The sequence below is a fragment of the Thermodesulfomicrobium thermophilum DSM 16697 genome (genome assembly GCF_059568695.1).
In genome coordinates this window covers 56,402-97,960 of record NZ_JCANTW010000019.1, presented here as the reverse complement: position 1 = coordinate 97,960, position 41,559 = coordinate 56,402, and the positions used below count along the sequence as shown (strand labels likewise).

Here is a 41,559-nt window from a genome sequence, read left to right as displayed (position 1 = left end):
ACCGGTACTAATGGATCGAGTGACGTATCTCTCTTCTCTCTATTATTCTTATATATTTTCTCCTGGCGGTCATAGCGGAGGTGTCCCACCCGAATCCATTCCGAACTCGGCAGTGAAACCCTCCAGCGCCGATGTTACTGCGGGTTTTTCCGTGGGAAAGTAGGTCGCTGCCAGGAGATTTTTTTTTCCAAACGCCCCTGCCTGGGGCGTTTTTTGCTCGCCCGTATCTTTCCCTCCTCCTTCCCCCGTGCCCGTGACCGCAGCCTTTTCCAACAGAGGATAGACCGCGCTTTAATCCACGCCCCCGCGTGGGGGCGGCGCTCCCAGGAGATGACCCAGCCGGCATCGGGCTTGCGTTGCAACCCACGCCCGGCGTGGAGGCGACACCCGCTCAGCGGGAGCCCGAAGTCTCTGGTCCCACGCAATGCGTCCGCAAGGAGCTCCTCCTGTCACCCTGGGCCGCGCCGCGCACGCCGCGTCAGACATGCGCCTTTCCGGAATTTCCCCACGTGGACGACCTCAACTTTCTCACACATAAAAAAACGCCCGGAAAAACCGGGCGCCCATGCCTTCAAGAAAACTCCCCCTAGCGGCCCGCGGTGGACCGTCCGTAGGACAGGATCTTGGCTTCCTTGCATTATCGCGCAAGAACGTGGTTCCAGTATTCTGCATCGGGGGCGAGGTGAAGAAGTCCGAATTCTTGGCCCAGTTCATAGAGAAGAACCAGGGCGAAGCAGAACAGAATGGCCCAGCCCCCGAGCTTGCGGAGGCCGCAGGAGTGCTTGAGCACGAGGACTCCGGGGAGGATGCCGAAAATCAAGCAAATGCCGACTCCGCCCACGAGGTCGAGGGCGGAGAGAAAGATGGCGGGGTATAGGATGGCAATGGCGAGGGGCGGAAGAAAGGTCAGGGCGAAGACGAGCCCCCGGCGGGTAGAGCCGAGATGACTTGCCGTGAGGTCGCCAATGAAACTGGAAAGGGCCGTTCCATTCGCCATGAAGGCGGCGGTGATAGCCAGGAGGGCGAAGGTCAAGGCACAGGAGGTAAAAAATGGGTTCTGTACGATATCGGCAAGGGGGACGGTGGCAGGGAGGTTGTGGAGGAAGGCGTATTCAATGGTGCCGGCGCCGCTTCCTGCCAGAGGGAGGGCGCCGATCACCACCAAGCTCCAGAGGATGTTCATGACGAGGCCAATGCCTGTGCCGAGCGCCATGGTTTTGGCGATGGCCGGAAAGTCGAAATGCATGGTGCGGCATATGGACGGGATAATGTTGTGGAAGTGGAATGCTGTCACGAGGATGGGCAAGGTGATGGGCAGAAAGCGCCACTTTATCGCGGCCAGCCGTTGCGGATTTACGTGCTGGCCGGTCATGAGGACGAGGGCGAGGAATGTGGCCCACATGAGTATCATGATGATGGTGTTTCCCCGGCGCAAAATATCCATGCCAAAGGCAGAGAGGCCGGCGGCAACCCCGAAGAAGAAAAGCATAGGGATCCATGCGGGCAGAGGGCGCTGCAGAAGGCTTTCCATCACCGCTGCCGCACCGCTGATATAGGCGGTCAGCAGGCCGTAGAGGATGATCAGGTTGGCGACGATGGTGATCCACTTGCCGGTATTGCCGAGCTCGCGTTGGAAAAAGGAGGGAAGGTCGGCATGGGCGCTTTCGGCAAAGCTTTTTTGAGAAGCGTAGATCAGGGCTGTGGCCAGCATGAGCGCCCACATGGCCACAGTGCCAATGATGGCGGGGACAAAGCCCGCAATGCCGGTTTTGACGGGGAGGCCCAAAATGCCTGCTCCGAGCATATTTCCGGTAATCACGAGGGCGATGGAAAAAACGGGTGGCGTGGTGTTGGGCTGCGCAGTGCTCCGTGCCATTGTGCAATCTCCGCGTGTTGTCTGGTAGTGGATGACAGGGCGTGCAGGGACCTTTCCTGCACGAAGGCCCCTTTTGTGGCATGCGAGCCCCTCGTGGCAAGTCCAAAGCCTCCGCAAGGAAGCTCCGTGGCGCTTGCCGGATGTTTCGGAAGGACGCTGCGGAAGCGCGCTGTGGGAGACGCCTTCGTGTGCGTTGGGGCGGGAGCGCAGTATGGAGCGCAGATCTGAGGCTATTCGAGAAATCGGATGTGCTGTGCTTCGATGTGGATTCCGACGGGGCTTCCTGGCGGCAGCGGGTGGATGGTATGCGCCCAGAGGCGAATGTCGCCGACGGAGCAGGAAGCAATGGTGCGTCCTTGGTGATGGAAGAGGGCGAGTATCCTTCCGCGCACATGTACCGGGAGCCTGTCTTCGTCGCCGACGACGGCCGCCCCTTGGGCGGGGAGCACCGCCTGTGCCTTGGGGTGCGGGGCCTTGGGGGCCGGGATGCCGCCATGCTCACCAAGGGGCATCACGGAGCCGAAGGCGCTGGGTTCCCACGGGCCACGCAGGAGGGTGATGTGTCCACGGCCCACGAGCGCTCCGGCCACCACATGTTCTACATGGTCGGTCCACGTGCAGAGCCAATGCAGGTCATGGCTGATGAGCACCGTGGTGGCGCGGCCGCTGCGTTGGCGGATGACTGCTTCCACGGCCGCGATGCCGGCGTCGTCGAGATTGGCCGTGGGTTCATCGAGCACCAAGACCGGCGGGTTGCGGACAAGCCGCGCCGCCAAGGCCACGCGTTTCGCCTCGCCGCCGGAAAGTTCGTACCACGAGCGCTCAGCCATGGACGAGGGGAGGCCGACCTGGGCGAGCGCCTGTTGGACGCGCGCGGGTGAAGCCTGCCGGCCCAGGCCGTAGGCGATATTGGCGGCAACGCTTCGGCGCAGCAAATACGGTTCCTGGTCCAAAAATACACTGTGCCCGCGCAGGGCGTGCGGCGCCACCGGGACGCCATTGACCAGGATGCGCCCTGCACATGGCTCCAAGAGGCCGGTGAGCACCCGGCCGAGAGTACTTTTGCCCGCGCCGTTGGGCCCGGCAATGCCGAGGACGCTTCCTGAGGGGATGTGGAGACGAACGTCGCGAAGCACGAACGCGCCGTGATGGCGGAGGACGATATCCTCCAGAGTAAGCGACCAAGCGGGCGGGGGATCCTGGAAGACCACGGCCGCTGCTGCAGGACATGGTGGTCGGCGTTCCTTCATCCTGTTTCGTCCATACGGCGTCGAATCAGAGTGAGTGTCAGATTGGTGGCCAAGGCGATGCCCAGAAGCACCAGTCCGAGCGCCAATCCCTGGGCGAATTCACCTTTGTTGGTCTCCAGGGCGATGGCCGTGGTCATGGTGCGGGTGACGCCCTTGATATTGCCGCCCACCATCATGGCAATACCCACCTCGGAGACCACACGGCCAAAGGCTGTGGCCAAAGCCAAGAATACGGCGTGCCGGGCTTCGTGCAGCGTGGTCCAACACGCCCTCCAGGGGGATGCGCCCAGTGTCCAGAGGGTGGGCCGAAGCCTTTGATCCAAGGCGGCGACGCCATTGGCCACATGCGCCACCACCAGAGGAAAGGCCAAGAGCGCAAGGCCAATGCTCATGCCCGGCACGGTGAAGAGCAGCCCCCACTGCCCCAGCGGTCCGCGTCGGGTGAGCAGCCCGTAGACCACGAGGCCGATGACCACCGTGGGAATGGACAGGCTCGTATCCACGAGCAGGCGCAGCATGCGTTTGCCGGGAAAATGCGCATATCCCAAGAAAAAACCGCAGGGCGCCCCCAGCAGGAACGCCGCTGCCAGGGCAGCAAAACTGCTGCGCAGCGTCGCGTGGATGGCGGCCATGGTGTCCGGGTCTTGCGCACAGAGGAGGTGGAGCGCTTGGACAAAGATTGTGGCGAGAAAATCCATTGCTTTTCTTTGCGTGAGCAGATCCTGTTATGTCAATATGGGAATAACTGGTTGACGGCCCGAATGAGTTATGCTATTTGGCGCATATTCAATTACACGCAAGGAGGTTGGGTATGCGAAAAACGGATTTTCGGGCGAGGGTGCTCGGCTGGTGGGCCATACTTGTGCTTGCCATTGGCCTTGGGGCGGGTTCGGCGGCGGCGGAACCGTTACGTTTGGCGACCACCACGAGTGCGGACGCCACGGGCCTGCTTGATGCCCTGGCCCCGGTACTGGCCCGGGAAATCGGCGTGGATCTGCAATGGGTGGCCGTGGGCACGGGCAAAGCGCTGCGCATTGCCGGGGATTGTAACGCCGATGTCGTACTGGTGCACGCCCCGGATGCCGAGGCACGGTGGATTGCCGAGGGATTTGGTAAGGATCGGCGTGAGGTCTTTTATAATGACTTCGTGCTCGTCGGTCCCAAGGAAGATCCGCTGGGCTTGCGTGGTGGATCGGACATCGTGGCCGCCTTTTTCAAGCTGGCTGCGGGCCAAGGAGTGTTTGTGAGCCGCGGCGATCAGTCCGGGACGCACATGAAAGAAAACGCACTGTGGCAGAAGGCTGGTGTTCAGGATCCAACCGCCCGGATGCAATACCTTTCTGCAGGGCAGGGCATGATGGGGACTTTGCGGTTGGCTGCAGAGCGTCGGGGATACACCCTGGTGGACCGGGCCACGTGGATCACCTTCATGGCCAAGGACGGAGCGCAGAGCGGCCTTGAGGAAATGGTGGCGGGCGACCCGTTGCTCCGCAATCAATACAGCATCATCTTGGTCAATGCGGATCGTTGTCCCAACGTGCACGAAGCTGCGGCGCGGCGCTTTCAGGATTGGATCGCCTCGGAGCGCGGGCAGCAGTTCGTGGGGGACTTTCGCATCCACGGCAAGAAGCTCTTCGTCCCCAATGCCCATTGATGGGGAGCGCTGAGCGTGGGCGCTTTTCCACGATCAGCGGGTGCGTGAGGTGGTATGGGGGGCGGAACCGGTGCCTTGGCAGCGCGGGCATATCACGGTTCCCCGCCCGGCCACGCGCAGGCGCGTCAGAGGCGTCCCGCATTGCGGACAGGGGAGTCCGGCGCGGCCGTACACGGCGAAGCGTTCTTGGAAGAGGCCCGGCGCGCCCATGGCGTTACGGTAGTCGTTGATGGTGCTGCCGCCTGCGGCGATGGCGGCGTGAAGCACGTCTTGTACGGCGCAGGCCAGGCGTAGGCGCTGCGCTGCCGAGAGCTTGCTTGTCGGGGTTGCGGGGTGGATCTTGGCGGCAAAGAGGGATTCGTCCGCATAGATATTGCCCACGCCGGCGATGACGCGCTGGTCGAGAAGGACGGCCTTGATGGCGCGCCTGCTGGTGGGAAGATCCAGGCGTGCGGCGAGGTCCTGCGGCGTGCTCTCCAGGGGTTCTGGCCCCAGGGTGCGGACAAATTCCCATTGCTCCCAGGCGGCTTCGTCCAAAAGTCCCACAAAGCCGAAACGCCGTGGGTCCACGAAGACGAGCTCTGTGCCTGCGTCCAGGGTTGCGACGAAATGGGTGTGGGCGGGCCGTGCCGTGCCTTCGGCCACCACCCAGAGTCGCCCGCTCATTTTGAGATGGACCACGAGTATGCGCGCATCCCTCAGGTGGATGCGCAGCAGCTTGCCCCGTCGGTCGACGGCGCAGATGGTCTGTCCTGCGGCTTCGTGGGGCGCAGTGAAGCGCACGATCCGGGGGTGCAGGGTCTGGGCCTTTTGGATGGTGCGGCCGACGATGGTGGCACGCAAGCCCTGGGCAATGGTTTCGACTTCCGGCAGTTCGGGCATCAGCGCGGCGGCATGGTCAGGGTGATGGTCTGCCCGCGGCGCTCCACGGTGAAACGCATGGCCTCCCCGCGGCGCGCGGCGGCCGCGGCGGCGGTGTGGAGGTCTTCGGCCGTGCGCACCGGCGTGCCGCCGACGGCAACGATGCGGTCGCCCGCCTGAAGCCCCATGGCCTCGGCCCGCGACCCAGGTTCCACGCGTTGCACGGTGATGGCGTCCTGGAAGTCGAGGAGCATGCCCAGACGGCTTCGCTGGCTGGGCGGGCAGACGAAGAAGGCGGTGCGCAGATGCGGCGTGCAGGAGGACACGGCCTCCTCTTGGCTGGAGGCGTCGCGCCAGGGCAGGATGGCGAGCATTCGGGCATCGGGTTCCAAGGCGGCAATGCGGTAGGGGATCCCAAAGCCGCGCTCCACGTGGCCGGCGCCAGTCAGGATGACCACGGGCCTGTGGTGCTGGCGGCGCCACTGGATGGCGGTTTCGGCCATGACCGAGTCCCACAGAGACTGCACGCGGAGGAAATCGTTCAGCTTGGTGGTCGATTCCGGCCGCATCTTCTGATGCAGGGCAAACTGATCGGCGAGCACGCGCTCCTGTTCCGGGCAGGGGGGGATGAGGGCGCGCGGCAGCGCCGGGTGGTCCGGGGCGAGGCGACCGTCGCGGAAGTCCTGGACAAGCGTCCAGGGCACGTTGAGCCCCACCAGCCGGGCCCCGTGGGCGCGGGCGGCGTCCAGTACGGGCGCGTAAAGGGTGAAGGGATAGCCCCAGGCCGCATCCCAATGCCGGGCGAGGTCCTCGCGGGAGGGGTGCTGGTCGAGAAATGGCTGGCTTTCCCGGGGGAGCATCTCCAGCCCAAGGTCGAAGCGTATCCCCGCCCCAGCCAGGGCGTGAAGGATCTCGGCGGCAGCGGCGTGGTCACACGGATTGGCGTGGGTCTCGCCAATGAGGATATAGTCGGCCTGCGCGGCCATGGCCGTAAGGGCGGAAGCACTCAGGGGCGTCCCTTGGGCGGAGAGAAGGCCGCGTTCGGACGTTTCCTGCAGGGGCTTTGGAGCGTGCGGCGCGCACGCCCCAAGGCCAAAGAGGAGCCCCACGAGGAGCGCCCAGACTAATCCCACGAACGTTTGTCTTCGATGGCGCGGATCTGCGGCGGCAGCGTCCCCGGAGGCACCACCTTGACCACCGGTCGAATCTTGATCTTTTCGCGGAAAAGCAGCTGCAATTCTTCCTCGCGTTTGAACTGGGCGGACTCGATGATGAGCGTCATTTCGTCCACACCACCGGGGTTCGTGACCTCGATCTGCCATCTCTTGATCTCCTCGAAACCGGAGAGCACCTGCTCCACCTGGTGCGGGTAGACAAACATTCCCTTGATGCGCGCCGTGGTGTCCACGCGTCCCACAATGGCCCCCAGCCGCGGGCTGGTGCGGCCGCATGGACACGGCGAGCGGTCGATGTACGACAGATCGCCTGTGGCCAGGCGGATCAATGGGTAAGTCTTGTTGAACACCGTGACCACGATCTCGCCGGTTTCCCCGTCTTTGAGGGGGATGCCGGTGTCGGGGTGGCAGATTTCCACATAGGCGCGGCCGGCGATATGCAGTCCGGTTTTATGGAAGCACTCGTAGCCGATGCACCCGACGTCTGCGGTGCCGTAGCCCTGACGCATGATGAGGTCGAATTTTTTCTCCAGCGTCGAGCGCAGCTTTTCCGAAAAGCGTTCACCGGTGACAAAGGCCACTTCCAAGAAGAGGTCCTTGCGCAGGTTCATGCCTTTCTCTTCCGCCTTTTGGGCGAGATGCATGAGGTAGCTCGGGGTGCCGATATACCCCGTCACCCGCAGCTTGCGCATGATATCGAGCTGGGTCGCCGTGTTGCCGGGGCCTGCGGGAATGACCGCGCATCCCAAGGCGCGCAGCGGTTCTTCGAACATGAGCCCCGCAGGGGCGAGATGGTAGTTGAAGGTGTTTTGCACCACGTCGCCGGAGCGAAATCCGGTGGCGTAGAAGCTCTCGGTCCATCCCCAATAGTCGTCACCGCGGTCTTCGGGATCGAAGATGGGGCCGGGAGAGAGAAAGATGCGGCGCAGGTCTCCCAAATCCTTGGTGAGGAGCCCGCCCAGGCGTGGTCCCATGGACTGGAGGAAGATGAGTTCTTTCTTTTTGAGGATGGGGACGTGCTTGAGGTCAATGAGGTCGCGGAACTTCTCCACCGAGAACTGGGCGCGGTCGAAGCGTTTCTTGACGTCTTCGGAGTAGCGGTAGGCGTAGGTGAGCAGTTCCTTGAGCTGAATCTGGTAGTATTTTTGCCGTTCGGTGGAGTCGAGCACCTCGCGGCGACTGAAGATGCCTTCCGTGCGATCTTTGCGGGTCATGGTGATCCTCCTGCCGGGAAAAAGGATTTCCGCGGCACGCGAAAAGTCCGGCCGCGGAAAATAGCATGCTTATAGGAAGAGAAATGGAAGATGCAAGGTTTTTTTGTAAAAACTGGAAATTCAAAGCAATTCTTGTTCGGCCTCCACGCTGGTCTCCTCCGGAAATTTCCACTGCGGCGGCGTGGTGCGGGCGAAGACTAAGTACCCGGTATGGGCCACCATGCGGTCTTCGGGCCGGAGCCGGTCCGCCACCGGCTTGTAGCGGCGAAGCAGGATCTCGAGTACTTCGATTTCGATGAATGGCCCGGCTTCCAGGGCACGCAGCAGATCGCTCACCTGGTTGGTGGTGGGAAGGAGGAAGCCCACCGGGGCCCCGGGAGTGACCGCCTTGGGGATGAACGGGACGTAGTCCCACGGGGTGCGCACATCCAAGAACAGGGCGTCGGCGTCGGACTGAAGAAACCCCTGAGCGATGTCGTGATGCTGGAACGTGACGCGGTGGGCAAGTCCCATGGATGCAAGGTTGGTCTGGCAGAGGTCGAGGAACTCCTGGCGGCGCTCATAGGTGAAGACCCGGCCGCTTTCTCCCACGAACCAGGCCAGGGCCGTGGTGAGCCCGCCGGAGCCGCAGCCGGCCTCGATGATCCGACAGCCTGGTCCCACGCCCAGTTTTAGGGCGATGTAGCCGATTTCCTTGGGATAGATAATCTGGGTGCGGCGTTTGACGCCGCTTTTGACGAGGTCGTACAGCGTGGGGCGCAGCACCAAGTACGGAACCCCTTTGTGGGAGGTGATGCGGGCCCCCCATCCCGCCTGGCGAGCGTCGTCGAGGTTGATTACCCCGTCGCTGGTATGGAGCACGGCGCCGGGTGTGGCTGCCATGAAATAGCGCTTGTCCTTTGGGCTTTGGAGCAGTACCAATTGGCCTGGCTCGAGCATGAAATTTCCCCCTTGTGGCGTATGGTCTGGGGGCAGTAGTCTTTGCCGTTTTTGCCTGTCAAGGACGGCAAGGCGGCTACGGAGCCCAGTTTTTTCCGCCTGCTCCGGCGTTTTCCCCGTGTGGGGCACAGACGCTGTCGAGCGTGACGGCGGTATTCCTGCTTGTGTGCACGGCAGGAAAGCTGCATGGAACTCTTTTTATTTTTTATTTTTTCGAGGAACGCATGGCAGAAAAGATTCGGAAGATGCTTATCAGTGTCCTTCCTGGTGAGCAGGTGGAAGTCGTCATTACTCAAGACGGCGTGGTGGTGGAGTACTATGTGGAGATGCTTCACCAAAGCAAAACAAAAGGGAATATCTACAAAGGAAAGATTCACAATATCGATCAGGCGTTGCAAGCAGCGTTCATCAATTACGGCGCGGAAAAGAACGGCTTTTTGCAAGTGGATGAAGTGCATCCCGAATACTATCTCATCGATCCGCCTTCCCGTGGGTACCCCCCTCTGCAAAAAGCACTGCGGCCAGGGCAGGAGATGTTGGTGCAGGTGGTCAAAGAGCCCACGGGAAACAAGGGTGCTTTCTTGACCACGTATCTCTCCATTCCGGGCCGGTATTTCGTGCTGACCCCGGGGCGGGAGCAGCTCGGCATTTCCCGGAAGATCGAAGAGGAAAAAGAGCGCGCCCGGCTCAAGGAAATCGTGGAAGAAATGGGCCTCGAGGAAGGCATCGGGGTCATCGTGCGCACGGTCAGCAAGGGCCAAAGCAAGGCGGCCTTGTCTCGGGACCTTCAATTTCTCAAGCGCCTGTGGAAGGACATCCGCAAGCGCGCCAACGAGTCCCCAGCACCGGTTTTAGTGTATGAAGAAAAGGACTTGGCCTTTCGCGCCATCCGCGACTATCTGACGGCGGACATCGTGGAGTGTTGGGTGGACGATGAAGCCACCGCAGACCAGGTCAATGAATTCGCGAGCCTGGTTTTTCCACGGCGCAAGAGCATCGTCAAAGTCCATTCCGATCCTCACCAGACGCTTTTTGAGCGGTTTCGGGTGGAAGAACAACTGGCCACGGTGCTTTCCCGCACCGTGAATCTCCCCAGCGGCGGTCAATTGGTCTTCGATCACACCGAGGCCCTCACCGCCATCGACATCAACTCCGGCAAGATCGGCGGGGAGAAGAACTTCAAGGAGATGGCCTTGCGCACCAATGTGGAGGCCGCGCGCGAGATCGCGCATCAGCTCATGCTGCGGGACATCGGCGGCCAAATCGTGGTGGATTTCATCGAAATGAAAGACCCCGCCCATGTGCGCGAGGTGGAAAAAGAGATGCGCCAGGCCCTCAAGGCGGATCGGGCACGTACCGATGTGGGACGGATCTCCAAGTTCGGGCTCATGGAGATCGTGCGGCAGCGGTTGGGGACCTCGGCCCTTTCGGCGAGCCTGGACATGTGCCCCCATTGCATGGGCACCGGGAGCCGCCGCAATCTCGAATGGCGGGCTATGCGTGCCCTCAAGGACATCTTTCGTGCCCTGCGCAGCGGCGTGGCCTCCGAACCATTGGAGTACGTCACGGACCCTGAGCTGGCGGTGTATCTTCTGAACCGCAAGCGGGAAAAGCTTGTGGAGCTGGAGCAGCGCTGTGGCCGTCGGGTGCTCGTGGTGCCCTCGTCATCGGAGCAATGCTCCTTTTGCTAGGGGGCGAGCATGCGCCTTTTGCTCCATGCCTGCTGCGGCCCCTGCTCCCTGTACCCTGTGCGTGTGCTTCAAGAGCGCGGGGTACAGGTGTCCCTGCTCTTCTTCAACCCCAATATCCATCCGTTGCAGGAATACGCCCGCCGCTGGAAGGCCCTGCAACAGGTCGCCCAGGCTCTGGGTGTGCCGGTCATCTGTCCGGATCGTTACGATCCTGCAGTGTATTTCCGGCATGTGACCTTTCGCGAAGAGCGCCGCTGCAGATTGTGTTACATTTTACGCTTGGAGCGGACCGTACATATCGCTCGGCGCGGTGGCTTCGACGCATTTTCCTCGACACTTCTTTACAGCAAGTTTCAAAAACACGAAGAAATTCGAAGTATTGCTGAAGATATAGGCGGGTCTGTCCCGTTTTACTACGAGGATTTTCGGGAAGGATGGAGTGAAGGAATAGCAAGGTCCAAGGAAATGGGGATCTATCGTCAGCAATATTGCGGATGCCTGTATAGCGAGGCGGAGCGCTTTAGGAGCATGTTGGAGTCGTGATGCAGGTGTACGTCCACCTCCCTTTGTGCCGCCGCAAATGCCGGTACTGTGCGTTTGCCTCTTGGGAGTTCTCTTCGGAGGCGGCGGCGCGGGTGGTGGACTTGATCGTGGCTCATATGAGACGCTGGAGCGCGCAGGGTATCGGTCCGGCGCACACCATATACATCGGCGGCGGCACGCCGTCGTTGTGGGAGGCGCGGCAGCTTGCCCGCATACTTGATGCGGTGGACCAGGCTGTGGGGATCGCTGCCGGGGCGGAGATCACGGTGGAAGCGAACCCGGAATCCGCCCTGCGTCCGGGGTGGATGGCTGCGCTTGGAGACATGGGGGTCACGCGCCTCAGCCTGGGCGTGCAGAGCTTTCGTGATCAGATTCTGGCATTCCTCGGCCGTCCGCACGATAGCGCGCAGGCGGTGGCGGCGGTGCAGGCCGCTGTGGCGACAGGATTGGCGGTGAGTGTGGACCTCTTGTGGAATGTGCCGGGAGTCCCTTTGGCGCAGTGGCAGCAGGACCTCGCTTGGGCCGTGGACCTTGGGGTGGGGCACGTGTCGTGCTATGCCTTGACCGTGGAGCCGGGCACTCCGCTGGCCGCGGATCCGGCACCCTGGCCTTCGGAAGACGAGGCTTCCGCTCAATTTCATTGGACGTGCCAGTTCTTGGAGGAACGCGGGTTCGTGCATTATGAGCTCGCCAACTTTGCGCGTCCGGGGGCGGTGTGCCGCCACAACCTTGGGTATTGGCGGGGCGAGGATTACTTGGGCGTTGGTCCCGCGGCAGTCTCCACCTGGCAGGGGCGTCGGTGGACCAATCCGGTCTCGCTGGAGGACTATGGTCTGATGGTGGAGGGAGCGCTTGCGCCGGAGGCGGAGTCCCTGTCGCCGGAGGTGGTCCTGCGGGAGCGGGTCATGCTGGGGCTGCGCACCCGGGACGGTTTTGACGTTGCTTCGTGGGCGTGTCGCCTGGGGCGGGATGCGGCCGAGTTTGGCGCCGCGCTTGAATCCTTGGCGCAGGCCGGCCTTGTGATATGGGACGGGATATCGGTACGGCTTTCCCGCCAGGGCATGCTACTGGGCAACGCCGTGTGTGCCCATATTTGGGATGTTCTCGATAGATGGATGGAAACGACATAGGAATTATATGCATACGGAACCAATGGAACACGTGGACGCGTCGGCCTCGCACGGTGAGGCCCGCTGGGAAGATTTGGATGCGACCCTGCGTCAGGGGGCAAAGCGCTTGGGTTGGGAGGATCTCATGCCCGTGCAGCGCCGCGTGCTGCCGGTTTTGGCCGCAGGCCGGGACGTCATGGTGCAGTCGAGGACCGGCAGCGGCAAGACCGGGGCCTTTCTTTTGCCTATGGGGGCCATGGTCCACCAAAGCGGTGGGGTGCAGGCCTTGGTGCTCACGCCCACCCGGGAGCTCGCCGTGCAGGTATGCCGGGATGCGGAGATCCTGTTTGCCGATGCAGGGATCACTCCGGTGGCCATTTACGGCGGCGTCGGTTTCCGGCCGCAGATGCAGGCGTTGGAGGCCGGGGCCCAGGTGGTGGTCGGCACTCCAGGGCGGATCCTCGATCATTTGCTGCGCGGTACTCTGCACCTCGACGCCTTGCGGCTGCTTGTCTTTGACGAGGCCGACCGCATGCTGTCCATGGGCTTTTATCCGGACATGAAGCAGCTGCAGCGCTACCTGCCTTCCGGGCTGCAGACGGCCATGTTTTCTGCAACGTATCCGGGATACGTGCAGCGCTTGGCGGCGCAATTTCTCAAGGATCCCATATGTATTTCCTTGAGTCAGGACCAAGTCCACGTCCACGATATCGTCCATGTGCAGTATCGTGTGCCGGCGCTGCAAAAGAGCCGCGCCTTGGTCAAGATCATCGAGATGGAAAATCCATCTTCGGCCATCGTGTTTTGCAACACCAAATCTGATGTGCATTTCGTCTCCGTGGTGCTCCAGCGCTTTGGCTATGAGACCGGCGAGTTGTCCGCCGATATTTCGCAATCAGCGCGGGAGGCCGTGCTCGACGATTTGCGGCGCGGGCGGATCAAATTCTTGGTGGCCACGGACGTGGCGGGCCGCGGCATCGACGTGCCGGACCTCTCCCATGTGTTTCAATACCAGCCGCCGCAAGATCCCGAGGCGTACGTGCACCGCACCGGGCGCACCGGTCGGGCCGGGGCCGCAGGGGTGGCCATTTCTCTGGTTTCTGGGGTGGAGGAGCTGGATTTGGCGGCCATCGGCCGACGCTTTGGCATCACCATCGAAGACCGTACCTTGCCTTCCGATGCCGAGGTCCAGGCCACCGTGGCGCAACGGGCGGTTTCGTTGTTGGAGGCCGCGCTGCGCCGGGCGGACAATATCCAAAAGGAACGCTTGCAGCGCTTTGAACCCTTGGTGGCGGATTTGGCCGAAAGCGAGGACGGCCGCATTCTGTTGGCCATGCTGGTGGATCAGTTCTATCAATCGGTCTTTCACGCCGTGGAGCTCCCTGCGGCGGGGCCGCTGTTGGCTGCAGGCATGTCGTTTGCCGCAGGCCGTGAAAGCGCAGTGAGCGAGGAGGCGTCGCAGGACGCCTCGACGCGGGAGAAGCGTCGGCGTCGGCGTTCGCGCAAGAAGAAAGCGCCTGCTGTTGCGGACGCCGTTGGGCGCGAAGCGCTGACTGCGCCGGGCAATGCGGACCAGGACGCGATCCCGGTGGAGCAGGAGCACGTCCCGGTGGCTGCGACTGTGCACGCCGCACCTGATCAGGCCGCATCCGAGACTACTGCCCCTTCAGTGGACGCTTCCGAGGATGCCGCAGGGCCGGCCGAGGTGTCCGAAGCCAAGCCCAAGAGTCGTCGGCGTCGCCGTCGGCCGCGCAAAAACGGAGCAGCCAAGTCGGTGTCGGCCAATGGACCGGAGGACGCGCGTCAGGACGGGCCTGTTCCCGCCGCGGAGCCGCGCGAGGAACCGGCGCCCACTTCGCGACGCAAGAAGATCTTCTTGGAATAACCCTACGGGAGGTGCGCATGGGGCAGGAACGACGTCGGCGCAGCCGGGTGCATGTGGAAATTCCGGTGTTTGTGGTGCAGGAGGGCCACCGTGTGCAGGGCATGCTGCACGATGTGAGCTTGAAGGGGCTCTCCTGCTCCGTGGACGGCCCATTGCAGGTCGGAGCCGAGTGTGCGGTGACTTTGGCCTTGGCTTCAGGTCTGCGCATCCATGCCGTCGGCCGGGTGGTGCGGGCCGGAGCCACCGAGGCGGCGGTGGACTTTGTGCGCCTGGAGGAGAAGGACTTCGCCCACCTGCGCAATGTGGTGCGCCTCTACGCCGAGGATGCCGACCAGGTGGACGAAGAACTCCGCACTCCGGCCTTTGGGGAGGACTAGATCGCGTCTTCGAGGCGCAGAAGCACGGCCTTGATGGCGAGTCCTGGACCGTATCCGCCCAGTCCTTTTCGCGCGAGCACTCGGTGGCAGGGAAAAAGGAGCGGCCACGGGTTGCGGGCCATGACCTGACCGATGGCGCGCGGACTGGTCCCGAGGCGCTGCGCCAGCTCGCCGTAGGTGGTGGTCGTGCCGGGCGGCACGGTGCGCGCCAGGGAGCGGAGCACCTCCCAGGCGAAGGCGGAGACGCGGTGCCGCGCCAAAGGGAGTTTCGGCCAGGCAAGGGGGTGCGGGCCAAGAGAGCGGATCACGCGTGCAAGCTCCGCCCCCCAAGGGGAGGTCGCCGGCGTGGCTGGCGCTGGGGGGGTGACCTCGATGGAGGCAAGCAGACCGTCCTGCCAATGGAAGTGGGCGGAAAATTGAGGATGGGAGAAGGTCTCGGTGACGGTCATGGGAGCTCCTGGGTATTGGCGGGCAGCCGGCAGCCTTGATGGATGCGCTGCTCGCGGAGGGCGAGGTGGATGGCCGCGTGCAGCCCGCGTTTGTCTGCGGCAAATCCCGGGGCGATGAGTTCTCCGGGGGCTGGATCTGCGGTGAGGCGGTGGATGATGATATCCGGTCGCAGGGCCGCGACCCCCTCCACGATCCACTGGATGGTCTCGGCGCGGGAAAGGAGCGCTACGCTCCCGCGCCGCCACAGTCCTTCCAGGATGGAGCCGCGCACGATCAAAAGATTGTGGAATTTTACCCCGGTGATCGGGAGATCGTTGAGAAAGGCCAGGGTTTTTCGCCACTGCTGCATGGTTTCTCCTGGGAGTCCGGCCATGACGTGGGCGCAGACGGCGAAACCGTGGACGTGGGCCTGGTTGCAGGCGCGGGCGAAGGCTGCGGCGTCATGGCCGCGATGGATGCGGCGCAAGGTGACGTCATGGGCCGATTGGAGTCCCATTTCCAGCCAGAGGACGGGCTCAGGGGCAGCGCGCAGTACGGCCCATTTGTCGGCGTCCAGGGTGTCGGGCCGCGTCCCTACGGTGATGCCCACGAGGCCGGGGAGGTCGCGGAGTTGCGCCAGTTGCGCCGCCAGATGCTGGGCAGGCCCATGGGTGGCGCTGTAGGATTGCAGATAGGCGATGGCGCGGGGCGGAGCATTGCGGCGAGCCAAGCGTTCGTACGCGCGCAGATATTGTTCCCGCAGCCCAAGCCCGCGTGCAGCGAGCCCGGAGCCTGACCCGTGAGGATTGCAGAATGTGCACCCTCCACGACCCAAAGTGCCGTCGCGGTTGGGGCAGGTGCCGCCACTGTCCAAGGGAATGATGCGCACCGTTGTGCCAAAACGTTGGCGCAGCCAGGGTGCGAAACGACGGTAAGGCTCGTGCATACGCTAGTTTAAAAATTTGAATTGTTCCCTGTCAATGCGGCCTCTGTTGCCCCATGCAGGGAATTGTGGTACATTTGAGGAATTATGGAGCAAGCGGCGCCGGATGGGGCGCCACAATCCCGTCATGAGGATGGTATGTCCAGAATTTTCGACGCATTTTTAGGCCTGTTTTCCAATGACTTGGCCATTGACCTCGGGACCGCCAACACCTGCGTGTACGTGCGCGGCAAAGGCATCGTCCTGCGCGAGCCGTCGGTGGTGGCGGTGAAGCGCGACAACCGCGGCATGAGCAAGGTCCTCGCCGTAGGGGCGGAGGCCAAGCGGATGCTCGGGCGCACCCCGGGCAACATCGTGGCGATTCGTCCGATGAAGGACGGGGTTATTGCGGATTTCGAGGTCACTGAGGCCATGCTACGGCATTTCATCTCCAAGGTGCACAACTCGAGGCGTCTGGTGCGGCCGCGCATCGTGATCTGCGTGCCCACCGGCATCACCCAGGTGGAGAAGCGGGCCGTGCGGGAGTCCGCCCAGAGCGCCGGCGCTCGGGAGGTGTATCTCATCGAGGAGCCCATGGCCGCGGCCATCGGCGCGGATCTGCCCATTACCGAGCCTACGGCCAATATGGTGGTGGATATCGGGGGCGGCACCACGGAAGTGGCGGTCATCTCGCTTGCGGGCATCGTCTATTCCAAGTCCGTGCGTGTGGGCGGCGACAAGATGGATGATGCCATCCTTCAGCACGTGAAGCGCAAGTACAATATGCTCATCGGCGAGAGCTCCGCCGAAGAGATCAAGATGTCCATTGGCTCCGCCTACCCCATGGATCCGGAACTCACCATGGAGATCAAAGGTCGGGATCTCGTGTCCGGGATTCCGCAAAACGTCACCATCACCTCTGAAGAAGTGCGCAAGGCCATCGCCGAGCCGGTGGACGCCATTGTCCAGGCGGTGCGTATTGCCTTGGAGCAGACTCCACCGGAACTGGCTGCGGACATCGTGGACCGGGGTATTGTGCTTGCCGGCGGCGGCGCGCTCTTGCGGGGGCTCGACCAGCTCTTGCGTGAGGAAACGTCGCTTCCCATCACGGTGGTGGATGACCCGCTCTCCACAGTGGCCTTGGGATCGGGCAAGGTGCTCGACAACCTCCATGTGCTGCGCGAAGTGACCATCGATTGACGTGCGTCCGCGTTTGATCATCCTGGCGGTGCTCCTGCCTTTGGTGGCATATTTTGGCCTCTACACCTGGAATGCCAAGACCGGGGTCGTGGATCGGCTGACCGCAGTCTTGGGGCTGGACGCGGCCGGGTGGGTGTTCCGTCCGGGCCGGGCCGTGGAACGGGGAGTGCGGGATATCTGGGAGCGGTATATCTATTTGGTGGGGGTGCGTCAGGAAAACGAGGATCTCCGGGCGCAGGTGCACGAGCTTCAGGAGGAGGTGGCACGCCTGCGCGAACAGGCGGCGGAGGCCCGGCGTTTGGCGGAGCTCGTTGCCTTGCCCGAGCTTCAGGGATGGGAGCGTCAGGGGGCGCGGGTGGTGGCCCACCAGCCGGGGCCAGGCATGGTTTTGGATGCATTGGTGCTGGACGTGGGGCTTTCTTCCGGCGTGCGGGACGACGCACCGGTGCGCGCCGCTGCAGGCCTTGTGGGACGGCTGGCCCGCGCGGGCCGGTCGTTTTCCGTGGTGACCCTCATCACCGCCCCGTCGAGTCGAGTGCCTGTAGTCTCTCAGGATGGCCGGGTCCCTGGAGTGGCGTGCGGCCAAGGTCCAGATGTGCCCTTGGAGGTGCGCTATGTGCCGCTGGGGCAGCATATGACCGAGGGAGAGCTTTTGGTTACTTCGGGAATGGGCGGGATGTTTCCCCGAGGCATTCCAGTGGCCCGGGTCACGGCTGTGGCTCCGAGCGAGGATGCCTTGTTCCAGAAGGTTACGGCGCAGCCGGTGGTGGACATGGCCGCGCTGGAAGAGGTCGTGGTGCTGCGGCGGCCTGAGCCTCCTTCTGCAAATGAGACTCAGCCATGAAGACCTGTGTACCCCGGCTCCCAATGCCGCTCTGGTGGCTTTTGGGCGCAAGTTTTGCGCTGTGGGGGCAGGAATTTTTTAATGGATTCGATTTCCTCTCCCCTATGGTGCTTCCGTGGCTCCAGCGCACCCGCCGTGCTCCTGCTCTGGCCGCGTCCCTCGTGGTGATGGTTGTGCAGGAGGGGCTTTCTTCGTTTTCTTTGGGGGCAACTCTGGCCATGGCAGGCTTGTGGGCAAGCTTTCTATTCATCGCCCGTCATCTTGATCCTCATAATCTCCTTTTTATGGCAGGATATTCCGCATTTTTGGCGGTATGGATGCCTGTGGCGTATGGGATGGTCGCGGTTTTGCATGACATACGCGTACCTTTTCCATCTTGGGATCACGTCGTCCTGCAATGGGGCGTTTTTTTTCTGATTTGGTTGATGCTGGATATAATGCTGTTCCAGCGGGAGCGGCATGGAGCGGTTTAAGCCTTCGCAAGACACTCCCCTGTGGGCTGGCCCCAACGTGCTCCTTGTGTTGTGCGTGCTCCTTTTCGCAACACTTGGGGTGCGTTTGTGGTATCTGCAGGTGGTCAAGGCGGATGTCTACCGCGATAAAGCCCAGGAAAACCGCATCCGTCAGCGAGTACTGTATGCTCCTCGCGGAGTGATTCGTGATACCTATGGGACCCTGGTGGCGGAAAACGTTCCTGCGTATGCCGTTGCCGTGGTGCGGGAAGAGTGTCCGGACATCGAGGCCACTTTGGATCAAATCGCCTCGTGGACCGGAGAGGACCGGCAGTGGCTGCAAAAGAGTTTCGAGCAAGGCAAGCGGCGCACCAAGAGTTTTGAAGAGCAGGTGGTGGTGTCCAACATTCCCTTTGATACTGTGGCGCGAATCGAGGCGGAGCGTCATCATTGGCCAGGGGTGAGTGTCGTGGTGCGGCCCAAGCGGTTTTATCCTACAGGCGCGCTGCTCGCTCACGTGCTCGGGTACGTGGCCCGTGCCAACGACAAAGAGCTGGCGCAGGATCCGGAACTGCTCTTGGGCGATAATGTGGGAAAACTTGGCGTGGAGCTGGCTTTGGAGCGGCGTTTGCGTGGGCATAAGGGGCTGGAAGAATTCGAGGTCGACGCCGTGGGGCGGGAGCTCGACTCCCGCCGCCTGCGCGCCCCTGTCCCTGGAGAAGACTTGCGTTTGGCGCTGCAATTGCCGCTGCAGCGGGCAGGAGTGCGGGCCATGGCGGGAAAAGCCGGGGCGGTGGTGGTGCTCGATGCTGACACGGGCCACGTGCTCGCGCTGGTGAGCTCGCCGAGTTATGACCCCAACGATTTTGTGACTGGTATCTCGCACCAGCGCTGGGGGGCCTTGGTGGAGGACCCGCTGCATCCCATGCAGAACCGGCCGATTCAGAGCGCCTACCCGCCAGGATCGGTTTTTAAGCTTGTCATGGCTGGTGCGGGCTTGGAAAGCGGGGCGATCACGGCGTCCACAACGGTTTATTGTAATGGAAAATATGCCATAGGCAACCGCGTCTATCGCTGTTGGCGCCGCGGGGGGCATGGCACGGTGGACTTGCGCAAATCCCTCCGGGAGTCGTGCGATGTCTACTACTATGCTCTAGGGGAGCGGCTGGGAGCGGATGCGATAAGCGACTTCGCCCGGCGCTGTGGTCTTGGAGAAGCGACGGGAGTGGATCTCCCCCACGAGCGTCGTGGTTTGGTCCCCTCGCCGACGTGGAAGCGGGAGCGTTTGGGGCGGAAATGGGTGGGAGGAGACACCATCAACATGTCCATCGGCCAGGGGTATGTGGTGACCACCCCCATGCAGATCGCCCGCTTGGTGGCGGCCCTCGTCAACGGTGGCCGACTGCTGCGGCCGCTCCTTTTGGCTTCGGACACTCCGGAGGAGCAGGGGCGCCTGCCCATGAGCGATGCCACGCGTCGCATGATCGCCGACGCCATGGTGGCGGTGGTGCGCGAAGATGGCGGGACCGCGCGGATGCTCGCTCGCCCCGGCATTCGGGTGGGCGCCAAGACCGGCACGGCCCAGGTGGTGAAGCTCATGGATCGCTACGAGAAGAAGGACACCGAAGATATTCCATACAAGTATCGAGATCATGCGTGGCTTGCCGCTTTTGCGGAAAAAGACGGTCGGCACTACGCGGTGGTGGCCTTCGTGGAACACGGTGGCCATGGCGGCTCCGAGGCCGGACCGGTGGTGGGCGCCATGCTGGACGCGTTTTTTGGCTTGGGAGAAGCGCCATGATGGACCGTCGTCTTTTCAGCCATGTGCCTTGGGGATTGCTTGTGGCGCTGGTGCTGCTCTTTGGGATCGGTGTGGCCAATTTGTATTCCGCGAGCTCCTTGCGTCTCGAAGACGGCTTGGGGGTGGAGTCGTATTTCCGCAAGCAGCTCGTGTGGGGGGCGCTGAGTGCAGGGGTTTTCGTGGTGGGCGTCGCGATTCACTACCGACACCTCAGAGCTTTGGCGTGGCCGGCATACGGAGTGGGCGTTCTGCTGCTTTTGGGGGTTCGTTTTTTAGGTAAGACCGTGTACGGGGCGCAACGCTGGCTCGATTTGGGGCCACTGCATCTGCAGCCAACGGAGTTGGTGAAAGTTGCGGTCATTGTTGTTGTCGCTAAGATTTTATCCCGCATGGAAGGGTATTTGGGCTGGCGGGAGCTTGCCAAGGTCGTTGCTGCTGCCCTGGTTCCGGCGGCGTTGATTTATAAGCAGCCTGACTTGGGGTCGGCGCTCAATATTCTGCTCATCGTGGGGGGAATGATTGTGTTCAAGGGATTGCGCCCTGCGGTTTTCAAGACTCTTGCGGTAGGCCTCCCTGCACTCGCTCCCCTTGGCTGGTTTTTTCTCAAGGAATATCAGAAGCAGCGTATCCTGGTTTTTTTGGATCCCACTGCAGATCCCCGCGGCGCGGGATACCATATCATTCAGTCGCAGATTGCCATTGGTTCGGGCGGATTTTGGGGCAAGGGATTTTTGCGGGGAACGCAGAGCCAATTGCGCTTTTTACCGGAAAAGCACACGGATTTCGTCTTTGCCGTCTTGGGAGAAGAATGGGGATTTGTGGGAAGTATCTTGGTCCTTTTTTTATTCTGTTGTTTTCTCTACCAAATTTATTTGGTCACCGTAGAGGCCAAGGACGAATTTGGCCGCTGTCTTGCGTCTGGGGTTTTTTTCTATTTCTTTTGGCAGATCCTCATCAACATGGGGATGGTCCTCGGCATCATGCCGGTGGTAGGGATCCCGCTGCCATTTTTGAGTTACGGCGGCAGTTCGCTTTTGGTGAACTTCTGTATGGTCGCATTGGTGGTCAACGTGGCTATGCGCCGCTTCATGTTCAAACGCTGATCTTACGTGAAAAACAGGACGATTGATTCCTGCACGCGCAGATGCAACAGGGCGTTGGCGGGGCTGAAGCCTGGTGTTTTCGACAAAAAGCCTTTGACACCACGGGGGGAATCGGCTAGGGCCAACCCCACTTTGAACAAAAATTCACATACTCGTACAAGGGGGCGGCATGATTGATCTCGATTCCACATTTTTTGTGCAGTTGGTGAATTTCCTGATCATCCTGACCGTGCTGAATCTCCTCCTGTTTCGCCCCATTCGGGGGATTCTCAAGAAACGGGAAGAGGTTATGGCAGACCGGCTGAAGACCGTGGAGGATTTCACCTCCCAAGCCGAGGCCAAATTGGCTGGATATCGGCAGGCTTTGGCCGAAGCTCGCAGTGAGGCGCAGGCGGTGCGCTCGGCCCTCAAAGAAGAGGGGACTGCGCTGGAAGCGAGCAAGCTGGCAGCGGCCTCTGAGGCGGCGGCGGCCAAGTTGTCCGCGGCCCGGCAGGAAATCGAAGCCCAGAAAAATGCTGCCCTTGCGGCGCTGCAAGGTCAGGTGGCTGCCTTCGCCAAGCAGGTGGCGGCCAAGGTCTTGGCTCGGGGGTAGGTTCGGCATTTTGTCGTAACTTTGGTGGAGTTAAGGAGGGCTGAAGATTGAAACGATTGAAGACTGTCGGGGTGGTGGCCCTTGCGGCGGTGTTTTTTGCCGCAACGGCCTTCGCGAGCGGCGGCGAGGGGGGCGAGCACAATAAGTGGCTCGACTTGGTGTATCGCTTCGTCAATTTCGGCATTGTGGCTTTTTTGGTGTATAAGTTCGCCGGCAAGCGGGCTGCGGACTTTTTCTCCGGCCGCACCAAGCAGATCGAAGCAGATCTCAACGACCTCGACGAACGCAAAGCCGATGCGGAGCGCCGGCTCTTGGAGGTAGAAGCGAGCATCGCCAATATCGAGGCGGAAAAAGCCCAGATCTTGGCAGACGCTCGGGAGCAGGGCGAGGCGCTCAAAGCGGCGATCGTGGAGAAGGCCGAGAAGCAGGCTGCGCAGATTTTGGCTCAGGCCGAGGCTGCGGCCTCTCAGGAGCTCAAGCTGGCGGTGGACGCCGTGCGGGAACGCATGGCGGAAGAGATCGCCCGGGCTGCTGAGGACATGGTGAAGAAGCAGCTCAAGAAGAAAGAGCATGAGGAATTGGTCAACGAATATCTCAAAAGGGTGGTGCTCAATTGACAGGGAACATCGTTGCAAAACGTTATGCCAAGGCCCTGTTCGCCGTAGCTTCGTCCGAAGGTAAGACTGCGGTGGCCAAGTATGGGGCTGAGTTGGCAGCCTTGGCTGAGGTCCTGAAAGCGGCGCCCGAGATTTTGCGGATCTTTCGGAATCCGATTTTTTCGCTGGACGAAAAGCGGGGGGTGGCCGCGTCCCTTTTGGACAAGGTCTCTGCCAGCCCCATGGTGCGCAACTTCTGTATGCTTTTGGCGGACAAAAACCGTTTGGGCTTTTTGCCGGAAATCAGCGCTGACTACGCCAAGCTTCTGGACGAAGCGCAAGGCGTGGTGCGGGGCAAGGTGGTGACGGCCATTCGTCTCACGGATGCCATGCAAAAGGCGGTGGTGGAAAAGCTGCAGAAGGACTCCGGTCGCAAGATCGTCCTGGATTACGAGGTGGATCAGGACATCATCGGTGGATTGGTGCTGAAGATCGGGGATAAGGTCCTTGACGCCAGCATTCGGGCCCAGCTGCAGATTTTGAAGGAAAATATCAAACGAGGTGAGTAGAGGCTATGCAGATCAAAGCAGAAGAAATCAGCCAGATCATCGAAGGCCAGATCAAAAACTACGAAAAAAAGGTCGAGATGAGCGAAACTGGCGTGGTGCTGTCCGTGGGTGACGGTATCGCTCGTGTGTACGGCTGCGAAAACGCCATGGCCATGGAGCTGTTGGAGTTCCCCGGCGGTCTCATGGGCATGGTGCTCAACCTGGAAGAAGATTCTGTGGGTGTGGCCCTGCTGGGTGAAGGCCATCACATCAAGGAAGGCGACCTGGTGAAGCGTACCGGCCGCATCTTCCAGGTGCCCGTGGGTGACGCCGTGACGGGCCGTGTCATCGACCCCCTGGGCAATCCCATTGACGGCCTTGGACCCATTCAGGCCACGGAGTTCCGCAACGTGGAGATCAAGGCCCCGGGTATTATCGCTCGAAAGTCGGTGCATGAGCCCATGTACACCGGCCTCAAGGCCATCGATGCCATGACCCCCATCGGTCGCGGTCAGCGCGAACTCGTCATCGGCGACCGTCAGGTGGGTAAGACCGCAGTCTGCGTGGACGCCATCCTCGCTCAGAAGAACAGCGACATCCACTGCTTCTACGTGGCCATCGGTCAGAAGAAGTCCACCGTGGCCCAGGTGGTGGAAGCCCTGAAGCGCAACGGCGCCATGGAGTACACCACGGTGATTTCCGCTACGGCCTCGGAGCCGGCGCCCTTGCAGTTCATCGCTGCCTACTGCGGGTGCACCATGGCCGAGTACTACCGCGACAGCGGTCGGCATGCCCTCATCATCTATGATGATCTGTCCAAGCAGGCCGTGGCTTACCGCCAGATGTCTCTGTTGCTGCGCCGTCCCCCGGGACGTGAGGCCTTCCCCGGCGACGTCTTCTACCTCCATTCCCGCCTCTTGGAGCGCGCCTGCAAGCTCAACGACAGCCTGGGCGCTGGTTCGCTGACCGCGCTGCCCATCATCGAAACCCAGGCCGGCGACGTGTCCGCGTACATTCCCACCAACGTGATCTCCATCACCGATGGTCAGGTGTATCTGGAGCCCAACCTGTTCATGGCAGGCATTCGTCCGGCCATCAACGTCGGTCTGTCCGTGTCCCGCGTGGGTGGCGCCGCCCAGATCAAGGCCATGAAGAAAGTGGCCGGCACCCTGCGCTTGGATTTGGCCCAGTACCGCGAGCTGGCGGCTTTTGCCCAGTTCGGCTCCGACCTCGACCAGGCCACCAAGACCAAGCTCATTCGCGGTGAGCGCCTGGTGGAACTGCTCAAACAGCCTCAGTATCAGCCGCTGCCCGTGGAAGAGCAGGTGGCGGTGCTCTACGCCGGTACCCGCGGCTACCTGGATGACGTAGATGTGTCGCTGGCGATCCGCTTCGGCGAAGAGTTGCTGGAGTTCCTCCGCAACCAGAAGGCCGACGTCTTGAATGAAATCGCCACTACCAAGGACCTTGGCGCCGAGACCGAGAAGAAGCTCGCCGCTGCTATCGAGGAGTTCAAGGCCGGATTCAAAGCCTAGTTCGAGAAGGAGTCATTCATGGCATCGCTCAGGGACATCAAAAACAAGATCACGGGCGTGAAGAAGACCAAGCAGATCACCAAGGCGATGAATATGGTCGCCTCGGCGAAGCTGCGTGGCGCCCAGAATCGCATTGAGCGCTTCCGTCCCTATGCCGATAAGTTCTATGACATTCTCGTCGATCTGGCTTCCCGCGTCGAACCCGGCGTGCATCCCTTGCTCGCCAAACGCGAGGTAGTGGAAACCATCGGTATCGTGCTCGTCACTTCCGACAAAGGGTTGTGCGGAAGTTTCAACGCCAACCTCTGCAATGCGGCCCTGCGTTTGGCCAAGCAGAAGGAAGCCGAGGGCAAGACTGTCAAGTTTATCTGCATTGGCAAGAAAGGTCGGGATTTCATCCGCAAGACCTCTTACGAAATCGTGGCCCAGTTTCCGGAGCACATGAACAGCTTCGACTTTCAGCTGGCCAGCGAAGCGGGGAATTTGGTCATCGAGGGGTACCTCTCCGGCCTTTTTGACGAAGTGCACATCGTCTATGGCAAGTTTGTGAGCATTGTGAAGCAGGAGCCCATGGCGGCTCAGATCCTTCCCGCCCAGACCGAGAGCGCGGAAGCGGTCAACGGCCCCAAGAGCGAGTATATCTTCGAGCCGTCGGTGGAAGGCTTGCTTGCAGAACTCCTGCCGCGGTACGTGAAGGTGCAGGTCTATCGCGGCCTGCTCGACACGTCGGCCAGCGAGCATGCCGCCCGCATGACCGCCATGGACAATGCGACCAAGAACTGTGACGAAATGGTGGGCAGCTTGACGCTGGCCTTCAACAAGGCGCGTCAGGCCAGCATCACGACCCAACTTATGGACATCGTCGGCGGCGCCGAAGCGCTGAAAGGATAAGGGGGCATACGCCAATGAGTAAAGTCAATACCGGTAAAATCGTCCAGGTCATCGGGCCTGTTGTGGACTTGGAGTTTCCCGAGGGGAAACTTCCCCACATCATGAACGCCATTCTCATCACCAACCCCACCATCGACGACACCGAGGACAACCTGGTGGTGGAAGTGGCCCAGCACTTGGGGAACAACGTGGTGCGCTGCATCGCCATGGACACCACCGACGGCTTGGTGCGCGGACAGATTGGCAAGGATACGGGCGCCCCCATCCAGGTGCCCGTGGGCAAGGCCTCCTTGGGCCGCATCCTCAACGTGGTGGGCCGTCCCGTGGACGAAAAAGGTCCCATCAATGCGGAGAAGACCTACCCCATCCATCGTCCTGCCCCGGCCTTTACCGAGCAGTCCACCAAGATTGAGGTGCTGGAGACTGGCGTGAAGGTTATCGACCTCTTGGTGCCCTTCCCCAAGGGCGGCAAGATGGGCATGTTCGGCGGCGCTGGCGTGGGCAAGACCGTTATCCTCATGGAGATGATCAACAACATCGCCAAGCAGCACGGCGGTATCTCGGTGTTCGCCGGCGTTGGCGAGCGCACCCGTGAGGGCAACGACCTCTACCACGAAATGATCGACGCGGGCGTTATCGACAAGGCCTGCCTCGTATACGGTCAGATGAACGAGCCCCCGGGGGCCCGTGCCCGCGTGGCCCTCACCGCCTTGGCGGCTGCGGAGTACTTCCGTGACGAGGAAAACCAGGACGTGCTCCTGTTCATTGACAACATCTTCCGGTTCACCCAGGCGGGTTCCGAGGTGTCGGCGCTCCTGGGCCGTATGCCTTCGGCCGTGGGTTACCAGCCCACCCTGGGCACGGACCTCGGTGAGCTGCAGGAACGCATCACCTCCACCAACAAGGGCTCCATCACCTCGGTGCAGGCGGTGTACGTGCCCGCGGACGACTTGACCGACCCCGCGCCGGCCACCACCTTCTCGCACTTGGACGGCACCATCGTGCTTTCCCGTCAGATCGCCGAGCTGGGTATTTACCCGGCGGTGGATCCCCTGGATTCCGCCTCCCGTATCCTGGACCCCAACGTCATCGGTTGGGATCATTACAACACCGCCCGTGCCGTGCAGCGGATCCTGCAGAAGTACAAAGATCTGCAGGACATCATCGCCATTCTCGGCATGGATGAGCTCTCCGACGAGGACAAACTCACCGTGGCCCGTGCCCGTAAGATCCAGCGCTTCCTCTCCCAGCCGTTCTTCGTGGCGGCCCAGTTCACGGGCAAGGAAGGCCGGTACGTGCCCTTGGAGGAGACCATCCGCGGCTTCAAAGAAATCATTGACGGTAAGCACGATTCCATCCCCGAGTCCTGCTTCTACATGGTGGGCGGCATCGACGAGGTGCTCGAGAACGCCAAGAAACTGTAATCCTTACGAAGCAGGGGTATTGATATGGCAAAAACCATCACTCTTGAAGTCGTCACGCCAGACCGCAAGGTGCTCGCCGAAGAAGTGGAATACGTCGGCGCTCCGGGCATCAACGGTGAATTCGGCGTGCTGCCCAATCATATCCCGTTTCTCTCTGCGCTTGGCATCGGCAGCCTGTACTACAAGAAAGATGGCAAGAAGCGGTATGTGTTCGTGGCCGGCGGATTTGCGGAGGTCTCTCCCACCAAGGTAACGGTGCTTGCCGAGGTGGCGGAGCGGGCCGAAGAGATCGACCTGGAGCGCGCGCGCCGCGCCCAGGAGCGGGCGGAACAGCGCATGCGGCAGCAGCAGGAGAAAGTCGACCACGCTCGGGTACAGGCGGCCCTGGCCCGGGCCATGTACCGGATGAAAACCCGGCAACAGGCCGCGAGCGAAGGCGGGATCTAACTCCGTCCTGAAATCCAACGCGTTCCGGGCAGGCCTTCTGGGCCTGCCCGGAATTTTTTGGTGCCATGGTGCGTACGGCGGGAGTGTATGGGAGAAGCTTGGGGCTCGCCTCCCAAGCTTTCGGGATATTCGCCGGGGCCGGGTGCGATGCCGGGGGACGACCGGCACATAGCCCCTTCTCCACTTCAGGGGCCGATGCACCCGGGTTACGCAGTGGCGCGAATCGAAAGGTGCTGGCAGACCTCCTGCATTCGGCCGCGTTGCGGGTGTTCCAGGATGCGGTTTTGGGCCTCCCACCAGGCGCATTGGAGGCCCAGCTCCCGGGCGCGGCCCACCAGATCCACCAGGGCCTGCTCCTGGGCAGGGAGCCCATGGGTGAGGCGCACGGCCTGGGCTTCGGCGCGGCGCTCGATGAGGGCGCGTATTTCCGGATTGGCGGCCAAAAGTTCCCGCAGCGCAAGGACCCGTTCGCCAGTCATGGCGATGGCTTGGGTGATCCAGGCCCAAGCGAGCCCTGGTGCCAGGAAGAGGATGTTTGTTTCAAAGCGGCGCTGCCCCAAGTCGAAGGGGCCGAGCACGGCGCCCAGGCGCATCGCCTGTTGGAGGCTCTCCTGAAAGAGGGACTCTTCGCTTTGGGTCTCCAGGATTCGGGAGAGGGCAAGTCGATGCCGATGCGGCGTTGTGCGGGCAAGGGTCAGTGCCGTGAGGGCCAGGGTGCCGCGCTCCAGAGTGCGGGGCCAAGAGTAGTGGATCTGGACGGTGTCGTGTTCGTGGCCTGCCACGTGCAGTTCCAGCCCCGGCCACGTTGCCCGGGCACCGCTGTGGATGCCGCCGTCCAGGGAGAGGTAGAGGGCGAGTTCTTCCATCTTGGGGCGTCGAGGCGTGACCTCGTGCTCCCAGAGGTCTGCGCCGCTGCCGGCGCCAGGACGGTTGGCGTGGGCGTCGGCGAGGATGCGCACCATGCCGGCCTCCACGTCGGGCCCGCCGGTGGCGGCCAAGAGATCCAGGGCGCGCCGCGCCCAGGTGAGCCCGTTCAAAGGTTCGATGCGCGCTAAGTCGTCGAAGAACCAGGCGCAGCTGGCAAAACTGGCAAGCGAACAGCGTTGCATGGCCAAAAGGCGGGCCGCCTGCACCTGATCCTTGGGGTCGGCGATGCCGTGGCGGCGCAGCAGGCCCTCCAGGTCTTCGGCCCCGCACAGGACGCGTCCATACTCTTTGAGGATGCTTCCCGGATGGGCCCCCAGGCGGGCCATGGCCGAGAAGTAGTGGTCATCGACGTAATACTTGAGGTAGTTGAGGGCGCGGCGCAGGGGCCGGCGCCATTCCTGGTCCCAATCGGGGTGCTCTCCTGTGGTGCAGCCGCAATGGGAGCGCCAGCGCTCCACGCCGTGCACGCAGCTCCAGGAGGAGTTCTCGTGGATGAGGGCCTCGGCCGTGGGCGGATGGGCGGCGAGATAGGCTGCGAAGTTGGTGAGTTCCACCCCGTCACGGCCGTTGCGGGCCTGTTCGATGACGTACGCCAGCGCCATCTCGCCAAAGGGGAAATGGTGGCCGTAGGATTCGCCGTCCGTGGCGATGGCGCGGAGCCCTGCTTCCAGTCCGGCTGTGAGCCGCTGCCAAAAGGCTTCCCCGTTTTGCAGCAGTCGTTCGAAGGCCACGGCCTGCGATACCGGGCCGTGGTAGAAAAATACGGAGATGCTGTGTCCGCCTGGGGTCTGGACCAGGTAGGGTTGGTGCACCGGCAGGCTTCCTTCGTCCACCGGATGGAACTCGGCTTCGCCAGGCAGGCGAACGGCCTTGGCTTGGCGCGGAGCGAGGATGGTGAATTGGATGCCTGCGGCGGCCAGCACGTCCAACGTGTCCAGGTCCACGGCGGTCTCCGCCAGCCACATGCCTTGAGGGGCGCGGCCGAAGCGGTGCTGGAAGTCCTGGATGGCCCAGGCCACTTCCAGCTCTTTGTCCAGGCGTGGGGCAAGAGGCATGATGGCGTGATGGTAAACCTGTGCCAGGGCGTTGCCGTATCCGAGCCGGTGGCGGCTTTCGTTGTCTGCCGCGAGGATGCGCTGGTAGGTGTCCGGGGCGTGGCGCTCCATCCAGGCGAGCAGGGTGGGGCCGAAGTTGAAGCTCACCCAGGCATAGGCATTGAGGGCCTCGATGAGGAGCCCGCTGCCGTCGAGCCGGCGGGCGTGGGCCATGGGCGTGTAGCACTCGCGGCAGATGCGGGCGTTCCAATCGTGGTCCGGGGCGGCGCTGCCTTCGGGCAGGACGTCTTCGAGCCATGGGTCAAAGCGCGGCGGCTGATAGAAATGGCCGTGGATGCAGATGGCACGTGTCATGGAGAGCGCTCCTGAAGATGGACTTGACGCCACCGGCCATGTAGAAAAAGAAGCGCCTTTTCGTCAAACCATGTGCCCTTCACATAAGGAATACGTATGGGATTTCTTGCTGGCTCAATGAGCCTTACCCGATTTCGGCTGGTGGAAGACACCGTGGAGCCGACCGTTTTGGCGGAGGCTGCGGAGCGCCTGCGCCGGTACGCCTTTCGGGACATCGACAATACGGCGGAGGAACGTTCCTTCGGCTGGGTGGCCTTCGGCAATATGCTGGACACCTCGTTTGAGAACGAGCCCGTAGATTTGGGAGACTATCTCGTCTTTGCCCTGCGCCTGGATACGCGGCGGGTGCCTGCCGCGGTCTTCAAGAAACACGTGACCGTGGCCATGGGCCAGGCCCTTGCCGCAGCCAAGGCGGAAGGCAAAAAGTTCCTCTCCAAGGACGAGAAGCTGGAGATCCGCGAGCGGGTGGCCCTGGCGCTGCGGGCGCGGTTCTTGCCGATCCCCGCGATATTTCAGGTGGTTTGGAATGTACGGCGCCATCATGTATATCTGGCCTCGGTGCATCCCAAGGTCATCGATTTGTTCCATGAGATGTTCACCCAGACCTTTGGACTGCACCTGGAGCCCATGGATCCGTATTTCTCTGCCCGAGCCCTCCTCGATGTCGCGGAGCTTTCGCTTTTGGATGACCATGCTCCCACGATCTTCATCCCAGGAGTTGTCTGATGGACTTGGAACGCGCACGCCGTATCGCCACCGATCTGGGTCAGGAATTTTTGACCTGGCTGTGGTTTGTCAGTGAGCGGGAGAACGGCCTTTTTGCTACCCCCGGCGGGGAGGCCTTTCGGCTTTTCGTGGAGCAGCGGGTGCGGGTCACCGGCGGCGAAGGCGAGGGCCGGGAAACGGCGGTCTGCAGCGGCCCCATGGCCAGCCTTACCGAGGCGCGCACCGGTCTTGCTGCCGGGAAAAAGGTGGATAGCGTCCGCTTGCGCTTGGAAAAGGACGAGGCCGAGTGGAGCGTGAGCGTGGATGCGGCGCGGCTGACGCTTTCCAGCCTCAAGACCCCCAAAGTGGATATGCGTCTGGAAGAGGGCGAAGATCCGGATGCTCGCATCCTGGAGAAGCTTTTTCTTCTGGAGCAGGCCATGGACTTTTTGGATGCGGTCTGGGCCCGGTTCGTCATGCTTCGGTTCTCCCCTGCTTGGGAGGCGGAAGTCCAGGAGCTGGGGCGCTGGATCGATCGGCGCGGGCGGTTTTCGGACTGACTTCCTTGGGGGCGGGCTCGCGGGTGTGCCATTGCCTCGGGGCGTGCACTTGGCTATGTGCAATGGCCCTGAGGTAACGTGTTGGAGGCTTCTTTCCCGTATTTTTGACGCAAGGAGTTATGGAATGCGCGCACGATGGATGATGGTGCTGGCCATGCTGCTCTGGACCACCGGGGCGTGGGCCAAGGATTTCCAGGTGGGGTTTGTGTATGTCTCCCCGGTGGGCGATGCGGGGTATTCGTACGCCCATGACCAGGGCCGCAAGGCCGTGGAGGCCATGGAGGGCGTGACCACGTCTTTCGTGGAATCCGTGCCTGAAGGCCAGGATGCCGAGCGCGTGATCACCACCATGGCGCGTAAGGGCTACGACATGATCTTCAGCACGAGCTTCGGGTACATGGACCCGACCTTGAAAGTGGCCAAACAGTTTCCCGACGTCAAATTCCTCCATTGTTCCGGGTACAAGACCGCGCCCAATATGGCCAATTACTTCGGTCGGATGTACCAGGCGCGCTACCTGACGGGCATGGTGGCCGGCGCCATGACCAAGTCCAATCTTCTGGGCTATGTGGCCGCCTTCCCCATCCCGGAGGTGATCCGGGGTATCAATGCCTTTGCCCTGGGCGCCCAGGCGATGAATCCCAAGGCCGAGGTGCGCGTGGTCTGGACCAAGACCTGGTATGATCCGGCGCGGGAAAAGGAAGCCGCCAAGTCGCTCTTGGATGCAGGCTGCGATGTCATCGCCCAGCATCAGGACTCTCCGGCCCCTCAAGAGGACGCGCAGGAACGCGGGGTGTATTCCGTGGGCTACAATTCCGATATGGCCAAGTTTGCCCCCAAGGCGCATTTGACGGCCGCGGTGTGGAACTGGGCTCCTTTCTACACGGAAATGGTGCGCCAGGCCCAGGCAGGCACCTGGAAGGCGGACTCCTATTGGTGGGGTATGGACAAGGGCGTGGTGGACATCGCCCCCTTTGGTCCCATGGTGCCGGAAGAGGTCCGCGCCAAGGTGCAGGCCGCCAAGGAGGCCATTGGCAAGGGAGAAAACCCTGTGTTTGTGGGCCCCATCGCAGACCAAAAGGGTGTGGAGCGGGTGCCCGCAGGCAAGGCGCTCTCGGATGCGGAGCTTTTGTCCATGAACTGGTTTGTCCGCGGCGTGGTTGGGACCTTGGAGTAGCCTGTGGCCTTTGTTGTACGTAAACGGCGGGAGCCCCTCCCTTGGTGGGGCTCCTGTCTCGTTTTTCTCGGGGCGGTGGCCGTAGCTTTGGCGGTCGGCGGCGCCCTCTTGAGCTTCCAGGGCAAACCGGCGTGGCGCGGCATGGGAATCTTGCTCGGCAGCCCCGTGGGTTCGGTGTGGGCCCTGGAGGACTGTGTGCTCAAGGCCATTCCCCTTTTTTTGTGCGCCTTGGGGGTAGGACTTTCCTTTCGCATGGCGGTATGGAACATCGGCGCGGAGGGACAATTCGCCTTGGGTGCGGTGGGGGCCACTGGGGTGGCGCTGACGTGGGGAGCGACGCTTCCCGCCTTTGTACTGCTTCCGCTCATGGCCATTGCGGCAATGGTGGCCGGCGGCCTATGGGCCATGATTGCCGCCGCTTTGCGGGTATGGTGCGGGGCGAACGAGACCATCGTCACGTTGATGCTCAACTACATCGGCATCTTGGTGTTGGAATTTCTGGTCTTTGGCCCGTGGAAGGACCCTGCGAGCTTTGGCTTCCCCATGACCGCGGAGTTTGCGCCCGCTGCCCTGGTGCCGGCCCTGCCGGGCACACGCATCCATTGGGGTGTGGTGCTCTGCCTGGTGGTGGGCGTGCTCCTCTCCTGGGTGCTGCGCGCATCCCGGGCGGGGTTTGAGATCGCTGTCTGCGGCCAAAATCCTGCGGCGGCCCGCTATGCCCGGATCCCGTATGCGGCATGGGTCGCCGTGGTGCTCGTGGCGGGCGGCGCTTTGGCGGGCCTTGCCGGATTCTTGGAGGTCTCGGCCGCTTTGGGCCGGCTGCAGCCGAGCATCATGACGGGGTATGGGTATACCGCCATCGTGGTGGCGTGGTTGTCCGGCCTGCGATCCGGAAGCGTGGCTGTCGTGGCGCTTTTCCTCGCGGCCTTGCGCGTGGGCCTGGAGAGTCTGCAATTGGATCTCCAGGTGCCGGCGGCTTTTGGAACCATGGTGGAGGGGACGATGCTGCTCATGGTGCTCGTGGGCGGCTTTTGGACCCGTTACCAGATTGTGCGGAGGCAGGCATGACCGCAGAGATGCTCCTTCCGGTTTTGGCGGCTGCAGTGCAGGCCGGCACTCCGATCTTCTACGCCACTGTGGGAGAGATCCTCATGGAGCGTGCGGGCATCCTCAACTTGGGCGTGGAAGGGGCCATGCTGCTCGGGGCGCTCGCAGGCTTTTGGATGAGCATGGCGACCGGCAGCCCGTGGCTGGGGCTGGCGGCTGCCGCGGGTGCGGGGGCTGCGGCCTGTTTGCTCCACGGCGTGGTCTGCACCTACGCCCTGGCCAACCAGGTGGTCTCGGGTTTGGCCCTCACCATCCTGGCCACGGGGCTGGCCAATTTTCTCGGCACGCCGTACGTCGGCCTTGCGGCCCCGGGGTTCGACCCCATGCCTATTCCTGGGTTGCGGGAGATTCCGGTACTTGGCCCGGTGCTCTTCAGCCAGGACGTGCTGGTGTATTTTTCATACGCCTTGCCGGTGGCGGCCACTGTGGGGCTTTCCCGCACCCGTTGGGGGCTTCGGCTGCGGGCCGCAGGCGAGAGCCCCACAGCGTGCCGAGCGGCCGGGCTTTCCGTTGCCCGGTTGCGCCTGGGCGCGTGTCTCGTGGGCGGTATGCTCATCGGCGTGGGGGGGGCGTACCTGAGCCTTGCCTTCACCCATCTATGGACCAATGGCGTGACCGCGGGGCGGGGCTGGATTGCCGTGGCACTCGTGATCTTCGCCTTTTGGCGTCCTGGCCGGGCGATGGTGGGGGCCTATCTTTTTGGGGGCGTCATGGCCTTTCAGCTTCGGCTGCAGGCCGCGGGTACTGCCGTGCCGTCGTCCCTTTTGCTGATGCTTCCCTATGTCCTGACCATTGTCGTGCTCGCTGTCTCAAGCCGCTGGGGACGCTTCTTTGGGGCGCCGGCGGCCCTTGGCATCAACCCCGAACCTTCGGAATAACCATGACACGCTATCAACGAACCTACCCCATTTCCTGGGATCAGTTGCACCGCGACGCCAAGGCGTTGTCCTGGCGGCTTTTGGAGTTGGAGTATTTTCAGGGGATCATCGCCGTGACGCGCGGCGGCCTCGTGCCTGCGGCCATTGTCGCCCGAGAGTTGGACATTCGCTTGGTGGATACCGTGTGTGTGGCCAGTTATGATTGGCAGGAGCACAAAGGCGAGGTCCAGGTGCTCAAAAGTGTCACCGGCGACGGCGCAGGGTGGCTCATCGTGGACGATTTGGTGGACACCGGCCGCACCGCCAAGGTGATTCGGGAGATGTACCCCAAGGCGCATTTCGCCACCCTCTACGCCAAGCCTGCAGGCCGCCCCTTGGTGGACACCTTCATCACGGAGGTGAGCCAGGATACCTGGATTCTCTTCCCTTGGGATGCCGAATCCCAGTTCGTCCAACCCATTGCAGGCATGCGGCAGGGATAGTGTGGAGCCCATCATCCGCCTGCAGCATATCGTCAAGCGCTTTGGCCCGGTCACGGCATGTGACGGGGTGAGCCTGGACATCCGGCCTGGCCGCATCAAGGCGGTGCTCGGAGAGAACGGGGCCGGGAAATCCACCCTCATGGCGGTCTTGGCCGGTCAGTACCGTCCGGATGAGGGCACCATCCTGGTGGATGGCGTCCCGACCGCCTTTCGCTCCACGCGGGATTCCCTGACCGCGGGCATCGGCATGGTCTATCAGCACTTCACCTTGGTGCCCGCCATGACCGTGGCGGAGAACGTCGCCTTGGGGCAGGAGGGCGGGGCGTGGGTTTCGCCCGCGGCCCAGGCCCGTCGGGTGACGGAGTTGGCCAAGCGCCTGGGGTTGGAAGTGGACCCCATGGCCCGGGTGGCGGACCTTTCCATGGGCGAGCGCCAACGGGTGGAGATCGTGAAGGTCCTTGCCCGGGGCTGCCGGGTGCTCATTCTGGACGAACCCACAGCGGTGCTCACCCCCACCGAGACGGAGGCCCTTTTTGTCGCGCTGCGTCGCTTGGCCGAGGAAGGGGTGGCGGTGGTCTTCATCTCCCATAAGCTGAACGAAGTCTTGTCCGTGGCGCATGAGGTGGCCATCTTGCGTCGCGGCCGCATCGTGGACGAGATGCTCGTCTCCGAGGTGACTTCTCCGGCGGAGCTCGCCCGGCGCATGGTGGGACGGGACGTGCTGCTTGCGGTGGATCGCCCGCCCGTGGAGCCTCGTCAGGCGGTGCTGCGTCTTTCTGGCGTTCATGGAGGCGGTTTGGCCGGAGTGGATTTGCGGGTGCGCCAGGGCGAGGTGGTGGCCGTGGTGGGCGTGGCGGGCAATGGCCAGAGCGCCCTGGTGGAAGTGGTCTGCGGCCTGCGCGCCCCGCAAGGAGGCGAGGCGTGGATTTTGGGCCAACCCTGGGCGGATTTTCACTGCCGCGCCCCGTGGCAGGGCGGCATCGGGTATGTCCCGGAGGACCGCCTCGGGGTGGCGGTGTGTCGGGACATGGACACGGTGGACAATTTCCTCCTCACCACCCGGCAGGGCTATTCCCGCTGGGGATGGATGGAGCGCGCGCGGGCGCGGGCCAAGGTCGTGGAGCTCATGGACACTTTCGGGGTCTATCCCCCGCGGCCCGAGATGGCGGCCCGGCAATTTTCCGGTGGCAATCTCCAGAAATTGGTGCTGGCGCGGGAATTCGCCCGTCGGCCGCGCTTGGTGGTGGCGGATCAGCCTACCCAGGGGCTCGATATTGCCGCCACCCAGGAAGTCTGGCGTGCCCTCTTGGCCGCGCGGGAAGAGGCCGGGGTGCTTTTGGTCACCGGAGAAGTGGCGGAAGCCCTGGCCGTGGCCGATCGCATCGTCGTCTTGTACCGCGGGCAAGTGGTGGCGTCCTTTGCTGCGGACGACGAGGGCGAAGTGGCGCGCATTGGACTCTACATGGCTGGGGCCGCGCGCCAAGAGGAGGCTGCGGTATGAGTGGCGGCGTGCTCTGTGCTCAAGTGGCGGGACGGCGTTGGGAGCTTTTGCGGCCGGCGGATCTGGAGAGCCTGTGGGCGGACTTTCCTGAAGACGACCCTGCGGCCGAAGACCGTATCCCCTACTGGGTCGAGCTGTGGCCCGCCGCAGTGGGGCTCGCCCGGTTCGTGGCGCGCGAAGGTGTGGCCGTGCAGGGGCTGCGCTGCCTGGATGTGGGCTGCGGCCTTGGGCTTTCCAGTCTGGTGGCGGCGCAGTGCGGGGCGCAGGTGGTGGGGATGGACCTCATCCATGGCGCGCTCGCCTTTGCTCGCAGGAACGCGGTGCACAACGCCGTGGCCGTCGCGCCGAGCTGGGTGGCCGGGGATTGGAATCGCCCCCCGTTTCGGCCTGCGAGCTTTGCCCGCATTTGGGGGGCGGATATTTTGTACGAGACGCGGTTTTTCCCTGCCTTGGAAGGGCTTTTCCGGAGGCTTTTGGCCCCGGGGGGTCGGGTGTGGTTGTCGGATCCGGACCGGGCGGTGTCCCGTCCGGTATGGGATCGCTTCCGGAGTTGTGGCTGGCGGGTCATCTGCCGGCAGGAAGCGGAGCTTCCCTGGTACGGGAAACCGTCGCTCGTGCGTATTTGGGAACTCCAACTCAAGGGGGAGTGAGCATGGGACAGACCATCCGTTTTGGCGTGTCGCTGGATTCGGACCTGCTGGAGAAGTTCGACGCCCTGTGTGAGGAGCGCTGCTACCAGACCCGCTCCGAGGCCATCCGGGATCTGATTCGGAACGCCTTGGTGCAGAAGGAGTGGGAAGATATCAACAAAGCCAAAGAGATGGTCGGTACCCTCACTTTGGTGTACGATCACCACCAATCGGATCTGGCCCAGAAGATGACCGAGATCCAGCACTCGTCTTTGGATGTCATCGTGGTGTCCCTGCACGTGCACCTGGACCACCACAATTGCATGGAAGTCCTGGTCCTGCGTGGCCCGGGTCAGGAGCTCAAGGTGACCGCGGAGCGGCTCATCGCCACCAAAGGGGTGAAGCACGGCAAGCTCACCCTGTCCACTACAGGTCAGGATTTGCCGTAATGCGTGACGTGCAGCGGGATCCGGCGGAAGTCCCCCTGCCCATCGACCGGGTGGGCGTGCGGCACGTGGCGGTGCCGCTTCGGGTGCGGGACCGGGAGCGTGGGGTGCAGCATACCGTGGCCCAGGTGGAGCTGGGGGTGGAGCTGCCGGCGCATTTCAAAGGCACGCATATGAGCCGGTTTCTCGAGGCCCTGGCTGCGGCGGACTTCGCTCTGGATGCCCAGACCTGTCGCACACTTCTGGCCGATGTGCGCGCTCGTCTGGAGGCGCGACGGGCGTTCCTGTGCTTTCGGTTCCCGTATTTTCTGGCGCGTCATGCCCCAGTGACCGGCAGCGCGGCGCCCATGGACTACAGCTGTTGGCTGCGCGGCAGCCTTCGAGAAGACGGCGCCCGTATGACCTTGGGGGTGGAGGTCCCGGTGATGACCGTGTGCCCGTGCTCCAAGGCCATCAGTCGGGAGGGTGCCCACAGCCAGCGGGCGCTGGTACGCATGGAGGCCCAGTTTTCCGGCATGCTCTGGATTGAAGACCTCATCGCCATCGCCCAGGACTCGGCATCCTCGCCGGTGTACCCGCTGCTCAAGCGGGAGGACGAAAAGCACGTCACCGAGACGGCATTTGCCCATCCGGCCTTTGTGGAAGATGTGGTGCGCGCTGCGGCCCAGCGCCTGGCCGCTCATCCCCGGGTGCAGGGCTTTCGGGTGGAGGTGGAGTCCATGGAGTCCATCCATAACCACAGCGCCTATGCGTGTATCGAGTCGTGGACCGACGGCGAGGCGCCGACGCCGCAGTTGCCCCGTGATCCGCATCCGTCCTGCTGAAGGACATCCGACGGGCCGCATGGACCGTAGCCTCCGGCGCCCACTTCGCGATAGTGCGCGACGCTGGACCTTCTCCGTGGACGGTCCTGACGATGCTCGTACGTAGCGCTTGGGGCCGGCTGGACCGCATGCCCCAGGCCGGTTCGGCGCGCTATGGCGCGTTGCGCTCAAGGTGAGTTCCTCTCCCGGCGAGGTTTGGGCGCAGCTGCAGGCCCGCAACGACGCCGCCAAATACCGCTGCGCTCCTCGGAAGCCCAGGCTCCTTGCGGTCGGGGTGGAGTTCCCAAAACCCGCCGCGACCCGTCGTCAGGTCGTGGAATGGGAGGCCGGCGCATAAATTCCGTGCCGGCCTCTGGACGAAGACGGCATCGCTCCATACTGTTCGCACAAGGAGGGCGCCATGGAGACGAATCTCAGCGCTATTTCGGCACTCGGCATCTCGCAGGCGGTCACGGCCAATGACGTGGCCAACATGAACACCCCCGGCTACCGCGCCAAGGAGGCCCGCCTGGAAAGCGGTCCTGGCGACCAGGGCGTGCGTGTGGCGGAAATCCGCGAAGACACCTCTGCAGGCCCGCTCGTGCCGGGCCCGGAAGATACCCTCGTGGAGGGCTCCAACGTGGATTTGGCCACGGAGATGGTGCAGATGGTGCAAGACGAGGCGGCCTATGCCGCCAATGCCGTGGCCATCCGTACCCAGGCGGACATGACTGGGGCGCTCCTCGACACCCTCATTTAACGGTGCCGATGCACCCCATTAGGCAGGGGCGCCGCTTTCCGGCTGCGGGGGGCTGGGGAGTTGGCGCACGAGCTCGTGGAGTTGGATCGGGGAAAAGCGATATTCTTCACCGCAGAACTCACAGCGGATGGAGGTGGCCTCTTCTTCTGCGGCGAGGCGCAAGAGTTCGTCCCGCCCCAAGGTGCCCAGGGCTTGAAGGATGCGCTGCTCGGAGCAACTGCACCGGAACGCCACGGGGGATGTTTCGAGAACTTCCATGTCCATGCCGTGGAAGATGCGCTCCAAAAGTCCTTGAGCGGACGGCTCGTCGTGGAAAATCCGGCCAAGAGGCGGCAAGGTTTGGATGCGCTGCAAAACCGCGTCGACGGCATCTGCATTGGCCGGCGGAAGGCTTTGGATGAGAAACCCACCCGCCACCATGACGCCCCCGTGGGCGTCCGGGATGGTGGTGACGCCCACTGCCGAGGGGATTTGCTCGGATTCGGTGAGGTAGTAGGCCACGTCCTCGCCGATCTCTCCTGAGACCAAGTGGACCACTCCCTGATAGGGGGTCTTGAGGAGGAGGTCCTTGGAGACCGTAAGCACCCCGGCCCCCAAGGCTCCGGCGACGTCGAAACGGTCGTGACGAAGCGGCAGATCCACGTCTGGATGGGCCACGTAGCCATGCACCCCGCCGTGGGCATCGGCTTGCACCACAATTTTTTCCAGCGGACCGCTGCCTTCGAACTTGAGGGCGAGACGCTGCCGGCCTTTGAGCAAGGCGCCGAGCAGTACCCCGGCGGTGAGCGCCCGGCCGAGGGCCACGGCCGCCGTAGGCGCTGGCTGGTGGCGGCGGCAGGCTTCGGCCACGGTATTGGTGGTGATGCACGCCACGGCGCGAAGATTGACGGAAGGGGCGAGAACGCGGGTCAAATGGTCGGACATGATGACGCTCCGGGAAGGACAAGAGGAAGGCGGTGCCGCAGACGGATGCCGTTTGGGGACGGCTCCAAGACATAGGGGAGCATACGCACGCCGGCGCGGAGCGCTGCGGCGAATGCCTGAGTAAAGGCCGGATCGATATGGGCGGCAGGGCCGAAGGCCGCGCAGTCTGTACGCTGGATACCAAAGAAAATCGCGGTCTCGACCCCTGCCTTGGCCATGGCGGTAAGTTCCTCCACATGCTTGGTGCCTCGAACCGTGACCGCATCGGGGAAGAGGGCCGTCCCTTGTTCCGCCAGAGTGACGTTTTTGGTCTCCACCCAGATGCGCCCTGCAGGGCCGTCCAGGACAAAGTCCAACCGGCTTTGGCCGTGGCGGACTTCTGCGCGCAGCTGCGCAAAACCGGCGAATTCCGGGATGGCGTTTTCGTGCACGGCCTGGCGGAGCATCCGCCCCGGCACGGCGGTATTGACGCCGATCCATGTCGTCTCCGGGCAGACCAGTTCCAGGGTATAGGGCAGTTTTCGCCCCGAAGACGTGGCCCGTGACAGGAGAATGGGCATCCCGGGGCGCAACAGTCCACGCATGGATCCGGAATTATTGGTATGCGCCATGGCAGGTCGCCCGTCCACCAGGCAATGCACCAGAAAGCGCTTTTCCCGGCGGACGAATTGTGCCGAAGTGAGGGGATGAGGAAAGGAAAGAAGCGTCATATTCTTGACAGCGCCTGCGGTCCGCATCAGGAAGTGGGCAACGAGGCAGGTGACCATGGCATTCGACACATCGGGGATACTGGGCGCAAGCCCGGCATTGCAAGGGGTTTTTCGGGTACTCTCCAAAGTAGCTCCCACGGATTCCACGGTGCTCGTGACCGGGGAGTCCGGCACGGGCAAGGAACTTCTGGTGCGTGCCCTGCACCGGAACAGCCCCCGCCGGGACAAACCATTCGTGCCCATCAATTGCGGGGCCATTCCCAGGGATCTTCTGGAGAGCGAGCTCTTCGGTCATGAGAAAGGGGCTTTTACCCATGCCATCCGTACCAAGGCAGGGCGTTTTGAGCTGGCGGAAGGCGGGACGGTCTTTCTCGATGAAATCGGTGAGATGGATCTTGCTTTGCAAGTGAAGATCCTGCGCGTCCTGCAGGAAAAAGAATTCGAGCGCGTCGGCGGCACCAAGACCCTGCATGCTGACGTGCGCGTGGTGGCGGCGACCAACCGCGATTTGGAAGAGGAAGTCCGTCAGGGGCGTTTTCGTGAGGACCTCTACTACCGCCTCAACGTCATCCCCATCCATTTGCCGCCGCTGCGTGAACGCGGAGACGACATCGTGCTCCTGGCCGAACACTTTCTCCAGCGCTTCTGCCAGCGCCAAAAGCGGCCGCCGCTGCCGCTCTCCCCAGAGGCCCATGCTGCGCTGCTGGCCTATTCCTGGCCGGGCAACGTGCGCGAGCTGGAAAATTTCATGGAGCGCATGACCATCCTCTGCGAAGGGGACCAAATCTGCCTTCAGGATTTGCCTGCCAAGATCTTGCAGGAAGTGGGGTGCGAGCCGCCCCTGCCCGAACCCGCGTCCGCGTCGGAGGGATTTCGTTGGCCGACCTTGGCGGATTTGGAGTCCCTGGGCTTGGGGCTCAAGGAATTTCTCGATGCCGCCGAGGCCCGGCTGGTGGACGAGGCCCTGAGCCAAAGCGATGGGGTCAAAAACCGGGCGGCCGAACTTTTGGGCATCAAGCGGACCACCCTCATCGAAAAGCTCAAAAAGCGTGGATAGCCGCGGCCCTGGATCGCAGCAGGAACATGACGGAATTTTGGTTGGTGTTGCTTCAAGTTGCCCGATTCTTGCTAGAGGCTCGGCGTGCGGCACTCTATTTTTGCCAGGTGCATCTGGCCCCTTTTT

42 protein-coding genes and 1 rRNA gene are annotated in these 41,559 nt (G+C 62.6%); 31 read left to right on the top strand and 12 right to left on the bottom strand.

Translation table 11 applies throughout. The features are described from left to right. Window positions 1–61 precede the first annotated feature (61 nt). A 5S ribosomal RNA gene (rrf, locus tag BR00_RS11940) occupies window positions 62–176 on the top strand. A gap of 461 nt (window positions 177–637) precedes the next feature. Here the strand turns inward: rrf and BR00_RS11935 are convergent. The 3 genes from BR00_RS11935 to BR00_RS11925 all read right to left on the bottom strand — a co-directional run bounded on the left by BR00_RS11935 (window position 638) and on the right by BR00_RS11925 (window position 3,824). Further along, a complete protein-coding gene (locus BR00_RS11935) occupies window positions 638–1,876 on the bottom strand; it encodes an aromatic amino acid transport family protein (protein ID WP_496477828.1) in 1,239 nt (412 codons plus the stop codon). Between the two features lie 230 nt (window positions 1,877–2,106). Continuing rightward, window positions 2,107–3,126 carry an energy-coupling factor ABC transporter ATP-binding protein gene (locus BR00_RS11930; protein ID WP_496477827.1) on the bottom strand — a complete coding sequence of 340 codons (1,020 nt, stop codon included), beginning with the start codon at window positions 3,124–3,126 and terminating at the stop codon, window positions 2,107–2,109. After that, window positions 3,123–3,824, bottom strand: a complete 702-nt coding sequence (locus tag BR00_RS11925; RefSeq protein ID WP_496477826.1) for an ABC transporter permease — start codon at window positions 3,822–3,824, stop codon at window positions 3,123–3,125. The genes BR00_RS11930 and BR00_RS11925 overlap by 4 nt, the downstream gene beginning before the upstream one ends. Window positions 3,825–3,937: 113 nt before the next feature. On the opposite strand from BR00_RS11925, the gene BR00_RS11920 reads away from it, so the two are divergent. After that, window positions 3,938–4,780, top strand: coding sequence for an ABC transporter substrate-binding protein (locus tag BR00_RS11920; protein ID WP_496477825.1), 843 nt, complete (start codon window positions 3,938–3,940; stop codon window positions 4,778–4,780). A 33-nt stretch (window positions 4,781–4,813) separates the two neighbouring features. Here the strand turns inward: BR00_RS11920 and mutM are convergent, their stop codons facing one another. The 4 genes from mutM to BR00_RS11900 form a co-directional block, all read right to left on the bottom strand. Then, a complete protein-coding gene (gene mutM, locus BR00_RS11915; protein ID WP_496477824.1) occupies window positions 4,814–5,662 on the bottom strand; it encodes a bifunctional DNA-formamidopyrimidine glycosylase/DNA-(apurinic or apyrimidinic site) lyase in 849 nt (282 codons plus the stop codon). Continuing rightward, on the bottom strand, window positions 5,662–6,774 hold the full coding sequence (locus tag BR00_RS11910) for a ChaN family lipoprotein (RefSeq protein WP_496477823.1): 1,113 nt from the start codon (window positions 6,772–6,774) through the stop codon (window positions 5,662–5,664). The genes mutM and BR00_RS11910 overlap by 1 nt, the downstream gene beginning before the upstream one ends. Beyond that, the gene (locus BR00_RS11905; protein WP_496477822.1) at window positions 6,765–8,030 is read right to left on the bottom strand and encodes a phenylacetate--CoA ligase family protein; all 1,266 of its coding nucleotides are present in this window, start codon (window positions 8,028–8,030) and stop codon (window positions 6,765–6,767) included. Before BR00_RS11905 ends, BR00_RS11910 begins: the two co-directional genes overlap by 10 nt. Window positions 8,031–8,150: 120 nt before the next feature. After that, window positions 8,151–8,969: a tRNA (adenine-N1)-methyltransferase gene (locus BR00_RS11900; RefSeq protein ID WP_496477821.1), complete on the bottom strand. Its 819-nt coding sequence runs from the start codon at window positions 8,967–8,969 to the stop codon at window positions 8,151–8,153. A gap of 224 nt (window positions 8,970–9,193) precedes the next feature. On the opposite strand from BR00_RS11900, the gene BR00_RS11895 reads away from it, so the two are divergent. The 5 genes from BR00_RS11895 to BR00_RS11875 are packed head-to-tail and all read left to right on the top strand — an operon-like array spanning window position 9,194 to window position 14,574. Then, a complete protein-coding gene (locus BR00_RS11895) occupies window positions 9,194–10,660 on the top strand; it encodes an Rne/Rng family ribonuclease (RefSeq protein WP_496477820.1) in 1,467 nt (488 codons plus the stop codon). Between the two features lie 9 nt (window positions 10,661–10,669). Further along, window positions 10,670–11,203, top strand: coding sequence for an epoxyqueuosine reductase QueH (locus BR00_RS11890; protein WP_496477819.1), 534 nt, complete (start codon window positions 10,670–10,672; stop codon window positions 11,201–11,203). Beyond that, window positions 11,203–12,333, top strand: a complete 1,131-nt coding sequence (gene hemW, locus BR00_RS11885) for a radical SAM family heme chaperone HemW (RefSeq protein WP_496477818.1) — start codon at window positions 11,203–11,205, stop codon at window positions 12,331–12,333. Before BR00_RS11890 ends, hemW begins: the two co-directional genes overlap by 1 nt. A gap of 7 nt (window positions 12,334–12,340) precedes the next feature. After that, window positions 12,341–14,197, top strand: a complete 1,857-nt coding sequence (locus BR00_RS11880; protein ID WP_496477817.1) for a DEAD/DEAH box helicase — start codon at window positions 12,341–12,343, stop codon at window positions 14,195–14,197. A gap of 17 nt (window positions 14,198–14,214) precedes the next feature. Then, on the top strand, window positions 14,215–14,574 hold the full coding sequence (locus tag BR00_RS11875) for a PilZ domain-containing protein (protein ID WP_496477816.1): 360 nt from the start codon (window positions 14,215–14,217) through the stop codon (window positions 14,572–14,574). Here BR00_RS11875 and BR00_RS11870 read toward each other — a convergent pair. Further along, the gene (locus BR00_RS11870; protein ID WP_496477815.1) at window positions 14,571–15,023 is read right to left on the bottom strand and encodes a methylated-DNA--[protein]-cysteine S-methyltransferase; all 453 of its coding nucleotides are present in this window, start codon (window positions 15,021–15,023) and stop codon (window positions 14,571–14,573) included. The genes BR00_RS11875 and BR00_RS11870 overlap by 4 nt on opposite strands. Further along, window positions 15,020–15,949 (bottom strand): tRNA modification radical SAM protein MnmL/YtqA, encoded by a 930-nt coding sequence (gene mnmL / locus BR00_RS11865; protein ID WP_496477814.1) that lies wholly within the window; start codon window positions 15,947–15,949, stop codon window positions 15,020–15,022. The genes BR00_RS11870 and mnmL overlap by 4 nt, the downstream gene beginning before the upstream one ends. A 135-nt stretch (window positions 15,950–16,084) precedes the next feature. On the opposite strand from mnmL, the gene BR00_RS11860 reads away from it, so the two are divergent. The 12 genes from BR00_RS11860 (at window position 16,085) to BR00_RS11805 (ending at window position 27,358) form a co-directional block, all read left to right on the top strand. Continuing rightward, entirely contained in the window at window positions 16,085–17,125 is a 1,041-nt protein-coding gene (locus tag BR00_RS11860; RefSeq protein WP_496477813.1) for a rod shape-determining protein, read from the top strand. 1 nt (window position 17,126) lies between these two features. Continuing rightward, entirely contained in the window at window positions 17,127–17,969 is an 843-nt protein-coding gene (gene mreC / locus BR00_RS11855; RefSeq protein ID WP_496477812.1) for a rod shape-determining protein MreC, read from the top strand. After that, complete coding sequence (locus tag BR00_RS11850; protein ID WP_496477811.1) at window positions 17,966–18,442, top strand: hypothetical protein; 477 nt, start codon at window positions 17,966–17,968, stop codon at window positions 18,440–18,442. Before mreC ends, BR00_RS11850 begins: the two co-directional genes overlap by 4 nt. After that, on the top strand, window positions 18,429–20,222 hold the full coding sequence (gene mrdA / locus BR00_RS11845; RefSeq protein WP_496477810.1) for a penicillin-binding protein 2: 1,794 nt from the start codon (window positions 18,429–18,431) through the stop codon (window positions 20,220–20,222). The genes BR00_RS11850 and mrdA overlap by 14 nt, the downstream gene beginning before the upstream one ends. Continuing rightward, window positions 20,219–21,325: a rod shape-determining protein RodA gene (gene rodA / locus BR00_RS11840; RefSeq protein ID WP_496477809.1), complete on the top strand. Its 1,107-nt coding sequence runs from the start codon at window positions 20,219–20,221 to the stop codon at window positions 21,323–21,325. Before mrdA ends, rodA begins: the two co-directional genes overlap by 4 nt. A 169-nt stretch (window positions 21,326–21,494) precedes the next feature. Then, a complete protein-coding gene (locus BR00_RS11835) occupies window positions 21,495–21,917 on the top strand; it encodes a F0F1 ATP synthase subunit B (RefSeq protein WP_496477808.1) in 423 nt (140 codons plus the stop codon). Between the two features lie 47 nt (window positions 21,918–21,964). Further along, on the top strand, window positions 21,965–22,534 hold the full coding sequence (locus BR00_RS11830) for a F0F1 ATP synthase subunit B (protein WP_496477807.1): 570 nt from the start codon (window positions 21,965–21,967) through the stop codon (window positions 22,532–22,534). Continuing rightward, on the top strand, window positions 22,531–23,082 hold the full coding sequence (atpH, locus tag BR00_RS11825; RefSeq protein WP_496477806.1) for an ATP synthase F1 subunit delta: 552 nt from the start codon (window positions 22,531–22,533) through the stop codon (window positions 23,080–23,082). Before BR00_RS11830 ends, atpH begins: the two co-directional genes overlap by 4 nt. Before the next feature lie 5 nt (window positions 23,083–23,087). Beyond that, complete coding sequence (gene atpA, locus BR00_RS11820) at window positions 23,088–24,596, top strand: F0F1 ATP synthase subunit alpha (protein ID WP_496477805.1); 1,509 nt, start codon at window positions 23,088–23,090, stop codon at window positions 24,594–24,596. Window positions 24,597–24,614: 18 nt separating this feature from the next. Next, window positions 24,615–25,487: a F0F1 ATP synthase subunit gamma gene (locus BR00_RS11815; protein ID WP_496477804.1), complete on the top strand. Its 873-nt coding sequence runs from the start codon at window positions 24,615–24,617 to the stop codon at window positions 25,485–25,487. A gap of 14 nt (window positions 25,488–25,501) precedes the next feature. Then, a complete protein-coding gene (gene atpD / locus BR00_RS11810) occupies window positions 25,502–26,911 on the top strand; it encodes a F0F1 ATP synthase subunit beta (RefSeq protein ID WP_496477803.1) in 1,410 nt (469 codons plus the stop codon). 24 nt (window positions 26,912–26,935) lie between these two features. Further along, window positions 26,936–27,358 (top strand): F0F1 ATP synthase subunit epsilon, encoded by a 423-nt coding sequence (locus tag BR00_RS11805; RefSeq protein ID WP_496477802.1) that lies wholly within the window; start codon window positions 26,936–26,938, stop codon window positions 27,356–27,358. 206 nt (window positions 27,359–27,564) lie between these two features. Here BR00_RS11805 and BR00_RS11800 read toward each other — a convergent pair whose 3' ends face one another. Further along, window positions 27,565–29,694 (bottom strand): DUF3536 domain-containing protein, encoded by a 2,130-nt coding sequence (locus tag BR00_RS11800; RefSeq protein ID WP_496477801.1) that lies wholly within the window; start codon window positions 29,692–29,694, stop codon window positions 27,565–27,567. 96 nt (window positions 29,695–29,790) lie between these two features. Between BR00_RS11800 and BR00_RS11795 the strand changes: the two genes are divergently transcribed. The 11 genes from BR00_RS11795 (at window position 29,791) to BR00_RS11745 (ending at window position 38,742) form a co-directional block, all read left to right on the top strand. Beyond that, window positions 29,791–30,420 carry a hypothetical protein gene (locus tag BR00_RS11795; protein WP_496477800.1) on the top strand — a complete coding sequence of 210 codons (630 nt, stop codon included), beginning with the start codon at window positions 29,791–29,793 and terminating at the stop codon, window positions 30,418–30,420. Beyond that, on the top strand, window positions 30,420–30,959 hold the full coding sequence (locus BR00_RS11790) for a hypothetical protein (RefSeq protein ID WP_496477799.1): 540 nt from the start codon (window positions 30,420–30,422) through the stop codon (window positions 30,957–30,959). The genes BR00_RS11795 and BR00_RS11790 overlap by 1 nt, the downstream gene beginning before the upstream one ends. 124 nt (window positions 30,960–31,083) lie before the next feature. Then, the gene (locus BR00_RS11785) at window positions 31,084–32,136 is read left to right on the top strand and encodes a BMP family ABC transporter substrate-binding protein (RefSeq protein WP_496477798.1); all 1,053 of its coding nucleotides are present in this window, start codon (window positions 31,084–31,086) and stop codon (window positions 32,134–32,136) included. Window positions 32,137–32,139: 3 nt separating this feature from the next. Then, window positions 32,140–33,204: an ABC transporter permease gene (locus BR00_RS11780; protein WP_496477797.1), complete on the top strand. Its 1,065-nt coding sequence runs from the start codon at window positions 32,140–32,142 to the stop codon at window positions 33,202–33,204. Next, window positions 33,201–34,121, top strand: a complete 921-nt coding sequence (locus BR00_RS11775) for an ABC transporter permease (RefSeq protein WP_496477796.1) — start codon at window positions 33,201–33,203, stop codon at window positions 34,119–34,121. The genes BR00_RS11780 and BR00_RS11775 overlap by 4 nt, the downstream gene beginning before the upstream one ends. Window positions 34,122–34,123: 2 nt before the next feature. After that, window positions 34,124–34,603, top strand: coding sequence for a xanthine phosphoribosyltransferase (gene gpt, locus BR00_RS11770; protein ID WP_496477795.1), 480 nt, complete (start codon window positions 34,124–34,126; stop codon window positions 34,601–34,603). Window position 34,604: 1 nt separating this feature from the next. Beyond that, window positions 34,605–36,104, top strand: a complete 1,500-nt coding sequence (locus BR00_RS11765) for an ABC transporter ATP-binding protein (RefSeq protein ID WP_496477794.1) — start codon at window positions 34,605–34,607, stop codon at window positions 36,102–36,104. After that, window positions 36,101–36,754, top strand: coding sequence for a class I SAM-dependent methyltransferase (locus tag BR00_RS11760; protein WP_496477793.1), 654 nt, complete (start codon window positions 36,101–36,103; stop codon window positions 36,752–36,754). Before BR00_RS11765 ends, BR00_RS11760 begins: the two co-directional genes overlap by 4 nt. A gap of 2 nt (window positions 36,755–36,756) precedes the next feature. After that, the gene (gene nikR / locus BR00_RS11755) at window positions 36,757–37,182 is read left to right on the top strand and encodes a nickel-responsive transcriptional regulator NikR (RefSeq protein WP_496477792.1); all 426 of its coding nucleotides are present in this window, start codon (window positions 36,757–36,759) and stop codon (window positions 37,180–37,182) included. Further along, complete coding sequence (folE2, locus tag BR00_RS11750; RefSeq protein ID WP_496477791.1) at window positions 37,182–38,003, top strand: GTP cyclohydrolase FolE2; 822 nt, start codon at window positions 37,182–37,184, stop codon at window positions 38,001–38,003. Before nikR ends, folE2 begins: the two co-directional genes overlap by 1 nt. A gap of 400 nt (window positions 38,004–38,403) precedes the next feature. After that, complete coding sequence (locus tag BR00_RS11745) at window positions 38,404–38,742, top strand: flagellar basal body rod C-terminal domain-containing protein (protein WP_496477790.1); 339 nt, start codon at window positions 38,404–38,406, stop codon at window positions 38,740–38,742. Between the two features lie 18 nt (window positions 38,743–38,760). Here the strand turns inward: BR00_RS11745 and hslO are convergent, their stop codons facing one another. Together hslO and sfsA are read right to left on the bottom strand one after the other, a co-directional pair. Beyond that, window positions 38,761–39,666 (bottom strand): Hsp33 family molecular chaperone HslO, encoded by a 906-nt coding sequence (gene hslO / locus BR00_RS11740; protein ID WP_496477789.1) that lies wholly within the window; start codon window positions 39,664–39,666, stop codon window positions 38,761–38,763. Continuing rightward, window positions 39,651–40,376, bottom strand: a complete 726-nt coding sequence (sfsA, locus tag BR00_RS11735; RefSeq protein ID WP_496477788.1) for a DNA/RNA nuclease SfsA — start codon at window positions 40,374–40,376, stop codon at window positions 39,651–39,653. Before sfsA ends, hslO begins: the two co-directional genes overlap by 16 nt. A 55-nt stretch (window positions 40,377–40,431) precedes the next feature. On the opposite strand from sfsA, the gene BR00_RS11730 reads away from it, so the two are divergent. Continuing rightward, a complete protein-coding gene (locus tag BR00_RS11730) occupies window positions 40,432–41,433 on the top strand; it encodes a sigma-54 interaction domain-containing protein (protein WP_496477787.1) in 1,002 nt (333 codons plus the stop codon). The last annotated feature ends 126 nt before the right edge of the window (window positions 41,434–41,559 follow it).

Coding starts and splice junctions, on each gene's coding strand:
- BR00_RS11815 (WP_496477804.1), top strand. CDS start 24,615: ATGGCATCGCTCAGGGACATCAAAAACAAGATCACGGGCGTGAAGAAG.
- nikR (WP_496477792.1), top strand. CDS start 36,757: ATGGGACAGACCATCCGTTTTGGCGTGTCGCTGGATTCGGACCTGCTG.
- BR00_RS11880 (WP_496477817.1), top strand. CDS start 12,341: ATGCATACGGAACCAATGGAACACGTGGACGCGTCGGCCTCGCACGGT.
- atpA (WP_496477805.1), top strand. CDS start 23,088: ATGCAGATCAAAGCAGAAGAAATCAGCCAGATCATCGAAGGCCAGATC.
- BR00_RS11925 (WP_496477826.1), bottom strand. CDS start 3,824: ATGGATTTTCTCGCCACAATCTTTGTCCAAGCGCTCCACCTCCTCTGT.
- BR00_RS11730 (WP_496477787.1), top strand. CDS start 40,432: ATGGCATTCGACACATCGGGGATACTGGGCGCAAGCCCGGCATTGCAA.
- BR00_RS11785 (WP_496477798.1), top strand. CDS start 31,084: ATGCGCGCACGATGGATGATGGTGCTGGCCATGCTGCTCTGGACCACC.
- BR00_RS11835 (WP_496477808.1), top strand. CDS start 21,495: ATGATTGATCTCGATTCCACATTTTTTGTGCAGTTGGTGAATTTCCTG.
- BR00_RS11935 (WP_496477828.1), bottom strand. CDS start 1,876: ATGGCACGGAGCACTGCGCAGCCCAACACCACGCCACCCGTTTTTTCC.
- mutM (WP_496477824.1), bottom strand. CDS start 5,662: ATGCCCGAACTGCCGGAAGTCGAAACCATTGCCCAGGGCTTGCGTGCC.
- BR00_RS11875 (WP_496477816.1), top strand. CDS start 14,215: ATGGGGCAGGAACGACGTCGGCGCAGCCGGGTGCATGTGGAAATTCCG.
- BR00_RS11775 (WP_496477796.1), top strand. CDS start 33,201: ATGACCGCAGAGATGCTCCTTCCGGTTTTGGCGGCTGCAGTGCAGGCC.
- rodA (WP_496477809.1), top strand. CDS start 20,219: ATGATGGACCGTCGTCTTTTCAGCCATGTGCCTTGGGGATTGCTTGTG.
- BR00_RS11760 (WP_496477793.1), top strand. CDS start 36,101: ATGAGTGGCGGCGTGCTCTGTGCTCAAGTGGCGGGACGGCGTTGGGAG.
- mrdA (WP_496477810.1), top strand. CDS start 18,429: ATGGAGCGGTTTAAGCCTTCGCAAGACACTCCCCTGTGGGCTGGCCCC.
- atpD (WP_496477803.1), top strand. CDS start 25,502: ATGAGTAAAGTCAATACCGGTAAAATCGTCCAGGTCATCGGGCCTGTT.
- mnmL (WP_496477814.1), bottom strand. CDS start 15,949: ATGCACGAGCCTTACCGTCGTTTCGCACCCTGGCTGCGCCAACGTTTT.
- BR00_RS11800 (WP_496477801.1), bottom strand. CDS start 29,694: ATGACACGTGCCATCTGCATCCACGGCCATTTCTATCAGCCGCCGCGC.
- BR00_RS11795 (WP_496477800.1), top strand. CDS start 29,791: ATGGGATTTCTTGCTGGCTCAATGAGCCTTACCCGATTTCGGCTGGTG.
- folE2 (WP_496477791.1), top strand. CDS start 37,182: ATGCGTGACGTGCAGCGGGATCCGGCGGAAGTCCCCCTGCCCATCGAC.
- BR00_RS11905 (WP_496477822.1), bottom strand. CDS start 8,030: ATGACCCGCAAAGATCGCACGGAAGGCATCTTCAGTCGCCGCGAGGTG.
- BR00_RS11790 (WP_496477799.1), top strand. CDS start 30,420: ATGGACTTGGAACGCGCACGCCGTATCGCCACCGATCTGGGTCAGGAA.
- gpt (WP_496477795.1), top strand. CDS start 34,124: ATGACACGCTATCAACGAACCTACCCCATTTCCTGGGATCAGTTGCAC.
- hemW (WP_496477818.1), top strand. CDS start 11,203: ATGCAGGTGTACGTCCACCTCCCTTTGTGCCGCCGCAAATGCCGGTAC.
- BR00_RS11745 (WP_496477790.1), top strand. CDS start 38,404: ATGGAGACGAATCTCAGCGCTATTTCGGCACTCGGCATCTCGCAGGCG.
- BR00_RS11850 (WP_496477811.1), top strand. CDS start 17,966: ATGAAGACCTGTGTACCCCGGCTCCCAATGCCGCTCTGGTGGCTTTTG.
- BR00_RS11805 (WP_496477802.1), top strand. CDS start 26,936: ATGGCAAAAACCATCACTCTTGAAGTCGTCACGCCAGACCGCAAGGTG.
- BR00_RS11870 (WP_496477815.1), bottom strand. CDS start 15,023: ATGACCGTCACCGAGACCTTCTCCCATCCTCAATTTTCCGCCCACTTC.
- BR00_RS11890 (WP_496477819.1), top strand. CDS start 10,670: ATGCGCCTTTTGCTCCATGCCTGCTGCGGCCCCTGCTCCCTGTACCCT.
- sfsA (WP_496477788.1), bottom strand. CDS start 40,376: ATGACGCTTCTTTCCTTTCCTCATCCCCTCACTTCGGCACAATTCGTC.
- BR00_RS11860 (WP_496477813.1), top strand. CDS start 16,085: ATGTCCAGAATTTTCGACGCATTTTTAGGCCTGTTTTCCAATGACTTG.
- hslO (WP_496477789.1), bottom strand. CDS start 39,666: ATGTCCGACCATTTGACCCGCGTTCTCGCCCCTTCCGTCAATCTTCGC.
- BR00_RS11900 (WP_496477821.1), bottom strand. CDS start 8,969: ATGCTCGAGCCAGGCCAATTGGTACTGCTCCAAAGCCCAAAGGACAAG.
- BR00_RS11930 (WP_496477827.1), bottom strand. CDS start 3,126: ATGAAGGAACGCCGACCACCATGTCCTGCAGCAGCGGCCGTGGTCTTC.
- BR00_RS11895 (WP_496477820.1), top strand. CDS start 9,194: ATGGCAGAAAAGATTCGGAAGATGCTTATCAGTGTCCTTCCTGGTGAG.
- BR00_RS11920 (WP_496477825.1), top strand. CDS start 3,938: ATGCGAAAAACGGATTTTCGGGCGAGGGTGCTCGGCTGGTGGGCCATA.